The organism is Streptomyces sp. NRRL F-5755 (genome assembly GCF_001279365.1).
Classification (GTDB): domain Bacteria; phylum Actinomycetota; class Actinomycetes; order Streptomycetales; family Streptomycetaceae; genus Streptomyces; species Streptomyces rimosus.
In genome coordinates, this window is sequence record NZ_LGCW01000257.1 from 1 (window position 1) to 57,671 (window position 57,671).

At 70.4% G+C, this 57,671-nt stretch carries 40 protein-coding genes (1 of these 40 running past the window's edge); 19 read left to right on the top strand and 21 right to left on the bottom strand.

Annotated features, from left to right (window positions below; translation table 11 throughout):
* A partial coding sequence (gene kdpB, locus ADK86_RS20485) for a potassium-transporting ATPase subunit KdpB (protein ID WP_053697856.1) occupies positions 1-2,094 on the top strand: 2,094 nt, incomplete at its 5' end.
* A 174-nt stretch (positions 2,095-2,268) separates the two neighbouring features.
* On the opposite strand, the gene ADK86_RS20490 is transcribed toward kdpB, so the two are convergent.
* The 5 genes from ADK86_RS20490 to ADK86_RS20510 form a co-directional block, all read right to left on the bottom strand.
* Positions 2,269-3,228, bottom strand: a complete 960-nt coding sequence (locus ADK86_RS20490; protein WP_053697857.1) for a nitroreductase/quinone reductase family protein — start codon at positions 3,226-3,228, stop codon at positions 2,269-2,271.
* 451 nt (positions 3,229-3,679) lie between these two features.
* The gene (locus ADK86_RS20495) at positions 3,680-5,392 is read right to left on the bottom strand and encodes an NAD-dependent malic enzyme (RefSeq protein ID WP_053697858.1); all 1,713 of its coding nucleotides are present in this window, start codon (positions 5,390-5,392) and stop codon (positions 3,680-3,682) included.
* A gap of 140 nt (positions 5,393-5,532) precedes the next feature.
* Complete coding sequence (locus tag ADK86_RS20500; RefSeq protein WP_053697859.1) at positions 5,533-6,231, bottom strand: TetR/AcrR family transcriptional regulator; 699 nt, start codon at positions 6,229-6,231, stop codon at positions 5,533-5,535.
* Positions 6,228-8,513: a YhgE/Pip domain-containing protein gene (locus ADK86_RS20505; RefSeq protein ID WP_053697860.1), complete on the bottom strand. Its 2,286-nt coding sequence runs from the start codon at positions 8,511-8,513 to the stop codon at positions 6,228-6,230. The genes ADK86_RS20500 and ADK86_RS20505 overlap by 4 nt, the downstream gene beginning before the upstream one ends.
* Positions 8,485-9,300 carry an ATP-binding cassette domain-containing protein gene (locus tag ADK86_RS20510; protein WP_053697861.1) on the bottom strand — a complete coding sequence of 272 codons (816 nt, stop codon included), beginning with the start codon at positions 9,298-9,300 and terminating at the stop codon, positions 8,485-8,487. Before ADK86_RS20510 ends, ADK86_RS20505 begins: the two co-directional genes overlap by 29 nt.
* 206 nt (positions 9,301-9,506) lie before the next feature.
* On the opposite strand from ADK86_RS20510, the gene ADK86_RS20515 reads away from it, so the two are divergent.
* From ADK86_RS20515 to ADK86_RS20535, 5 genes are all read left to right on the top strand, one after another.
* Positions 9,507-12,398, top strand: a complete 2,892-nt coding sequence (locus tag ADK86_RS20515) for a discoidin domain-containing protein (RefSeq protein ID WP_053697862.1) — start codon at positions 9,507-9,509, stop codon at positions 12,396-12,398.
* A 188-nt stretch (positions 12,399-12,586) separates the two neighbouring features.
* On the top strand, positions 12,587-14,227 hold the full coding sequence (locus ADK86_RS20520; RefSeq protein ID WP_053697863.1) for a penicillin-binding transpeptidase domain-containing protein: 1,641 nt from the start codon (positions 12,587-12,589) through the stop codon (positions 14,225-14,227).
* 95 nt (positions 14,228-14,322) lie between these two features.
* Positions 14,323-15,561: an esterase-like activity of phytase family protein gene (locus ADK86_RS20525; protein WP_053697864.1), complete on the top strand. Its 1,239-nt coding sequence runs from the start codon at positions 14,323-14,325 to the stop codon at positions 15,559-15,561.
* Positions 15,562-15,676: 115 nt separating this feature from the next.
* Complete coding sequence (locus ADK86_RS20530; protein ID WP_053697865.1) at positions 15,677-19,447, top strand: ABC transporter ATP-binding protein; 3,771 nt, start codon at positions 15,677-15,679, stop codon at positions 19,445-19,447.
* A gap of 224 nt (positions 19,448-19,671) precedes the next feature.
* A complete protein-coding gene (locus ADK86_RS20535; protein ID WP_053697866.1) occupies positions 19,672-21,093 on the top strand; it encodes a S28 family serine protease in 1,422 nt (473 codons plus the stop codon).
* Positions 21,094-21,189: 96 nt separating this feature from the next.
* Here the strand turns inward: ADK86_RS20535 and ADK86_RS20540 are convergent, their stop codons facing one another.
* From ADK86_RS20540 to ADK86_RS20560, 5 genes are all read right to left on the bottom strand, one after another.
* Complete coding sequence (locus tag ADK86_RS20540; RefSeq protein WP_053697867.1) at positions 21,190-21,816, bottom strand: hypothetical protein; 627 nt, start codon at positions 21,814-21,816, stop codon at positions 21,190-21,192.
* Positions 21,817-22,034: 218 nt separating this feature from the next.
* Positions 22,035-23,855, bottom strand: a complete 1,821-nt coding sequence (locus ADK86_RS20545) for a glycoside hydrolase family 3 protein (RefSeq protein WP_053697868.1) — start codon at positions 23,853-23,855, stop codon at positions 22,035-22,037.
* 520 nt (positions 23,856-24,375) lie between these two features.
* Positions 24,376-25,185, bottom strand: coding sequence for a sugar phosphate isomerase/epimerase family protein (locus ADK86_RS20550; protein ID WP_053697869.1), 810 nt, complete (start codon positions 25,183-25,185; stop codon positions 24,376-24,378).
* 29 nt (positions 25,186-25,214) lie between these two features.
* Positions 25,215-26,174 carry a bifunctional helix-turn-helix transcriptional regulator/GNAT family N-acetyltransferase gene (locus ADK86_RS20555; RefSeq protein WP_053697870.1) on the bottom strand — a complete coding sequence of 320 codons (960 nt, stop codon included), beginning with the start codon at positions 26,172-26,174 and terminating at the stop codon, positions 25,215-25,217.
* Between the two features lie 24 nt (positions 26,175-26,198).
* Entirely contained in the window at positions 26,199-27,437 is a 1,239-nt protein-coding gene (locus ADK86_RS20560; protein WP_053697871.1) for a LacI family DNA-binding transcriptional regulator, read from the bottom strand.
* A 137-nt stretch (positions 27,438-27,574) separates the two neighbouring features.
* Here ADK86_RS20560 and ADK86_RS20565 point away from each other — a divergent pair, with 137 nt between their 5' ends.
* The 5 genes from ADK86_RS20565 (at position 27,575) to ADK86_RS20585 (ending at position 34,796) form a co-directional block, all read left to right on the top strand.
* A complete protein-coding gene (locus ADK86_RS20565) occupies positions 27,575-28,726 on the top strand; it encodes a Gfo/Idh/MocA family protein (RefSeq protein WP_053697872.1) in 1,152 nt (383 codons plus the stop codon).
* Positions 28,727-28,752: 26 nt separating this feature from the next.
* Entirely contained in the window at positions 28,753-29,904 is a 1,152-nt protein-coding gene (locus ADK86_RS20570; RefSeq protein WP_420718868.1) for a dihydrodipicolinate synthase family protein, read from the top strand.
* Positions 29,901-30,776, top strand: a complete 876-nt coding sequence (locus tag ADK86_RS20575; RefSeq protein WP_053697874.1) for a sugar phosphate isomerase/epimerase family protein — start codon at positions 29,901-29,903, stop codon at positions 30,774-30,776. Before ADK86_RS20570 ends, ADK86_RS20575 begins: the two co-directional genes overlap by 4 nt.
* A 347-nt stretch (positions 30,777-31,123) precedes the next feature.
* Positions 31,124-33,391, top strand: a complete 2,268-nt coding sequence (locus ADK86_RS20580) for an ATP-dependent RecD-like DNA helicase (RefSeq protein WP_053697875.1) — start codon at positions 31,124-31,126, stop codon at positions 33,389-33,391.
* 115 nt (positions 33,392-33,506) lie between these two features.
* Entirely contained in the window at positions 33,507-34,796 is a 1,290-nt protein-coding gene (locus ADK86_RS20585) for a citrate synthase (RefSeq protein WP_053697876.1), read from the top strand.
* A 506-nt stretch (positions 34,797-35,302) separates the two neighbouring features.
* On the opposite strand, the gene ADK86_RS20590 is transcribed toward ADK86_RS20585, so the two are convergent.
* On the bottom strand, positions 35,303-37,603 hold the full coding sequence (locus ADK86_RS20590) for a heavy metal translocating P-type ATPase (protein ID WP_053697877.1): 2,301 nt from the start codon (positions 37,601-37,603) through the stop codon (positions 35,303-35,305).
* A 5-nt stretch (positions 37,604-37,608) separates the two neighbouring features.
* On the bottom strand, positions 37,609-37,905 hold the full coding sequence (locus tag ADK86_RS20595; protein ID WP_053697878.1) for a heavy-metal-associated domain-containing protein: 297 nt from the start codon (positions 37,903-37,905) through the stop codon (positions 37,609-37,611).
* Between the two features lie 606 nt (positions 37,906-38,511).
* On the opposite strand from ADK86_RS20595, the gene ADK86_RS20600 reads away from it, so the two are divergent.
* Positions 38,512-39,732: a cation:proton antiporter gene (locus tag ADK86_RS20600; RefSeq protein ID WP_053697879.1), complete on the top strand. Its 1,221-nt coding sequence runs from the start codon at positions 38,512-38,514 to the stop codon at positions 39,730-39,732.
* A 22-nt stretch (positions 39,733-39,754) separates the two neighbouring features.
* Here the strand turns inward: ADK86_RS20600 and ADK86_RS20605 are convergent, their stop codons facing one another.
* From ADK86_RS20605 to ADK86_RS20640, 8 genes are all read right to left on the bottom strand, one after another.
* Complete coding sequence (locus ADK86_RS20605; RefSeq protein ID WP_053697880.1) at positions 39,755-40,570, bottom strand: sulfite exporter TauE/SafE family protein; 816 nt, start codon at positions 40,568-40,570, stop codon at positions 39,755-39,757.
* The gene (locus ADK86_RS20610) at positions 40,567-41,682 is read right to left on the bottom strand and encodes a Gfo/Idh/MocA family oxidoreductase (protein ID WP_053697881.1); all 1,116 of its coding nucleotides are present in this window, start codon (positions 41,680-41,682) and stop codon (positions 40,567-40,569) included. The genes ADK86_RS20605 and ADK86_RS20610 overlap by 4 nt, the downstream gene beginning before the upstream one ends.
* A 335-nt stretch (positions 41,683-42,017) precedes the next feature.
* Positions 42,018-42,968 carry a 2-dehydropantoate 2-reductase gene (locus tag ADK86_RS20615; protein WP_053697882.1) on the bottom strand — a complete coding sequence of 317 codons (951 nt, stop codon included), beginning with the start codon at positions 42,966-42,968 and terminating at the stop codon, positions 42,018-42,020.
* 77 nt (positions 42,969-43,045) lie between these two features.
* On the bottom strand, positions 43,046-43,249 hold the full coding sequence (locus ADK86_RS20620) for a helix-turn-helix transcriptional regulator (RefSeq protein ID WP_053697883.1): 204 nt from the start codon (positions 43,247-43,249) through the stop codon (positions 43,046-43,048).
* A gap of 310 nt (positions 43,250-43,559) precedes the next feature.
* Positions 43,560-44,936 (bottom strand): sugar porter family MFS transporter, encoded by a 1,377-nt coding sequence (locus ADK86_RS20625; RefSeq protein ID WP_053697884.1) that lies wholly within the window; start codon positions 44,934-44,936, stop codon positions 43,560-43,562.
* 152 nt (positions 44,937-45,088) lie between these two features.
* Entirely contained in the window at positions 45,089-45,952 is an 864-nt protein-coding gene (locus ADK86_RS20630) for a sugar phosphate isomerase/epimerase family protein (protein WP_053697885.1), read from the bottom strand.
* Between the two features lie 376 nt (positions 45,953-46,328).
* Entirely contained in the window at positions 46,329-47,348 is a 1,020-nt protein-coding gene (locus tag ADK86_RS20635) for a Gfo/Idh/MocA family protein (RefSeq protein WP_030644146.1), read from the bottom strand.
* 33 nt (positions 47,349-47,381) lie between these two features.
* Positions 47,382-48,302 carry a sugar phosphate isomerase/epimerase family protein gene (locus tag ADK86_RS20640; protein ID WP_053697886.1) on the bottom strand — a complete coding sequence of 307 codons (921 nt, stop codon included), beginning with the start codon at positions 48,300-48,302 and terminating at the stop codon, positions 47,382-47,384.
* A gap of 307 nt (positions 48,303-48,609) precedes the next feature.
* On the opposite strand from ADK86_RS20640, the gene iolC reads away from it, so the two are divergent.
* The 6 genes from iolC to ADK86_RS20670 all read left to right on the top strand — a co-directional run bounded on the left by iolC (position 48,610) and on the right by ADK86_RS20670 (position 55,812).
* Positions 48,610-49,638: a 5-dehydro-2-deoxygluconokinase gene (iolC, locus tag ADK86_RS20645; protein WP_053697887.1), complete on the top strand. Its 1,029-nt coding sequence runs from the start codon at positions 48,610-48,612 to the stop codon at positions 49,636-49,638.
* 155 nt (positions 49,639-49,793) lie between these two features.
* Complete coding sequence (locus tag ADK86_RS20650) at positions 49,794-50,687, top strand: Cgl0159 family (beta/alpha)8-fold protein (RefSeq protein ID WP_053697888.1); 894 nt, start codon at positions 49,794-49,796, stop codon at positions 50,685-50,687.
* 30 nt (positions 50,688-50,717) lie between these two features.
* Positions 50,718-51,629 (top strand): 5-deoxy-glucuronate isomerase, encoded by a 912-nt coding sequence (gene iolB, locus ADK86_RS20655; RefSeq protein WP_053697889.1) that lies wholly within the window; start codon positions 50,718-50,720, stop codon positions 51,627-51,629.
* Entirely contained in the window at positions 51,626-53,536 is a 1,911-nt protein-coding gene (gene iolD / locus ADK86_RS20660; protein WP_053697890.1) for a 3D-(3,5/4)-trihydroxycyclohexane-1,2-dione acylhydrolase (decyclizing), read from the top strand. The genes iolB and iolD overlap by 4 nt, the downstream gene beginning before the upstream one ends.
* Before the next feature lie 98 nt (positions 53,537-53,634).
* Entirely contained in the window at positions 53,635-55,128 is a 1,494-nt protein-coding gene (locus ADK86_RS20665) for a CoA-acylating methylmalonate-semialdehyde dehydrogenase (RefSeq protein ID WP_053697891.1), read from the top strand.
* A gap of 204 nt (positions 55,129-55,332) precedes the next feature.
* Positions 55,333-55,812, top strand: coding sequence for a GNAT family N-acetyltransferase (locus tag ADK86_RS20670; protein WP_053697892.1), 480 nt, complete (start codon positions 55,333-55,335; stop codon positions 55,810-55,812).
* A gap of 63 nt (positions 55,813-55,875) precedes the next feature.
* On the opposite strand, the gene ADK86_RS20675 is transcribed toward ADK86_RS20670, so the two are convergent.
* Positions 55,876-57,105: a styrene monooxygenase/indole monooxygenase family protein gene (locus ADK86_RS20675; RefSeq protein WP_053697893.1), complete on the bottom strand. Its 1,230-nt coding sequence runs from the start codon at positions 57,103-57,105 to the stop codon at positions 55,876-55,878.
* 209 nt (positions 57,106-57,314) lie between these two features.
* Between ADK86_RS20675 and ADK86_RS20680 the strand changes: the two genes are divergently transcribed.
* Positions 57,315-57,671 carry the beginning of an alpha/beta fold hydrolase gene (locus ADK86_RS20680; RefSeq protein WP_053697894.1) on the top strand. The gene runs 2,499 nt beyond the window's last position, so the window shows 357 of its 2,856 coding nt (coding positions 1-357); its start codon is at positions 57,315-57,317; its stop codon lies off the right edge, out of view.

The following is a 57,671-nucleotide window of genomic DNA, read 5'->3' on the forward strand; positions in this document are numbered from 1 at the left end:
ACCCCCACCCGCTCACACCGTAGCCGCCCCCAACCCCTCACCGACGGCGTCCTGTCCCCCTCCCACCTCCTCTCCTCCCTCCCCGACGCCCTCCGCAAGCTGCACCCGAAAACGCTCGTCCATCACCCGGTGCTGTTCGTCGTGGCCGTCGGCGCGCTGCTCACCACGCTCTCGGCCGTCCTCGACCCGAGCGTCTTCGCCTGGACGATCAGTGTCTGGCTCTGGCTCACCGTCGTCTTCGCGAACCTGGCCGAAGCGGTCGCGGAAGGACGCGGCAAGGCGCAGGCCGAAACGTTGCGCCGGACGCGCGGCGACACCGTCGCGCGACGGCTGCGCAGCTGGCGGGTCGGCATGGGGGAGTGGGAGTACGAGGAGGAGACGGTACCGGCCGCCGACCTCCAGCCGCACGACATCGTCATCGTGGACGCGGGCGCGACGGTACCCGGCGACGGCGAAGTGGTGCAGGGCGCCGCGTCCGTCGACGAATCGGCGATCACGGGCGAATCGGCCCCGGTCATCCGCGAGGCGGGCGGCGACCGTTCCGGGGTCACGGGCGGTACGACGGTGCTGTCCGACCGCATCATCGTCCGCATCACCTCCCGCCCCGGCAGAACCTTCCTCGACCGCATGATCGCGCTCGTGGAAGGCACGACCCGGCAGAAGACCCCGAACGAACTGGCGCTGAACATCCTGCTCGCCGCGCTCACCGTCGTCTTCCTGCTGGCCGTCGTCTCGCTCCAGCCGATGGCCGGTTACGCGGGCGCCGCCCAGCCGCTGACCGTACTGGTCGCGCTGCTCGTCACCCTCATCCCGACGACCATCGGCGCGCTGCTGTCGGCCATCGGCATCGCCGGAATGGACCGGCTCGTCCAGCGCAACGTCCTGGCGCTGTCCGGCCGGGCCGTCGAGGCGGCCGGCGACGTGAACACGCTCCTCCTCGACAAGACCGGCACGATCACCCACGGCAACCGCCGCGCCGACACCTTCGTACCGCTCGACGGCGTCCCGCACGCCCAGCTCGCCGACGCGGCCCAGCTCTCCTCGCTCGCCGACGGGACACCGGAGGGCCGGTCCATCGTGGCGCTGGCGCAGGAGAAATACGGAATCCAGGTGCGTACGGAGGGGGAGATGGGGGCCGCGCGCTGGGTGGCGTTCAGCGCGCAGACCCGTATGAGCGGGGTCGATCTGGCCTGGTCGGGCGGCTGCCTGGTACGTAAGGGAGCGGCCGGGGCGGTACGGGACTGGGTGACGCGGCTGGGCGGGCAGGTGCCGCCGGAGGCGGGCTGGATCGTGGACTCCATCGCGGCGGGCGGCGGTACGCCCCTGCTGGTGGCGGTCGCCGACCGGCACGGCGCGCGGGTGCTCGGCGCCGTGCACCTCAAGGACGTGGTCAAGGACGGCATCGCGCGCCGCTTCGCCGAACTGCGGGCCATGGGCATCAAGACGGTGATGGTCACCGGCGACAATCCGCTGACCGCCCGGTCCATCGCCGCGGAGGCCGGCGTCGACGACTACATCGCGGAGGCCACACCCGAACAGAAGCTGGCGCGCATCCGGCAGGAGCAGGAGGGCGGCAACCTCGTCGCGATGACGGGCGACGGGACGAACGACGCGCCCGCGCTCGCCCAGGCGGACGTCGGCGTGGCCATGAACACCGGCACCTCGGCGGCCAAAGAGGCCGGGAACATGGTGGACCTGGACTCCAACCCGACCAAGCTCATCGAGATCGTCGCCGTCGGCAAGCAACTGCTGATCACGCGCGGTGCGCTGACAACTTTCTCCATCTGTAACGACGTGGCGAAGTACTTCGCGATCGTGCCCGCCATGTTCTCCGCCGTCTACCCGGGGCTCGGCGCGCTCAACATCATGGGCCTGCACAGCCCCACCTCGGCCATCGCGTCGGCCATCATCTTCAACGCGCTGATCATCGTGGCGCTGATACCGCTGGCCCTGCGCGGCGTCCGCTACCAGCCGTCCTCCGCACACGCGCTGCTCCGCCGGAACCTGGGGGTGTACGGGCTCGGTGGATTGATCGCTCCATTCCTCGGCATCAAGCTCATTGATCTGGTTCTTCAGCTCGTGCCGGGAATGTGAGGGGAGTGGGCGTGTAGTGGGGCCTGCCGAATGAGTTGTGCTGTGCAGTGCCGGGCCGGGGTTCGTTGTCCCCGGCCCGGCACTGCGTAACCCGGCATGGCTCAACCGGCCCCGGATTAACCGGTCCCCGATCAACCGGCCCCGGGCCAACCGGGGACGGCTACCCGGCGATACCTAATCCGTTGCCGTTGCCGTTGCCGTCGGCGCCGGCACCGGCACCGGCGCCACCGGCGGCCAAGGAACCTCCGCCAGCGCCGGAATCACCTGCTCCTCCTCATACGCGAGGTGCGCCAGCAGCTCTTCCGACATCCGTTCCAGTTCGGCGCGGAATTGTTCCGGGTCGGCGTTTCCGATGTCCGCGAGCAGAGCGAGCAAGTCGTTCTGTATACGGGCAATCGTCCGATGCTCATCCTGCAACCTGTCGAGGGCCGGGCGCAGTTCGGGGTGATAGCGGCCAACGGCGGGAAACACGTGCGCGTCCTCGCCGGTGTGGTGAAACTCCAGGCTCTGGCAGAACGCCAGACAATGCTGCCGGATTTGCAGCCCGAGCCCCGGCTTCGGTGGTTCCCCCGGCCCCTGGTGCGTCGCCCGCGCCAGGAGGTGGGCCTCGGCTTCGGCGCGTACGTGCCGCAATTGCGCGCGCAACCACGTATGCACCTGTACGAGCTTGTCGGCGAGCGTGGTGACCTCGTGCAGCACCTCGCCGTCCGCCTCCTCGTACTCCGGCTCGGCGGGCTCCAGCACCACGACCGGCAAGGTGCGGGCGGTCCTGGCCTGGTAGTCGGCGTATCCGGGGGCGACCCGTACCGCCTGCTCGAACAGCCGGTCCCTGCGCTCGCCCTCGGCCGGTACGGCGATCGCCTCGTAGGTGTCGGTGCCCACCTCCACCCGTACCTGCGGGTGCGCGAGCAGATTGTGGTACCAGTCGGGGTGCCGGGGCCCACCGAGGTTGGAACCGACGACCAGCAGCAGGTCGCCATCGCGAACGTACCCGAGTGGCGTGGTGTACGGCTCGCCCGACTTCGCGCCGGTGGTGGTCAGCAGGAGCAGGTCGCCGCCCTCGAACGGGCCGCCGACCTTCCCCTCATTGGCCCGGAATTCGTCGATGACCGATTGATTGAAGGAATTTGGCATGCTGATGTTGCTCTCCGTGAAGCTTCATCCGCGTGACCGGCCGCGACGTATCGCAACCGTCATCACCGCGGAACGAATGAAAGAGGTAAGGGAAAGGGGAGGGGCAGCGTGTGGCCACCGCACGCGCGTCTCGTCCGGAGCGGGTGGTACGGGTGGATCGGGCGTCGCTCACCGATTACCGATTGCCGAGCAGCAACACTCGTAACTCTCGCAACGCTCGGATCAACACGAGATGCGGCATACGAACGTGCCCAGCACGCCCGCCCGCTGCTGGCGTCAGGCGCGGCCTGAGAAGTCCGCGAAGCCCACGAAGTCCGCGAGGAATGAACTCATGCGTAGTCCTTGAGGAAAGGTATGTCGCCCGACTGCCGGCCGGCCCACTGCTCTTTGGCCGACGTCACGCGCATACGCGTCCTCATTAGACCCATTCGCCGAGGCCCCGTCAACCTGACTACCGCTGAGTTTCTCCGTACGCCGGCTGCCACATCGCGTCCTGCACAGCCTGTACGACATCGTCGGGAGCGACGCGCGCGACACCCTCCTCGACGGCTGCCCGTACCACCGCCACCGCGACGGCCGCCGAAGAAGCGCGCAGATTCTCCACCTGAGGCAGCAGCGGAGCCCCCGGCCCACCGCCTTCCACTTGCCCCGCGACCGCCTCGGCGGCGGCCAGCAGCATGCCGGGCGTCAGCCGCTCGGCGCGCGACACCACCACGCCCAGCCCCAAGCCCGGGTAGACGAGAGCGTTGTTGGCCTGGCCGATGACGTGCCGTACCCCTTCGACCTCCACCGGCTCCACCGGGATACCGGCCGTCGTCAGCGCCCTGCCGCCGGTCCAGCGCAGCAGGTCGGCGGGCATCGCCTCGATCTTCTCGGTGGGATTGGAAAGCGGAAAAATGACAGGTCTCTCGACGTGCTGCGCCATCTCCTCCACGACCTGCCGGGTGAAGGCGCCGCGTACGGTCGAGGTGCCGATGAGAACGGTGGGGCACACGTTCCGTACGGTCGTCAGCAGACCGATCCCCTGATCCGCGGCACGGCCCGAATCACCGCCTGCCCCGCCTGCCTCACCTTTCCCATCCGACCCACCTGCCCAACCCTCGACCTCCCCCTTCGGACGCGCATAGCCGCGCTGGTAGTCGCGCAGGTCGTCCATGTCGTCCAGCAGCAGGCCAGGACGGTCGACGAGCCAGAAGCGGCGGGTCGCCTCGTCCTCGTCCAGGCCGTCGCGGACCATCGCCTCGCGCAGCTGGTCGGCGATGCCCACACCGGCCGTACCGGCCCCGAACACCACGACGCGCTGGTCGCCGAACCGCGACCCGGTGACGTTCAGCGCCGACCGGGCGGCGGCGAGCGTGATCGCGCCGGTGCCCTGCATGTCGTCGTTGAACATCCGGTAGCGCTCGCCGTACCGCTCCAGGAAGCGCCGGGCGTTGCCGGCGCCGAAATCCTCGAAGTGCAGCAGAGCGTCCGGGTACAGCTCCGAAACCGTGTCCAGGTACGCGGCGACGAACGCGTCGTAGCGTTCGCCGCGCGCCCGGCTGTGCCGTACTCCCAGGTAGAGCGGATCGTTGAGCAGCGTCTCGTTGTCGGTGCCGACGTCGAGGACCACCGCGAGGCAGCGCGCGGGGTCGATGCCCGCGGCGGCCGTGTACACCGCCAGCTTGCCCACGGAGATCTGGATGCCGTGCACGCCCCAGTCGCCGATGCCGAGGATCTGCTCGGCGTCCGTGACCACCACCAGGTCCACTTCGTCCGCCCCGAGCTCCAGATCCTCGAACGAACGCCGCAGGTCCCGCGGCCGGTCGATGGACAGGAAGACACCGCGCGGCCGCCGGTACTCGTGGCTGTACGTCTTGATCGCCTCACCCACGGTCGGGTCGTAGACGATGGGCAGCAGCTCGGTCAGGTGGTCGGTGAGCAGCCGGTAGTACAGGACCTCGTTGCGGTCGTGCAGCTGCTCCAGATTGATGTACGCGGCCAGGTCGTCGGGCTGGCGCCGCAACTGCTCGTACGCGCGCCGCGCCTGCTGGTCCAGGGTGAGTACGGCGTCGGGGAGCCGGCCGACGAGGCCGAGGCGGTCGCGTTCGGCGGCGGTGAAAGCGGTTCCGCGATTGGTCAGCGGATCGCTCATCACCGATGGCAGCCGGGGCTGTCTGCCCATACGTCCGCACTCCTATTTCCGTCCGCGCGCCCGCTCCGCACCCCCCTCTCCACCGCCAGTCTCGCGCGAGAGCCCCGTTCCCGCATCCGGTGGATACGGGAACGGGGCTCTGGTAAGCGCTTACACAGCAGCGGCGATTTTTATTGCGGCCGCATGGGGCTGACCCGGCCCTGGAGCAGACGGGACAGGGAGGCGTGCACGTCCTCCACCGAGCGGTGCGGCTGGAACGACAGCCAGTCCAGCGCCGCCACCAGCACCATGCCGAGGAGCGCGGACGCCGTCAGGGGGACGTCGAGCTCCTCGCTCAGTTCGCCGACGGCGACGGCGTCCCGCAGTACGGACTCGACGACGGCGACCGCCCGGCCCCGTACGGACTGGAGCGTCGGCTGCCAGACCCGGTTCGTACGCCACAGCTCGGCCACGTACAGCTGGGTCAGGGAGGGCGAGCCGGCGATGAAGTCCAGCCCGGCCCGGATCATCGCGTCCAGCGCGTCGACCCGGGTGCCGCCCTCCGCGCGCACGGCCCGGTCGGCGGCCTCCTGGAGGGAGGTGGCGAGCAGGTCGATGCCGTCCCGCAGAAGCTCCTCGTAGAGGACGTTCTTGCTGGCGAAGTTGTAGTAGACGGTGCCCTTGGCGACACCGGCGCGCTCGGCGATCTCGTCCACCGTGGTGGCGGAGAAGCCCTGTTCGGCGATGAGCGTGACCGCGGCGTCGAACAGCTTGCGCCGGGTGGCGCCGCGGCGCAGCCCGTGGCCGGCTTCGCGTGCCCCGTGGCCGGGGGCGGCGCCGCTGGTGGCGTCGCCCCCGTGCCGGCGGGGGTGCTCGGTTCGCACGCTCACAGGCTCAGTTCCGGGTGCAGGTCCTTCATCCGTACGACCTGCCGGCCGCGCGCGGTCAGCGAGGTGAGCGCCAGCGCGCCGACCGTGAACACGGCCAGGACGATGGAGCCCTGCCATACGATCCCCAGGTCACCGCCGGTGATGAGGCGGCGCAGGCCGTCCACCACGTAACTCATCGGCAGGAACGGGTGGATCGCGCCGAAGAAACCGGGACTGGTCTGCACCGGGTACGTACCGCCCGCCGACGTCAGCTGGAGCATCAGCACGACCAGCGTCAGGACACGGCCCGCCGGACCGAACTGCGCACCGAAGAACTGGATGATCGCGGTGAACGCGGCCGTCGCCAGCAGCAGGAAGCCGATGGTGGCCCCCGCGCGCTCCATCTCCAGACCGAGCCCCCAGTGCAGGACGGCCATCAGGGCCAGCACCTGCACGACGCCGATGGCGAAGGCCGGCAGCCAGGAACCCAGCGCGATCCGCCAGCCCGGCGCCCCCGCGGCGAGCGCCCGCTTGCCGAGCGGCGCGAGCAGCATGTACGCGACCATCGCGCCGACCCACAGGGACAGCGGAATGAAGTACGGGGCGAGCCCGGTGCCGTAGTTCGGCGCCTTGTGCATCGACTTCGAGGCCAGCTCGACCGGGTTGGACATGACCTCGGTACGGGCGTCGCGGTCCTTCTTGTCGTAGTCGGGGATCTGCGCGACGCCGCTGTCCAGCTTGCCGGCGAGCTGGTTGGAGCCGTCCTTGAGCTTGTAGATGCCACCGCTCAGCTTGTCGATGCCGTCCTTGGCGGAGCCGACACCCTCGTGGACCTTGCCCGCGCCGTCGGCGACCTTGCCTGCGCCGTCGGTGAGCTTCTGGCTGCCGTCGGCGATCTTCCCGGTCCCGTCGGTCACCTTCTGGCTGCCGTCGGCGACCTTGCCGGAGCCGTTGGCCAGCATGCCGATGCCGTCCGCGAACTGGCCGGCGCCCTGGGAGAGCTTCTTCGCACCCGAGTTGAGCGCGTTGATCTGGCGGATGGCCGCGTCCGCGCGATTCCCGATCCCCGGAGCCTTCTCGGCGACCTCGACGGCACCCTGGTGGAGGTCGTGCAGCTTGCCGCGCAGGTGCTGGAGGTCCGTCCTGGCGATGATGTCGTTGACCTTCTCCGCGGCGTCGGCGCCTGCGGCGCTACCGGCCGCCAGGCCCTTCAGCCGGGCGCAGTCGGCACCCGTGGAGGCGCCACCGCACTGCTCCCTGTAGAGGGCCGCGGCGTCGTCGGCGTTCTTGCGGGCCTGTGTGGCCGCCTTGGCCGAGTTTCCGGGCAGCTTGCCGAGGTCGTCGTAGATCGCCTGGCTGAGGTCGGCGACGAACTTCGCCTTGTCGCCGATCTCCTTGCCGTGCTCCTTGAGGAAGGGCAGGTCCTTCGCCGCGATGCCGTTGACCTTGTCGGCGAGCTGCTGCGTGCCGTTGGCCACCTGACCGGCGCCGGTGCTGAGCTCCTGGGCCTTCGACCGGGCCGTGTTGAGGCCCTGGTTCAGGTCCCCGGCACCCTTGCTGACGGCTCCGGCCCCCTTGTTGACGGCTCCGGCCCCCTTGCTCAGCTCGCCGGCCTTGTCGTGCAGCGTGCCCGCGCCCTTGCTGACATCGCCTGAGCCCTTGTCCAGCTTGCCCAGGCCGTCGGACAGGTCGTCCGACCCCTTCTTGGCGTCACCCAGGCCCTTGTCGATCTTGCCGGCCCCGTCCGCGGCCTGCTGCGTCTTGTCGTGCAGATCCGAGAACGACACAAAGATCTTGTCGAAGAACTCCCGCGACGACTTCGCCGAGGTCTTGGCGCGGATCTCCGAGAAGATCGTCTTGGAGATCGAGCCGACGATGTAGTTGTTCGCGTCGTTCGTGCGGACCTGGAGCGCGCCCGTCTCCGGGTGGTCGCCGGAGCTGGAGGCGATCCGCTCGCTGAAGTCCTTCGGGACGGTCAGGGAGAGGTAGTACGTACCGTTCTCGACGCCCTTCGCGGCGTCGGAGGCGCTGACCTCCTCCCAGTTGAACGTGTTGCTGTCCTTGACGTTCTTGACGAGTTCGTCGCCCGCCTGGATCTTCTTGCCACCGGCGGTGGCGCCCTTGTCGTCGTTGACGAGCGCGACCGGGATCTTGTCCAGGTTCGCGTACGGGTCCCAGAACGAGCACAGGTACAGCGCCCCGTACAGCAGCGGGATCAGCATCAGGGCGACGAGGCCCAGCCGGGGGAGCTTGCCCCTGCCGAAGCGCTTGAGCTCAAGCGCGGCGAGCTTCGGCGAGCGCATGGGCTGCTTCCTCCTCGTGGATGTCGGTCGTACCGGACTGGCCGGTGGTCGAAGTGGTGGGGGCTGCGGCGGCGGGCGCCTGCGCGGCGGCCGGTGCCGTACGGACGACGATCGCGTCGTCGGGAGCGGTGCTGGCCGAGGCCACCACCGTCGTGCCGTTCAGCGCCAGGTCCCGCAGCATCTGCCACACCTGGGAACGCTCGTCGGCGGACAGCTTGAGGTCGACGTCGTCGATGGCCACCAGCCGCGGGCCGTGCATGACGGCCAGCGCGACCGACAGCCGCAGCGCCTCGATGCGCTCCATGTCGCGTACCGCCGTGCGCAGCCCCTTCGGCAGCGTCGCGGGGTCGAGGCCGACGGCCGCCAGCGCGGCGTCGACGCGCGCCCGCGTCACCTCCTTGTGGCGGCGGCCCCACGGCAGCCGGGCGCCCAGCGAACCGGCCATCCGGCGGCCCAGCAGGGCCTGCTCCTCCAGGTGTTCCCCTGCGGTCAGGGCCGGTTCCAGGTCGGCGACCCCGGGGACGTGCGCGATGGCGGTCAGGCTGCGCACCGTTCCCATGCGCTTGGGGAGGGGGAAGCCGGCGACCGTGGCGTGGCCCTCGGCGAGCTTCATACGGCCGGTGAGCGCGAGCAGGAGACAGGTGCGGCCGGAACCCGACGGGCCCTCGACGGCGATCAGCGAACCCGGCTCCGCGGTGATGTGGACGTCTCTGAACGCCCACCCCCGTGGGCCCTTCACTCCGATTCCCCTGGCGTTGACCGCCGCCCCCTGGCGGGTGGTGTCCACGGCCCCTCCTTTGATCTGACTGGTCAGTCTAAAAGTGTGCCGCATGGACCGGCCTATTGACCAATCAGCGCGTGATCCTGTGAACTCCGTCATGTGGCGGGTGGGGCGCCCTGGAGTTTTTGGGGCGTTTGTTGGTGATGTTCTCGGTGTGGTCCGTGGTGCTGTGCGCCCGATCCGCGCCGGCAGGACACTTGCGACGGAGACCGATGACTCACTCGGCCAAACTGATCGCCCCGCTCCTGGCGGGGACCCTCGTCACGACGCTGCCACCGGCATCGGCCGCAGCCGCCACGCCGGCACGGCACGCCCCCGCGGCCGCCGCTGCGGCCACGGCGTCCGGCGGAGCTGCCGCGGATTCCGCCTCCTGCGCCCCGCGGGAGCTGGAACGTTTCAGCAAGGAGAAGTCCCGGGGCGACGGGCAGGAGCGGCGCAGCGGGAGTCCCGGTGCTGCCGACTCCGCAGGCCCCGGCGCCACGGACGACGGCGACGGCTGGAGCCCCACCGCCACCCGCATCGACCCCAAGGACGGCCACCACGCCTTCGTCGGCAACGGCTACCTCGGCCAGCGCGTGGCCCCCAACGGCGCCGGATACACGGCCCCCGGCGAGACGACCGGCTGGCCGCTGAAGACGCCCCGCTACGACGGCTCCTTCGTATCCGGCCTGTACGCGCGCGGCCCGGAGAAGCTGGAGGGCCGCCAGGCCATCGCCGCGCTGCCCACGTGGACGGGCCTCGACGTCACCGCCGCCGGCGACCGTCCGCAGACCTTCGACTCCGCGACCCCCGCCGGCCGTATCTCCCACTACCGCCAGACGCAGTTCATACGCTGCGGAATTGTCCGTACATCTCTGACGTGGACGGCCGCCGACGGCCGCGCCACCGACCTCGTGTACGACGTGCTCGCCGACCGCACCGACGCGCACACCGGCGCCGTACGGCTGCGCATGACCCCGCACTGGGGCGGGCGGGCCACCGTCACCGACCGCCTCGACGGGCGCGGCGCGCGCCGTATGACGCAGACCGGGGGCAGCGCGCGCGACGGCCGGACGATGGACGTGACCTTCCGTACGGACGGTACGAAGACAGACGGCGCGGTCGCCTCGACCCTGCGCCCCGGCCCGCAGGTCCGTGCACAGGGTGCGACGACGCGGCGCGCGGGTGCCGCGAAAGATCTGGGCAACCAGCAGAGCGTCAGCTTTTCTGTACAGGCCGGACGTTCCTACGAACTGACCAAGTACGTCGGCGTCGACACCGCACTCACCTCCCGCACCCCGCGCACCGCCGCGACCGCCGCCGCACAGCGCGCCGCGAACCGTGGCTGGGAGGCCCTCTACCGGAACCACGCCGCCGCCTGGCAGAAGCTCTGGCGCAGCGACGTCGAGGTGCGCGGACGCGGGCGCGGGCAGCGGGACCTGCAGTCGTGGGTACGCGCGGCGCAGTACGGGCTGCTCTCCAGCACTCGCGCCGGCAGCCGCAACAGCATCAGCCCGGCCGGGCTGACCAGCGACAACTACGCCGGTGAGATTTTCTGGGACGCCGAGACCTGGATGTACCCGGGCCTGCTGGCCGCCCACCCCGAGCTGGCCAAGTCCGTCGTGGACTACCGCTACAAGACCATGGCCGGAGCCGCCGCCAACGCGAGGAAGCTGGGCTACAAGGGCCTGTTCTACCCGTGGACCAGTGGCGGCAAGGGCGATCTGTGGAACGAGTGCCACAGCTGGGACCCGCCGCACTGCAAGACCCAGAACCACCTGATGGGCGATGTCTCGCTGGCCGCCTGGCAGTACTACCTCGCGACCAAGGACACCGCCTGGCTGCGCGAACGCGGCTGGCCGGTGATGAAGGGCATCGCGGAATTCTGGGCGTCCCGGGTCACCCGTAACCCGGACGGCAGCTACTCGATCAAGAACGTGGCCGGGCCGGACGAGTACAGCAACGGTGTCGACGACGGCGTCTTCACCAACGCCGGCGCGGTCACCGCGCTGCGCAACGCCGGCCGCGCCGCCGCGCTCCTCGGGCAGCGGGCCCCCGCCGCCTGGAAGGAGATCGCCGACCACATCCGCATCCCGTACGACGCGAAGAAGAACGTCTTCGAGCAGTACGACGGATACAAGGGCACGACGATCAAGCAGGCCGACACCGTGCTCCTCATGTATCCGCTGGAATGGCCGATGTCGCAGCGCGCCAAGATCAATACGCTGGACCACTACGCGGCACGCACCGACCCGGACGGCCCCGCCATGACCGACTCGGTGCACGCCATCGCCGCCGCCGGAACCGGTGAGGCGGGCTGCTCGACGTACACGTACCTGATGCGTTCCGTCAGGCCGTTCATGCGCGGCGCCTTCCACCAGTTCTCCGAGGCGCGCGGCGACAAGGCGGGGGCCGGCGACCCGCACGCCGGATCGCCCGCGCAGGACTTCCTCACCGGCAAGGGCGGTTTCCTGCAGACCTTCACCAACGGCCTGACCGGCCTGCGGATGCGCGAGGACCGGGTGCACCTGGACCCGATGCTGCCGCCGCAGCTCTCCGACGGCGTCACGCTGCGCGGGCTGCGCTGGCAGGGCCGTACGTACGACGTGGAGATCGGCGCGCACAGCACGATGGTGCGGCTGACGGCCGGCGCGCCGATGCGCGTCGAGTCGCCGGAGGGCGAGCGGGTGGTGAGCCGCGGCGTGCCGCTGACGCTCAAGACCCGACGCCCCGACCTCGCGGCGACCGACAACGTGGCCCGGTGCCGGACGGCGCAGGCCACGTCCGAGGAGCCGGGCATGTACGCGGGCGCCGCCGTGGACGGCAACGCGGCCACCTCCTGGGTGCCGAACGGTTCCGACGGCACCCTGACCGTCGACCTCGGCAAGCCGTCGCGCATCGGCCAGATCACTCCGCGCTGGAAGGACGGCGAGCCCGCCTCGTACGTCGCGCAGGTCTCGACGGACGGCAAGCACTGGTACGGGACCGGGTATGACGGCCGCACGACGGCGCGCTACGTCCGGCTCACGGTGCACGGCGCCGACGCGGCGAAGAAGGGCGGACAGCGCCCCGGCCTCGCCGAGCTGACCGTACAGAAGGCCACGGGACCGGCCACGGGGAAGTAGCCGAGGACGGTCCGATCCCTCCGGTGGGACGGCCCAGGTGGCAAGGTGCGACCTGGGCCGTTTCTGCCTGCCACAGTCATCGGTCGTGAACCGAAAGTGACCAATCTGTCCCCTGAATGAGACATCTGTGGCCGCTTCCGTCACATAGTGTCCGGACACGCACGGTGTGTCTGACCTGGGGAGGGACTGTGCGTACGGCTGCGAAGTGTGTGGTCGGCGGGGTGACCGCCGCGGTGGTGGGCCTGGTCGGCGTGGGTGCCTACAACGTCTACGAGGCGTTCGCCGGCGAGGGCTCGTCCGGGACATCGGCCGGTACCACCGCGTCCAGACAGACCGGACCCCCGTCCGAGGAAGAGATACGCGATACGGCGCGCGACTTCCTCGCGGCCTGGAGCAAGGGCGACGTGAATGCCGCCGCGTTCCTCACGGACAACGCCGAGGGCGCGCGCCAGGCCCTGACCGGATTCCGCGACGAAGCGCATGTCTCGAAGGTGACGTTCGAGGCCGGGCAGCAGACCGACGGCGCGAAGGTGCCGTACCACGTCACCGCCGAGCTGACGGTCGGCAAGGGCGACGACGCGAAACACGCGACCTGGAAGTACGACTCCACGCTGCACGTCGTACGCGGCAAGACCACCGGCAAGGCCCTCGTCGACTGGCAGCCCAACGTGGTCCACCCCGACCTGCGGCGCGGCCAGAGCCTGCGGACCGGTTCGGACGGCGCGCCGCCCGTCAAGGCGGTCGACCGCAACGGCACCGAACTCGACGGCACCGACCTGCCGTCCCTCGGCGCCATCCTGCCCGCCCTCCGGGAGAGCTACGGGGAGAAGGCCGGCGGCGTCCAGGGCATCGAGGTGCGCGTCGTCAACGAGAGCGGCGAGCCGGGCAAGACGCTGCACACCATCGTCAAGGGCCGCCCCGGAACGCTCCGTACGACGCTTGACGCGAAGGTGCAGCGCGCCGCCGAGGCGGCGGTCAAGGGCTACCGCGAGGCGTCGGTCGTCGTGGTCAAGCCGGGCAGCGGGGACATCCTCGCGGTCGCCAACCACCGCTCGGACCAGTTCAACGCGGCGTTCCAGGGGCGGCTGGCCCCCGGTTCCACGATGAAGGTCGTGACCGCCGCGATGCTCATGGAGAAAGGTCTGGTCTCCGCGGACAAGAGTGTGGAGTGCCCGAAGTACGCCTCGGCGGGCGGACGGTCCTTCCACAACCAGGGCATGTTCGAGATCAACGGCGGTACGTTCGCGGACAGTTTCGCGCGCTCCTGCAACACCGCCTTCATCGGCCTGGCCGACCGGATCTCGGGCGCGGACCTGAGCGGTGAGGCGCAGGAGGTCTTCGGGCTGGGCATGGACTGGAAGGTCGGGATACCGACGTTCGACGGCAGCGTGCCGCAGAGCGACGGCCCCGACACCCCGGCGGCCCTGATCGGCCAGGGCCGCGTCCAGGCCAACCCGCTGAACATGGCGTCCGTCGCCGCCACCGCCAAGGCCGGGTACTTCTCCCAGCCCGTACTCGTCTCCCGCGAGCTGGACGACCGGCCGGTCGTCCACGCGAGCCGGGCGCTGCCGTCCTCGGTCGCCGCCCAACTCCGGGCCATGATGCGGCGTACGGCCGTCAGCGGCACCGGCGCGCGGGCGATGGCCGGACTCGGCGGCGACATCGGCGCCAAGACCGGTTCGGCGGAGGCCGACGGCCAGGGCGACGCCAACAGTTGGTTCCTCGGTTACCGCAATGACGCCGCGGCGGCCGCGGTCGTCCAGCAGGGTGGTCACGGCGGCGACGCGGCGGGACCGATTGTCCGGAGGGTGCTCGCGGCGAGCCGCTGAGGGGAAGGGTCGACACTGGGGCGTGCCCGCGTCGGGGCCTGCCCGCATCCCGGGGGCGTTCGCCCCCGGGCGTCGACGAAACGGGAGGGCCCCTCGTGCGCGTACGTTCCGCGGTTGTCCGTATCACCGCAGCAGTGCTGGCCGTCGGCTGTATCACGGCGTGCGCCGACGGGGCCCCGACGGCATCGGACCCGGCGGCCCCGACCGCCCGGGACTCGGCCCGGTCCACCGCGCCGGGCGGGGCGGCCGGCGGCGCGGGGACGTCCGCCGCCTCGGTCCGCGCGAGTGCGTCCTGCACCGACGGGAAATGTACGGACAATTCGCGTGCGAGCGGAAGCGAAAATCGCCCGGGAACGGGCGGCGGCCGTCACCCCTGCTCCCCGTCCGTCTCCCTCGACCGCTACTCCGACGCCCTGGACAAAACCACCTTCCAGGGCACCTTCATCGGCAACCTCTCCGCCCTCGCCCGCGACACCGACGGCTCCATCGCCGCCGTGTCCGACCGTTCCGTACTGATCGGGCTGAACGGCCGCACCCACCGGCCCGTACGGGCAGCCAGGATCACCGACGAGAAGGGCGCCGTCCTCGACGCCGAGGGCCTGGCCGTCGAACCGGGCGGCACCTACCTCGTCTCGTCCGAGACCGAGCCTTCCGTACGGCGCTACGACCGTTCCGGCACGCTCCTCGGGCGCCTGCCCGTTCCTGACGCCCTACGGGTCGCACCGGCCGGGCAGGCCCAGAGCAACCAGACCTTCGAGGGCCTCGCCCTCAGGCCCGGCGGCGGCACGCTCACCGCCGCCATGGAAGGCCAGCTCACCGGCGACGGCAAGGACACGGCGGGCCGCCCGCTGCTGCGCTTCCAGACCTGGCAGCGGTACGGCGCCTGGCCCGGCCCCGCGGCGTACCGGCTCGGCAAGCAGTACGCGTACCCGGTGGACGCCGGACTGGGCGTCTCGGAAATCGCCGCTCTCTCGGACGGGCGGCTGCTCGTCCTGGAACGCGGCTTCACGGCCGGCGTCGGCAACACCGTGCGCCTCTACCTCGCCGATCCGCGCCGCGCCGCAGACGTCAGCGGCGTCCCGAAGCTGCCCGGCGGCAAGACCGTACGCCCCGCTCCCAAGAAACTCCTCGCCGACCTCGGCGCTTGCCCCTCCCTGGGCGCCCCCGCCCACCAGCCCCAGACCAACCCTCTGCTGGACAACATCGAAGGCATGACGATCACCGGCCGCGCACCCGGCGGACGGCTGCGCCTCCTCCTGGTCAGCGACGACAACGAGAGCCCGAAGCAGATCACCCGCCTCTACGAGCTGACGGTGCGCCCCGGCGGCCACTGACCCCGCCGTCTCCGTGCGTCACCGCCGACGCGCCCCGCAATGTTGCCGCGGGATGAAATCCGCTGCCCACAGCGTTGGTGCCTCCTGGTGAACGACGAGATGCGGGAGGCAGTGCGTGACGGGGACGGGGACCGAACCATCGAGACAGGGTGGCTGGGCGCGGCGGCTGACGCGGCTGTGCTGGCAGTACCGGAAGGACGTACTGCTCGCGCTCGGCTCGTCACTCGCCGGGATGGGCGTGATGGCCCTGGTCCCGCTCATCCCGAAGCTGATCATCGACGATGTGATCGTCAGCCATGAGCGGCCGCTCGCACCCTGGGCGACCCTGCTGGTCGTCGCCGCGCTCGCCGTCTACGGGCTGACGTACGTACGCCGCTACTACGGCGGACGGCTCGCCCTCGACGTCCAGCACGACCTGCGTACCCGGATGTTCCGGTCGATCGCGCGGCTGGACGGGCACCGGCAGGACGAGCTGAGCACCGGCCAGGTCGTCGGCCGCGCCACCAGCGACCTGCAGCTCATCCAGAGCCTGCTGTTCATGCTGCCGATGATGATCGGGAACGTGCTGCTCTTTGCGATCTCCCTGGTCGTGATGGTGGTGCTCTCCCCGCTGCTCACCGTCGTCGCGCTCGCCGTCGCCCCCGCGCTGTGGTTCATCGCCCAGCGCAGCCGCAACCGCCTCTACCCCGCCACCTGGTACGCGCAGGGACAGGCCGCCGCCGTCGCGGGCGTCGTCGACGGTGCCGTCTCCGGCGTCCGCGTCGTCAAGGGCTTCGGCCAGGAGGAGCAGGAGGCCGGCAAACTGCGCACGGTCAGTCGCCGCCTCTTCGCCGGCCGGCTCCGCACCGTACGGCTCAACGCCCGCTACACCCCCGCCCTCCAGGCCGTCCCGTCCCTCGGCCAGGTCGCCATGCTGGCGCTCGGCGGCTGGCTGGCCACCAACGGACAGATCACCCTCGGTACCTTCGTCGCCTTCTCCACCTATCTCGCCCAGCTCGTCGCGCCGGTGCGGATGCTGGCGATGATGCTGACCGTCGGGCAGCAGGCACGGGCCGGCGTGGAGCGGGTCTTCGAGCTGGTCGACACCGAACCGGTCATCGAGGAACGCCCCGACGCGCGCGAACTGCCCGCGGACGCGCCCGCCACGGTCGAGTTCGAGCACGTCTCCTTCGGCTACGGCAACGGCCGCCCCGTCCTGGAGGACTTCTCGCTGCGCATCGAGCCCGGTGAGACCGTCGCCGTCGTCGGCACGTCCGGCAGCGGCAAGTCCACCGTCTCGCTGCTGCTGCCGCGCTTCTACGACGCGACCGCGGGTCGCGTCCTGGTGGGCGGCCACGACGTACGCGACCTGACCCTGGAATCGCTGCGCGCGGCCATCGGCCTCGTTCCGGAGAACAGCTTCTTGTTCTCCGACTCCCTGCGCGACAACATCGCCTACGGAACGCCGGACGCCACCGACGAGCAGATACGTATCGCCGCGCGTGCCGCACAGGCCGACGGATTCATATCCGCCCTGCCGGACGGGTACGGCACCGAGGTCGGCGAGCAGGGACTGACCCTGTCCGGCGGACAGCGCCAGCGGGTCGCGCTGGCCCGCGCGATCCTCACCGACCCGCGGCTGCTGGTCCTGGACGACGCGACCTCCGCCGTGGACGCCCGGGTCGAGCACGAGATCCACGAGGCGCTGCGCGGCGTGATGGCGGGCCGTACGACGCTGCTGATCGCGCACCGCGCCTCCACCCTCGCCCTCGCCGACCGCGTCGCCGTCCTGGACGGCGGCCGGCTGGTCGACATCGGTACGCGCGAGGAACTGGAGGAACGCTGCGAGCTGTACCGCCGGCTGCTGACGGACCCGGAGGAACTGGGCGGCACCGACCGCGACCCGGCGGGCGCCACGCCCGAAAACGCCACCCCCGACCACCGCGTGCAGGGCATCACCCCCGAACTGTGGGACCGCACCGGCAAGGAAAAGGACACCGGCCCCGGCACAGACGCAGCCCCCGGTATGCCCGCCACCCCCGAACTCCTCGCCCAGGTCGCCGCGCTCCCGCCCGCGACCGACACCCCCGACATCGACGAGGAACGGGCCGCTCGCCCCGAGAAGTCCTACGGATTGCGGCGCCTCCTGCGCGGATTCGGCAGCCCGCTCGCCGTCGCCCTCGCGCTGGTCGCCGTGGACGCGGTTGCCGGACTGCTGCTTCCGGTCCTCATCCGCCACGGCATCGACGACGGCGTACGGCGCGCGCAACTGGCCGGCGTCTGGACGGCCGCCGGGCTGGCCCTGTTCGTCGTACTCGCCCAGTGGGCGGCCCAGGTCGGCTCGAACCGTATGACGGGCCGTACCGGCGAACGCGTCCTGTACTCGCTGCGCGTCAAGATCTTCGCGCAGCTCCAGCGCCTCGGCCTCGACTACTACGAGCGCGAGCTGACCGGCAAGATCATGACGCGGATGACGACGGACGTGGACGCCCTGTCCACGTTCCTGCAGACCGGCCTGGTCACCGCCGTCGTGTCCGTACTGACCTTCTTCGGCATACTCGTCGCCCTCCTGGTCATCGACGTCCAGCTGGCCCTGGTCGTCTTCGCCACCCTCCCGCCGCTGATCATCGGCACGTACTTCTTCCGCAAGCAGAGCGTCAAGGCGTACGAACTGGCCCGTGAACGCATCAGCGTCGTCAACGGCGACCTCCAGGAGAGCGTCGCCGGACTGCGCATCGTGCAGGCGTTCCGGCGCGAGCGCAGCGGCGCCGACCGGTTCGCGGAGCGCAGCCACGCCTACCGCGCGGCCCGGGTCCGCGGCCAGTTCCTGATCTCCGTCTACTTCCCGTTCGTCCAACTGCTGTCCTCCGTCGCCGCCGCGCTCGTCCTGATCGTCGGCGCCGGACGGGTCGGCGAGGGCACACTCACGGCGGGCGCGCTGGTCGCCTACCTCCTCTACATCGATCTGTTCTTCGCCCCCGTACAGCAGCTCTCGCAGGTCTTCGACGGCTACCAGCAGGCCGCCGTCTCGCTCGGCCGCATCCAGGAACTGCTGCGCGAACCGACCACCACGCCCCAGTCCGAGCGGCCGCGCCCGGTGGGCGAGCTGGCGGGCGAGATCGTCTTCGACGACGTGCACTTCCGGTACGGCGGCGGTACGGACGACCCGGCCGCCTCCCGAGGCACCGGCGCCCTCGACGGCTCCGACGCCACGGCGCTCTCCGGCATCAGCCTGACCATCCCCGCCGGACAGACCGTCGCCTTCGTCGGCGAGACCGGCGCGGGCAAGTCCACGCTGGTCAAGCTAGTGGCGCGGTTCTACGACCCGACCTCGGGCGCCGTTCGCGTCGACAGCACCGACCTGCGCGAACTGGACCTCACCGGCTACCGGCACCGCCTCGGCGTCGTACCGCAGGAGTCCTACCTGTTCGCCGGTACGGTCCGCGACGCCATCGCGTACGGGCGGCCGGACGCCGCCGACGCCGAGGTGGAGGCCGCGGCCCGCGCGGTCGGCGCGCACGACATGATCGCCGGGCTGGACGGCGGATACCTCCACGAGGTCGCCGAACGCGGCCGCAACCTCTCCGCCGGCCAGCGCCAGCTGCTCGCTCTCGCCCGCGCGGAACTCGTCGACCCCGACATCCTGTTGCTCGACGAGGCCACCGCCGCGCTCGACCTGGCCACCGAGTCCGCCGTCAACGAGGCCACGGACCGGCTGTCCGGACGTCGTACGACGCTCGTCGTCGCGCACCGCCTGACCACCGCGGCCCGCGCCGACCGGGTCGTGGTCCTGGACCACGGCCGCGTCGCCGAGGACGGTACCCACGCGCAACTCCTGGCCCGCGGCGGCCGGTATGCCGAACTGTGGCGGACGTTCACGGGCGAGGAGGAGTCGGTGGCGGCCTGACGTACCACCGTGGCGACCGGACGACGGCCTTCCGCGACGGGCCTCGGCCCTTACGGCGAAAGGCCGTTGAACCCGCGCCGAACATGTGCCGGCCGCTGTGACGACGCTGCGCCGGCAAGCTCCGACGACGGTCCCGTCGGTCTCCTGTGAATAAAGGGGGCTGGTGGGACCGTTGTCGCGCCGATAGGTTCACCCCGACCTTTGCTATCCCAAGGGGAGGGTGCATGCGCAAGGCCATCAGATGCCTGCTGTCGCTCGCGGTGCTCATAGGCACGGCGAGTGCCGGTACGGCGTCGGCGACGGCGGCCACCGCCGCGAAGCCGAAGGCGACCGACATCAAGGACCGGATCCTGGCGATCCCGGGTATGAGTCTCGTCCAGGAGAAGCCGGTCGACGGCTACCGCTTCTTCGTCCTGAACTACACCCAGCCGATCGATCACCAGCACCCCTCCAAGGGGACCTTCCAGCAGCGGCTGACCCTGCTGCACAAGTCCGTCGAGCGGCCGACGGTCTTCTTCACCTCCGGCTACAACGTCAGCACCGATGTGCGGCGCAGTGAGCCGACGCAGATCATCGACGGCAACCAGGTGTCGATGGAGTACCGTTTCTTCACGCCGTCGCGGCCCCAGCCCGCCGACTGGAAGAAGCTGAACATCCAGCAGGCGGCCAACGACCAGCACCGCATCTTCAAGGCGCTGCACAAGATCTACGACCAGAACTGGATCGCCACCGGCGGCAGCAAGGGCGGCATGACCGCGACCTACTACCGCCGCTTCTTCCCGGACGACATGGACGGCACGGTCGCCTACGTCGCGCCGAACGACGTGAACAACGACGAGGACTCGGCGTACGACCGGTTCTTCCGCACCGTCGGCACCGCGCAGTGCCGCAAGGACCTCGCCACGCTGGAGCGCGAGGCGCTGCTGCGCCGCGGCGAGATGGTCAAGCGCTACACGCAGTGGGCCAAGGAGAACAAGCAGACCTTCAAGGTCGTCGGCAACGTCGACAAGGCCTACGAGGTTCTGGTCACGGACCTGGTCTTCGGCTTCTGGCAGTACCAGCCGGCCGCGACCGCCTGCGCCGAGGTGCCCAAGAAGACCGCCACCACGGACGAACTGTGGAAGTGGATCGACAAGGTCGGCGGCTTCAACAGCTACACCGACCAGGGCCTTGAGACCTACCTGCCGTATTACTACCAGGCGGGTACCCAGCTCGGTGAGCCCGGCTACAAGTACGACCACCTCAAGGACCTGCTGCGCTACCCGGGCATCAACAACTCCCGGACCTTCGTGCCGCGCAACATCCCCATGAAGTTCGAGAAGAACGCGATGCGCGACGTCGACCGGTGGGTGCGCCACAACGCCGAGCGCATGATGTTCGTGAACGGTGAGTGGGACCCGTGGAGCTCCGAGCCGTTCCGGCTGGGCTCCGGCTCTGAGGACTCGTACGTCTTCAAGGTCCCGGGCGGCAACCACGGCTCGAACATCGCGAAGCTGCGGGAGGCCGACCGCAAGAAGGCGACCGAGCGGCTGCTCGACTGGGCGGGCCTCGACGTGGCGCCGGGCGCCAAGGTCACCCCGCAGGCGCCGTTCGACAAGAAGCTGGACAAGCGGGACGACACGCGGATGCAGTTGCTGCGGCCGTGACGCGGAACGGCTGACCGGCGGCCCGGTGAGGGCCGCCGGTGCCGGACCGGCGAGGTGCTGCTCCGCGGAGCCGCGCTTTTCTTCGGTCCGGACGAACTACAGGCGGCGGGCGCACCCGATCGGTGCCCCGCCGCCTAGTTGTACGTACATTTCGGTGTCGGCCGGACACGAAACGCGGGCCCGTACCGCGGCCGTCACCTTGTACCGCGGCGGGCGGGCCCCCGTTCCATCGCAAGCGGTTTCTTTCACCTCTCCCTGCCGCAGCCGGCTGAGGCAGTCGCCGACGATGGTGCGCGGGCCGCCGCCCCCGCCCGGGTCGCCGGGGTGCGGCGCCTCCAGGTTGCGCATGCAGGCGTACCCCTGGGGCACCGCGCCGTCGCCGTTCTCGTCGGAGGCCGGCCGGTGCTCGCTGATGTGCAGGACGAAGTCCGTACGTTCCGGGCACAGCGGCCCCTGCGCCTGCGGCCCGTCGTAACGGGCCAGCACCAGGGCCGCGGCCTTCTCGCTGCGGCAGGACACCTGATGGAAGACGGTGCGTCCGCGAGTGCTGCACGTGCCACGGGCGAGGAACGTCGCGGCGGGTGAAGGGGACGAGGCCGGCGCGCCGCCGTTCCTGTCGGCAACAGCGCCGCTGCCCTCGCGCTGACAGGCGGGCAGCGCCGTGAGCAGCAGCGCCACCGCGCAGCCCAGCGCGCCGCCGCCGTACCGCTTGAACCCGCGCATCGCGGCCCCCTGAGTCCCCCCGGTGCGTACGGACCAGCGTGTCCCGTGCATTCGGAAGCACGCCAGGCGTAACGGACTCATTGCGCACGGGGTACGGGGCGCGCAGTACGAACTGCTCCGGGTCCGGCGGTACACCGGCCGTACGAGGGAAGCGCGGGAGCCGTACGGGATGCCGCTCCGGAACCCCGTACGGCCGCTGCCCCGCCCCGTGCACCCGCTCAATACGACAGGCCGTACCCGACCGGGTAGAGCACCGTGCCGGGCGCATCGGCTCGCATCACCGGGACCGGCAGCTTCCCCTCCGGATCGCGCCGGCCGGCGATCACGCGTGCAGCGGCCCGCAGTTCCACGTCCGTCCACGAGTAGGCGGCCAGACCTGCCCGTACGCCCGGCAGGCGCGCGATGTCGTACGGGTTGCGGACGGCCAGCTGCACGACCGGTTTGCCGGTGGCCAGCAGCGCATCGACGAGGGCACGCTGCGACGAGGTGGCCGTGACGTTGTACGTCGCCACGACCACCGCGTCCCCTTGTTCCAGCGCCGCCACCGCCTGGCCGATCTGTTCGCGGGTGGGCGCGGTACCGGTGGAGAACGCCGTCGCCGTGTATCCCAGTTGATCGAAGGTTTCTGCAAGGACCTTGGTGGGCGGCCCGCCGGTCCCCGACGGCGACGCCGGATCGGCGCCGACCACCAGCAGCCGCCGGTGCGCCCGCCGGGACAGAGGCAGCAGACCGCCCTCGTTGACGAGCAGTGTTGTGGTGCGGTCGGCGATCCGGTCCGCCGTGGCCAGGTGCCGCCGCGTACCGACCGCACGGTCCACCGCGCGGTGCGTCGTGTACGGCTCGTCGAACAGTCCGCGCCGCTCCTTGAGCCGCAGAATGCGCAACAGCTTTTCGTCGATGGCGTGCTCGGTCAGCTCGCCGGTCCGCACCGCGTTCAGCACGCTGGTGAAAGCGACCGCGATGTTGGGCGGATTGAGCAACTGGTCAACGCCGGCCTTGAGCGCGAGCACCGGCACGCGGTCGTCGCCGTACTTGGTCCGTACGCCCTCCATGCCGAGCGAGTCGGTCACCACCACGCCGTCGTAGCCGAGACGTTCGCGCAGGATGCCGGTGAGGATGGGGTGGGACAGCGTGGCCGGGTCGCCGCTCGGGTCGAAGGCCGGGACGACGATGTGCGCCGTCATGATCGAATCGATGTCGGCCTCGATGGCGGCCCGGAACGGCGGGGCGTCCAGCCGCTCCCACTCCTCGGCCGTGTGGCGAATCGTGGGCAGGCCGACGTGGCTGTCGGTGTCGGTGTCACCGTGCCCGGGAAAATGCTTGGCCGTCGCGGCGACCCCCGCGCTCTGGTAGCCCCGCACCTGGGCGGTGACCATCCGCGCCACCGCCTTCGGGTCCGATCCGAAGGACCGTACGCCGATCACCGGGTTCGCGGCGTTGACGTTCACGTCGGCGACCGGCGCGTAGTCCTGCCGGACGCCCATCGCGTACAGCTCCTCGCCGGCGATCCGGCCGGCCGTACGGGCGTCCTCGCGCGAGCGGCCCGCGCCCAGTGCCATCGCGCCGGGGAAGAGCGTGGCGGGCGCGCCGATCCGGGCCACTATCCCGTGCTCCTGGTCGGTGGAGATCAGCAACGGCACGGGGACCCGCTGTGCGGCGGCGGCCCTCTGGATGCCGTTGGAGAGGTCGGCGATCTGGTGCGGCTCGCGGGTGTTGTGCGCCCAGCCGAAATAGATGATGCCGCCGAGGTGGTACTTGGCGATCAGCTCGGCGGCGTTGGAGACGCCCATCTCCTTGCGGTTGGCCTCGGCGTCGGCCGGGTCGGGGTCGGTGGCGGAATGCCCGTAGACCCGCATCACGAAGAGCTGCCCGACTTTTTCCTCCAGGCTCATCCGCGAGATGAGCCGGGCCACGCGGTTACGGGAGACGGCACCGGTGGCGCGCGAGCCGGAGGTGGCGGCGTGAACGACGCCGCCGCCCGTACTCATGGCACAGGCGGCGGCCGCGGCGGTGGTCAGGACGGTACGTCTGGAGTGCATCTGCGCTCCTTCCGGAGGGTCTCCTCGCCGAGTGCTGCCCCGGCGCTGTGAAGGAAACTTCCAAGAAGTCACGGATAGTCGGAAAAGTATTGCCGGTCAATGCTCAACGGCTCTGCCAGTCGGGGGAACTGGCGACGCGCGAAGCAGGTACGGATGCGGGCGCACGCCGAGCAGTGATCCGCCACCGGCGCGTTGGAGGGGGGTGCACCGGTGGCGGGTGCTGCCGGCCGCAGGCGGCGGAGAGGGTGGTCAGCAACGCAGCCAGCAGCGAGGCCGACACCGCTCTGCGGGGTCACACAGCACACCGTTTTGACGGTCGGCGGCCCGGGTGGGTTCCCCGGTTCGACGCGAATACGGGAAATGGTACGGATGTGGGCGGGATGTGTTCTTGAGGCGGCCATGGCCCTCCTCGGAAAGGGCGTCGGCCGCGTCGGGGCGGGGCGGGGGAGCGTACGGCTTCGGGTACGCCTGAACGCCTCGCAGCCCCGCATACGCCAGGCATGCTTCTGAATGGAAGCTTTCAGGAGGTTGCCGAAGCCACCAGCCGCTCCAGGTGCTCGCGTCCCGCGCTGAGCAGTGCGGGCAGTTCGGCGGCTCGTGGGTACCAGCGCTTCTCGTACTCCCAGCACAACCAGCCGTCCCACTGCGCACGGGCGAGCGCACCGATGCAGTCGGCCAGCGGAACCGTCCCGGCACCGAGCGGCACAGGAGCGGTGTCCTCGGCGGAAGCGACGTCCTTGACCTGCACGAAGCCGAGATACGGGGCGAGCCCGGCGTATGTGTCGACCGGCTCCTCACCGGCGAGCCACGGGTGGAGCACGTCCCACAGCGCACCGATGTTCCGGTGGCCCACAGGCCCCAGTACACGTGCCGCGTCGGCGCCCCGGGGATGCGAGTCGTGCGTCTCCAGGAGGACGCGTACGTCCCGCTCCGCCGCGAACGGCGCGACCGCGGCCAGGTGCCGGGCCGCGTCCGCGTCGGCTTCGCCGGTGGGGCGGTCACCACCACCGGGGAACACCCGAACGAACTGCGCACCCAGGTCCGAAGCCAGCACGACCAACTCGGTCAGCTCCGCCGCCAGCTCCTCCTCCCCGCGTTCGTCATGGGCCGCGGCAACCCGCGCGTATCCGGACACCGCGAGGATCTCCACCCCGGCCTCGGCGAACTGTTCGCGCACCGTGGCCCGTTCCCGCAGGCCGATGCGTGGATGCACCTGTTCCTCGGGATGAGCCCGCAGCTCCACCCCGCCGAATCCGGCGCCGGCCGCCAGCCGCACGACCTCGCCCACCGGCATCCCGGGCACTCCGAGTGTCGAGAACGCATATCGCATATCGCTCATGAGAACCATGTGAACACAGATCAGAGCGGCAAACGCCAGTCCTGACCGACAAGCTCCCGACCGAAACTGTGGTGCGGCCTCTCCGCGGTCAGCTCGAAGCCGGCCCGCTCGTACAGGACGCGGGCCGCGCTCAGTACGGAGTTCGTCCACAGCACCAGCTCGCGGTACCCGGTCTCGCGGGCGAAGCCGACGCAGGCGGAGACGAGGGCCTGGCCGACGCCGCGTCCGCGCGCCTCCGGTTCGACGAGGAGCAGCCGCAGGCGTGCCGTGCTCGGCGGCGTTCCGCCGGTCTCCCGGGGCGCTGCTTCGATCCCGTCCCGTACGCACATGACCGCACCGACCCGTTCGCCGTCCAGCTCGGCGATCCACGTGCGGTCCCAGAGCGGGTCGTAGCGCTCGGCGTACTCGGCGACGATCCGTGCCACCAGCGCCTCGTAACTGAGGTCGAAGCCGTACTCCCGCGCATACAGGACGGCGTTGCGCTGCACCATCCAACCGAGGTCGCCGGGTTCGGGATCACGGAGTCGCAACACGGGGGCCGGGTGCTCCGGTGAATCACCGAGCAGTTCCCGTATGGCCGTCATCGATTCCAGCAGTCGAGTTCGGTCAGGGCCGGGGAGGCGCTTCAGGAGCGTCCCTGCCGAGTCTCGGGAACGCTCCTCCAGGAGATCCGCAGTCGCGCGGCCGTGTTCGGTAAGGACGATGCGCTGCCGTCGGCCGTCCCGCTCGGAGGGGCCGCGGGTGATCAGGCCGCCCTCCTCGAATCTGGTGAGCAGCCGGCTGAGGTAGCCCGCGTCCAGGGAGAGCGAACTCCGCAGGTCAGCGGCGTCCACACGATGACCGTGGGAGATCTCGTACAGGACGCGGGCCTCGGTGAGGGTGTACGGGGTGTAGAGGTGACGGCCGTAGTCGAGGGCGCCTATGAGGTTCGTGTAGAAGCGGTTGAAGCTGCGGACCTGCTGGACCTCTCGCCCTGTCATGGCGCTCCCCGTCTTACCGTTGACTCAGTCAAGGTTGACTGGGGCAAGAGTAGGGGGAGAGGTCGACTCGCGCACCATCAAGTCCGCGCTCAGCGTGGCGAATTTTCCCGGCGGTGGCGTCTCGCACCCCATCGCCAGTCGTCCGGCCCGTGCACCGGCTTCCTGGAGCGGCAGCCGTACGGTGGTGAGCGCCGGGGCGGCGTCCGCGCTGAACGGCAGGTCGTCGAAGCCCGCTACGGAGACGTCGCCGGGTATCCGCAGGCCGCGGTCGCGCAGGGCGGCGCACACGCCGAGCGCTGCGGTGTCGTTGGCCGCGATGACGGCCGTCAAGGCGGGGTCGCGGCGCAGCAGTTCCAGCGCGGCGTCGTAGCCTGCGGCGCGGTCGTAGGCGCCGTGGACGGTGCGGTGGGCCGGGTCCGGGATGTCGTGCGCTGCGAGGGCGGCGCGGTGGCCCTCCAGGCGGTGGCGGGTGGTGGTGCGGCCGACGGGCCCGGCGACGTAGCCGATGCGCTGATGGCCGAGGGAGATCAGATGCTCGGTGAGCCGCTGGGCGCCGCCGCGATTGTCGAAAGCGACGGTGATGGGGGAGGGGGCTGGGCCGGCCTTCTGGGCGGCGCGCCGGAAAATGCGCGCCTCCAGGTCGGTACGTGTCCCAGCGGCCGCTCTGCCCTCCCGTGCATCGGCCTCCGGGCCCAGGGGCGGGCGGCCGCACAGCACCACCCGGGTGCCGGCAGCGGCGAGACGCGTCAGTGCGGCGGTTACGGCGGCGGCGTGACCGGCGTCCTCCACCGCGCCGCCGGTCAGTACGACGGCGGCCGCGCGTTGGCGCTGCAGCAGCGTGAGATACATCAGCTCACGCTCCGGGGAGCCGCCGGTATTGCACACCACGGCCAGTTTCTCGCCGACCGGTACGAGCGCGGGGCCGCTGCTTGGGCGCCCACGTGAGTCGCTGTCACTCGTTCGGGGGTGCGCCCCGCTGTCGATGTGTTGCCCCGTAGTGGTGCTCATCTCGGACTGCACGGCCGAGGCGATGATTCCGAAGAACGGGTCGGCGATGTCGTTGACGAGGATGCCCACCAGATCGGAAGTGGCGGCGGCCAGCGCGCTTGCCGGGCCGTTGACCACGTATTCCAGGTCCGCCACAGCGCGCAGCACCCGGGCGCGGGTGTTCTCGGCAACCGGGTAGTTGCCGTTCAGTACGCGCGAGACGGTCGCCGTCGAGACCCGCGCCCGCGCCGCGACATCCGCCAGCGTCACTGCCATAGTTCGCCCCGCCCCATGCCGTACCCCTTGTCCCTGCCTTGCGCCGCAGGCTAGCTTCTCCCGCGATGGAAAGCGCTTTCTATGCGATCTGCATACGCGCTCGCCATGCGAGCCGAGTTCTCCAGAAGGGCCGGACCGTGACACGCAGGACCGTACGCATCGCCATGAACGGCGTGACCGGGCGCATGGGCTACCGCCAGCACCTGGTCCGCTCCATCCTCGCGCTGCGCGAACAAGGCGGCCTGGACCTCGGCGACGGCACGGTGATCTGGCCCGAGCCGGTCCTCGTCGGCCGCACCGAGCACAAGCTGCGGGCGCTGGCCGAGCGCCACGGCCTTGCGCACTGGAACACCGACCTTGACGCGGTGCTCGCGGACGACAGCATCGACATCTACTTCGACGCCCAGGTCACCGCTGCCCGCGAGGACGCGGTGAAGAAAGCGATTGCTGCGGGAAAGCACCTCTACTGCGAGAAGCCCACCGCCACCGGGCTCGACAGCGCACTGGAACTGGCCCGGCTGGCCGACGAAGCCGGCGTGAAACACGGCGTCGTCCAGGACAAGCTCTTCCTGCCCGGCCTGCTCAAGCTCCGCCGCTTGGTGGAGGGCGGCTTCTTCGGCCGCATCCTGTCCGTACAGGGCGAGTTCGGCTACTGGGTCTTCGAGGGCGACTGGCAACCCGCGCAGCGTCCCTCCTGGAACTACCGCGCCGAGGACGGTGGCGGCATCGCGGTCGACATGTTCCCGCACTGGGAGTACGTCCTGCACGAGCTCTTCGGCCGCGTACGGACCGTACAGGCGCAGGTCACCACACACGTACCGCGCCGCTGGGACGAGAGCGGCAAGCCGTACGAGGCCACCGCGGACGACGCCGCCTACGGCATCTTCCAACTGGACGGCGGCATCATCGCGCAGATCAACTCCTCGTGGGCGGTACGGGTACACCGAGACGAACTGGTCGAGTTCCAGGTGGACGGCACGGAAGGATCGGCCGTGGCGGGATTGCGTGGCTGCCGCGTCCAGCACCGGGCCGCGACCCCCAAGCCGGTCTGGAACCCGGACGTACCAGCCACCGAGCCTTTCCGCGACCAGTGGCAGGAAGTCCCGGACAACGGGGTCTTCGACAACGGATTCAAGGCGCAGTGGGAGCTGTTTCTGCGCCACGTCGTACGCGACGAGCCCTGGCGCTGGGACCTGGCGGCGGGCGCGCGCGGTGTGCAGCTTGCCGAACTGGGGCTGAGGTCGTCGGCGGAAGGGCGCCGCCTGGACGTGCCGGAGTTGGGGCGATGAGCGGGCGAGTGAACGGGCGCGGACCGATGGCCGACTCCCTTCGTACCGAATCCGGCTCCGGCTTCGTTCGGGCGCCCGCGGATCACCCGAACCGCGCTGCCCCCTTCGTCTCCCGTACCGTCTTCGCCGCCGCCCACGTGGTCGCCGATCCCTTCGCCGACAGCACCCCGGACGGCCCCGCCGCCATCGACTGGGACGCCACCCTCGCCTTTCGCCACCACCTGTGGTCGAACGGCCTTGGCGTGGCCGAGGCCATGGATACCGCGCAGCGTGGCATGGGACTCGACTGGGCCTCGGCGGCCGAGCTGATCCGCCGTTCCGCCGCCGAGGCGGCGGCGGTCGGTGGGCGCATCGCTTGCGGTGTCGGCACGGACCAACTGGCAGGTTCTTCGGCGAGCCTGGCCGACATCAAGGCGGCCTACGAGGAACAGCTGTCCCTCGTCGAAGGCGCCGGCGCCCAGGCCATCCTCATGGCGTCCCGCCACCTCGCCGCGGCAGCCACAGGACCGGAATCGTACGCGGAGATGTACGGACATCTGCTGCGCCAGGCTGCCGATCCGGTGATCCTCCACTGGCTCGGCCCGGCATTTGACCCAGCCATGGAGGGCTACTGGGGCAGCTCGGACCTGGACACCGCCACCGACACGTTTCTGCAGATCATCGCCGAGCAGCCCGCCAAGGTGGACGGCGTGAAGGTGTCACTCCTGGACGCCGATCGAGAGATCCAGCTGCGCCGACGCCTTCCGGACAGTGTGCGGTGCTACACGGGTGACGACTTCCACTACCCCGAGCTGATCGCCGGCGACGAACTCGGCTACAGCGACGCCCTGCTGGGCATCTTCGACCCCCTCGCCTCACTGGCGGCGGATGCCGTACGCCTGCTCGACAACGGCGATACAGCCGCGTTCCGCAAGCGGCTGGATCCGACCGTCACACTCTCCCGGCACCTCTTCCAGACACCCACGCGTTACTACAAGACCGGTGTTGTTCTGCTCGCTTGGCTTGCTGGTCACCAATCGCACTTCACGATGGTGGGCGGCCTCCAGTCGGCCCGATCACTGCCCCACTTGAAGCGCGCATACGAACTGGCCGACGACCTGGGCCTGTTCCCGGGCCCCGAACTGGCGAAGTTCCGCATGCACCAGCTGGAATCGGTACTCGGAGGCCGCGGGGCATGAGCGCCGAATTCAGTGGAGGGGCAGAAGGACCGGTAGACCTGTTCGCCCGGTTCAGCCTCAACCAGCAGACGGTCAAGCAATGGACCCTGCCCGAACTCGCCGACGGCTGCGCCCGAGCGGGAGTGCGCGGTGTCGGTCTCTGGCGCACTCCGGTGCAGGAGTACGGAGTGGCTGCCGCCGCCCGGCTCGTACGGGATGCGGGGCTGGCCGTCACGAGTCTGTGCCGCGGTGGTTTCTTCACCGCTTCCGACCCCAAGGAGCGCGCGGACGCACTGGCAGACAACCGGGCAGCCATCGAAGAGGCGTCCGCGCTCGGCACCGACACCCTCGTCCTCGTCTCCGGCGGGCTGCCGCCCGGCAGCCGTGACCTGTACGGAGCTCGGGAGCGCGTCGCCGACGCTCTGGAGGAACTGGCCCCGTACGCGGCCGAGGCAGGAGTACGGCTCGCGATCGAACCGCTGCATCCCATGTACGCGGCGGACCGCTGCGTCGTCTCGACCCTCGCCCAAGCCCTCGACCTGGCCGAACGGTTCCCGGCCGAGCGGGTGGGCGTGGTCGTGGACACCTACCACCTGTGGTGGGACGACACGATCGGCTCGCAGATCGAACGCGCCGGAAGTGCCGGACGCATCGCCGCTTTCCAACTCGCCGACTGGGTAACGCCCTTGCCTGCGGGCGTGTTGCTCGGGCGCGGTCAGCTCGGTGACGGCGCGGTGGACCTGCGGTGGTTCCGCGAGCAGGTCGACGCCGCCGGCTACCGGGGGCCCATCGAGGTCGAGATCTTCAATCCGTCGCTGTGGGAGCGGCCGGGTGCCGAAGTGCTGGCAGAAGTCGTTGAGCGGTTCACCACTCACCTCATGCACATGAGGTAACGATGAAATAACTCACCGAATCCGTGCAACCGTTCCCGGGCCGGGCGGGTCGTACATGTCGTCAGGCTCCCAGGGGAGAGGGAACCGGGGGGGATCCGAGGGGGGATCAGGGGGCCGAACGGAGGGGGAGTCGAGGGGTCCGGCGCCAGAACCGGGCCCCTCGAAGCGTTTGCTGCAACGGCCGTCGTCAAGGGTGCCGAGTCCGATGCCGAGGCACTCGCCACGACACCCGCGCAAGCGGTGCGGCACCCGCGGCGGACCCCGCCGCAAAGCCTCTGCAGCCAGCTCCGACGCGAGTTATCCACAGGCCCGAACGCGATGTCGGACCCTGGCGGTACGGTCGGTTCATGTTCAATGCAGCCGTGGTCGAAGGGGTCCTGGAGCGGATCACCTACGCCAACGAGGAGACCGGTTACACGGTTGCGCGTCTGGACACGGGCGGCTCCGGTGACCTCCTCACTGTCGTCGGGTCGCTGCTGGGCGCACAGCCGGGTGAGTCGCTGCGTCTGGAGGGCCGTTGGGGCTCCCACCCGCAGTACGGACGGCAGTTCACCGTCGAGAACTACACCACCGTCCTGCCCGCCACGATCCAGGGCATACGGCGCTACCTCGGCTCCGGCCTGATCAAGGGCATCGGCCCGGTCATGGCCGACCGCATCGCCGAGTACTTCGGCCTGGACACGCTCGACGTCATCGAGCAGGAGCCGAAGCGCCTCGTCGAGGTGCCCGGCCTCGGCCCCAAGCGTATGAAGCTGATCGCCGACGCCTGGGAAGAACAGAAGGCCATCAAAGAGGTCATGGTCTTCCTTCAGGGGGTGGGCGTCTCCACCTCCATCGCGGTGCGCATCTACAAGAAGTACGGCGATGCCTCGATCTCCGTCGTCAAGAACGAGCCCTACCGCCTCGCCGCCGACGTGTGGGGCATCGGTTTCCTGACCGCCGACCGCATCGCCCAGGCCATCGGCATCCCGCAGGACAGCCCGGAGCGGGTCAAGGCAGGGCTGCAGTACGCCCTCTCGCAGTCCACCGACCAGGGGCACTGTTACCTCCCGGAGGAGGAACTGATCGCCGCCTCGGTCAAGTTGCTGCATGTCGACACGGGCCTGGTCATCGACTGCCTCGGGGAGCTGGCGGCGAATCCGGAGGGCGTGGTCCGCGAGACCGTGCCCGCCCCGGATGGCGGGGACCCCATCACCGCCGTCTACCTGGTCCCCTTCCACCGGGCCGAGACCTCCCTGGCCTCCCAGCTGCTGCGGCTGCTCGGCACGCGCGAGGACCGGATGCCGTCGTTCCAGACCGTGCATTGGGACAAGGCGCTGGCCTGGCTCGCCGAGCGTACGAAGGCCAGCCTGGCGTCCGAGCAGGAGGCCGCGGTGCGGCTGGCGCTCACGGAGAAGGTCGCGGTGCTGACGGGCGGCCCGGGGTGCGGAAAGTCCTTCACGGTCCGTTCGATCGTGGAGCTGGCCCGCGCCAAGAAGGCCAAGGTGGTCCTCGCGGCTCCCACCGGCCGGGCCGCCAAGCGGCTCTCGGAGCTGACGGGCGTCGAGGCGTCCACGGTGCACCGGCTGCTGGAGCTCAAACCGGGCGGTGACGCCGCGTACGACAAGGACCGTCCTCTGGACGCCGATCTGATCGTGATCGACGAGGCGTCCATGCTCGACCTGCTGCTCGCCAACAAGCTGATCAAGGCGGTGCCGCCGGGTGCCCACCTCCTCCTGGTGGGAGACGTGGACCAGCTGCCCTCGGTGGGCGCGGGCGAGGTGCTGCGCGATCTGCTCGCCGAGCGCTGTCCGGTCCCGTCCGTACGGCTGACCCGGATCTTCCGCCAGGCCCAGCAGTCGGGCGTGGTCACGAACGCCCACCGCATCAACGTGGGCGTGCTGCCGATCACGGAGGGCCTGACCGATTTCTACCTCTTCCCCGAGGAGGATTCCGAGGAGGCCGGGCGGGTCGCGGTCGATGTGGTGGCCCGCCGTATCCCCGCGAAGTTCGGCCTGGACCCGCGCCGGGACGTGCAGGTGCTCACGCCGATGCACCGCGGCCCGGCCGGCGCCGGCACGCTGAACGGGCTCCTCCAACAGGCCCTCACCCCGGCCAGTCCGGACGTGCCGGAGCGGCGCGTCGGCGGCCGGGTGTTCCGGGTAGGCGACAAGGTGACGCAGATCCGCAACAACTACGAGAAGGGCGGCAACGGCGTCTTCAACGGCACCGTCGGCGTCGTCACCAAGATCAACTCGGATGAGCAGTGGCTGACGGTACTCACGGACGAGGACGAGGAGGTCTCCTACGATTTCGACGAGCTGGACGAGCTGGCGCACGCTTACGCGGTGACCATCCACCGCTCCCAGGGCAGCGAATATCCGGCGGTGGTGATTCCGGTCACCACCGGCGCGTGGATGATGCTGCAGCGAAACCTGCTCTATACGGGTGTTACGCGGGCAAAACGACTGGTGGTGCTGGTCGGCTCCCGTAAGGCTCTGGGGCAGGCTGTACGCACCGTATCCGCCGGACGGAGGTGGACCGCACTACGTCACCGACTGGCAGGCGCAGTGCGTGGTCACCTCTTCCCCAAACGGGGCGAAGGGGAGCAGGATGGGCAGCTGAAGCGGCACTGAGTGCCGCCTGGAGGCCCTATGGCCGACCCCGAGTGCACAGGCAAGGTCCAAATGGGGGAAGGTATAGGCAGTCAGGGCACCTCGAAGAAGAGGCACAACGTCGGTGAGGGATGACGTGAGCGACAACTCTGTAGTACTGCGTTACGGGGACGGCGAATACAGCTACCCGGTCGTCGACAGCAGCGTCGGCGACAAGGGCTTCGACATCTCGAAGCTGCGCGCCCAGACCGGTCTGGTGACCCTGGATTCCGGTTACGGCAACACTGCCGCGTACAAATCCGCGATCACCTATCTGGACGGTGAGAACGGGATCCTCCGGTACCGCGGCTACCCGATCGAGCAGCTCGCAGAGCGCAGCACGTTCGTCGAGACCGCCTACCTGCTGATCAACGGTGAGCTGCCCACCGTGGACCAGCTGGCGAACTTCAAGCAGGACATCACCTACCACACCCTGCTCCACGAGGACGTCAAGCGGTTCTTCGACGGCTTCCCGCGGGACGCCCACCCGATGGCGATGCTGTCCTCGGTGGTCAGCGCGCTGTCGACGTTCTACCAGGACAGCCACAACCCGTTCGACGAGCGGCAGCGCCACATCTCGACGATCCGGCTGCTGGCCAAGCTGCCGACGATCGCGGCGTACGCGTACAAGAAGTCGGTCGGCCACCCGGTGGTCTACCCGCGCAACGACCTCGGCTACGTCGAGAACTTCCTGCGCATGACCTTCTCCGTGCCGGCCGCCGAGTACGAACTCGACCCGGTCGTGGTCAGCGCCCTGGACAAGCTGCTGATCCTGCACGCGGACCACGAGCAGAACTGCTCGACCTCCACCGTGCGCCTGGTCGGCTCCTCGCAGGCGAACCTGTTCGCCTCGATCTCGGCCGGCATCAACGCGCTGTGGGGCCCGCTGCACGGCGGCGCCAACCAGTCCGTGCTGGAGATGCTGGAGGGCATCCAGCGCGACGGCGGCGACGTCGACGCCTTCATCCGCAAGGTGAAGAACAAGGAAGACGGCGTGAAGCTCATGGGCTTCGGGCACCGCGTCTACAAGAACTTCGACCCCCGGGCGAAGATCATCAAGGCGGCGGCGCACGACGTCCTCTCGGCGCTCGGCAAGTCCGACGAGCTGCTGGAGATCGCGCTGAAGCTGGAGGAGCACGCGCTGTCCGACGACTACTTCGTCGAGCGCAAGCTCTACCCGAACGTGGACTTCTACACCGGTCTGATCTACCGGGCCATGGGCTTCCCGACCGAGATGTTCACCGTGCTCTTCGCGCTCGGCCGGCTGCCCGGCTGGATCGCCCAGTGGCACGAGATGATCAAGGAGCCGGGTTCGCGTATCGGCCGCCCGCGCCAGATCTACACCGGCGTCGTCGAGCGCGACTTCGTCCCGGTCGAGGAGCGCTGAGGCACTCCCTCCGGGACAGCTGCCGGCCGGCCGGCAGCCCGCGTGGCGGCCCGGGCCGGTCCACCCAGCAGAAAGCGCCCCGCCTCCAGATCCCCCCACGGGTCCGGAGCGCGGGGCGCTTCCCTTGTTCCCCGGGTCGGATTCCCCCCACGGGATCCGTCCGGGCGCTTCATGGTGGTACCGCGATCTGCCGGGACGCGCACGTACGGGAGGGCCGCTCAAAGCTCCCCGGGCACGTCGCCCCGGCCACGCGTTGCCGGGCGAAGTCCCCCAAGACCAGCCTGGCCGTTGCGGTGCAAGCCCCGCCGAGGTGCCTGCACCGCCCGGTTAGACTCGCGACCCCCCGCAATGGTTACGTTCCAATCGCTGTGATCTGGGTCTCTTGCCATAAGGGGGCGAATGCGGTCAAGGGTCTCGATCTGGAGATCGAGACCCTTGAGTATGGGTGTTGTGTCAGATGTAGGGAAGTTGTGAAGGCGAAAATTTTTGCCGCCACCTACATCTCGTCACCGGAAGCGCCGCAACCTGAGGCTGTTACTGACCACGAAGACCGAGGAGAAGGCCATCGCCGCCCCCGCGATCATCGGATTGAGCAGCCCGGCCGCCGCGAGCGGCACCGCCGCGACGTTGTAGCCGAAGGCCCAGAAGAGATTTCCCTTGATCGTGGCGAGCGTCCGGCGGGCCAGCCGGATGGCGTCGGCCGCGACCCGCAGGTCACCGCGTACGAGGGTGAGGTCCCCGGCCTCCATGGCGGCGTCCGTACCGGTCCCCATCGCCAGCCCCAGGTCGGCGGCGGCCAGGGCGGCGGCATCGTTGACGCCGTCGCCGACCATCGCCACGCTGCGGCCTTCGCCCCGCAGCCGCTCGACGACCGCGACCTTGTCCTCCGGCAGCACTTCCGCGATCACCTCGTCGATGCCGACCTCCGCCGCCACCGCGTCGGCCACCGCTTTGTTGTCCCCGGTCAGCAGTACGGGTGAGAGCCCCAGCGTGCGCAGCCGGCGGACCGCCTCGGCGCTGCCTTCCTTGACGGTGTCGGCGACCGACAGCAGGCCGCGTGGCTGCCCGTCCCAGGCGACGAGCACCGCCGTCCGCCCCGCTGTCTCGGCGGCGTCCCGGGCGGCGGCCAGCGCCTCGGGCAGGGCCCCGGCCGTGGAAGCTTCCTCGGCCTCCTGGCGCAGCAGCCGCTCGCGCCCTACGAGGACGCTGCGGCCGTCCACCATGCCCCGTACGCCCAGGCCCGCTACGTTCTCGAAGTTCTCCGGCTCCGGCAGCTCGCCCAAGCGCTCGCGGGCCCCTTCCGCGATGGCACGCGCGATCGGGTGCTCCGACGAGTGCTCCAGCGCGCCCGCCAGCCGCAGCAACTCCTCCTCGGCGACGCCTGGTGCCGGCACGGCCTCGTACAGGCTCATCCGGCCGGTGGTCACCGTGCCGGTCTTGTCCAGCACGACGGTATCGATGCGGCGGGTCGACTCCAGGACCTCAGGACCCTTGATCAGAATGCCGAGCTGCGCGCCGCGGCCCGTACCGACCATCAAGGCGGTCGGCGTCGCGAGACCGAGCGCGCAGGGACAAGCAATGATCAGTACGGCGACGGCGGCCGTAAAGGACGCGGTCGCGTCGCCGGTCGCCAGCAGCCACCCGGCCAGCGTGCCGGCCGCGATCACCAGCACGACAGGCACGAACACGGCCGAGACGCGGTCGGCGAGCCGCTGCACCTCGGCCTTGCCGCTCTGCGCCGCCTCGACCAGCGCGGCCATCCGCGCCAGCTGCGTGTCGCCGCCGACCCGGGTCGCCTCGATCACCAGTCGGCCGCTGGTGTTCACCGTCGCGCCCGTCACGTCGTCGCCGGGAGCCACGTCGACCGGCACCGACTCGCCGGTCAGCATCGAAGCGTCCACGGCGGCTCGGCCCTCGACGACCGTGCCGTCCGTGGCGATCTTCTCACCGGGGCGTACGACGAACCGGTCGCCGACAGCCAGCTGCTCCACGGGAACGCGCACCTCGCGCCCGTCCCGCAGCACAGCCACGTCCTTCGCGCCCAGCTCCAGCAACGCTCGCAGCGCGGCGCCGGCCTTCCGCTTGGAACGGGCCTCCAGGTAGCGGCCGAGCAGCAGAAATGCCGTCACACCGGCCGCGGCCTCCAGATAGATGGCGGAGGAACCTTCGGTACGGGCCACGGTCAGGTCGAAACCGTGCCGCATTCCGGGGACACCCGCGTCGCCGAAGAACAGCGCCCACAGTGACCAGCCGAAGGCGGCGAGCGTGCCGAGGGAGACCAGGGTGTCCATCGTGGCGGCGCCGTGCCGAAGATTCGTCCAGGCGGCCCGGTGGAAGGGGAAGGCGCCCCAGACCACGACGGGAGCGGCCAGCGTCAGGCACAGCCACTGCCAGTTGTCGAACTGGAAGGAAGGCACCATCGACAGCAGGACGACAGGAACGGCCAGGACGACGGATACGGTCAGCCGCTGGCGCAGCCCGGCCAGCTCCCGGTCGTGGGCATCAGCGCCGTTCTCGGTGGCGGCCCTGTCGGTGGAGTCTTCGGACACACCGGCCGGAGCTGTCTTCGCAGGCTCGGACGGCGCCGGCCGCTGCGCCGTGTAGCCCGTCTTCTCGACCGTCGCGATCAGGTCGTCCACGGACACCCCGGCGCCGTACTCGACCCGCGCCTTTTCGGTGGCGAAGTTCACGGTGGCGCTGACGCCCGGCATCCGGTTCAGCTTCTTCTCCACGCGCGCCGCGCACGAGGCGCAGGTCATGCCGCCGATGGCGAGCTCGATCCGCGCCTGCGTGGTCGTACCGGTCATCGGACTCAGGCCGCCAGACCTTCGAGTTCGTAACCCGCCTCGTCGACCGCCGCGCGTACGGCCGACTCGTCCAGCGGCGCCTTGGAGACGACGGTCACCAGACCGGTGGAGGCGGATGCCTGAACCGAGTGCACACCCGGGATCTCCGAGAGCTCGGAGGAGACGGCGCCCTCGCAGTGGCCGCAGGTCATGCCGCTGACCTTGTACGTGGTGGTGACGTCGCCGACCTGGACGTCGGCGGCACCCGAGTGGCAGGTGCCCTCGGAGGAGCAGCAGGAGCCGTTGGTCGCTTCGGCAGTCATGGGTTTCTCCTTGTTGCGTGTGATCGCCGTACTCGAAGTGTTCGCTGTCAGGCGCGTATGGCTTGGGAACACCGGGAACCGGAGAGTTCCCCGGTGCTTCCTGATGTCCACAACTCTATACCCCTAGGGGGTATGGATGCCAGGTGTTCGCTCTTGCCGTGTTGTTGGGTGTGCCGCCGTGCGTCGATCTTGAGTCGTCGGCGTCGGGGGAGGTCGCGGGTGGGTGTCGCGGACGTGCTCCCCCTCTACTGGCTGCCGGTGTCGGCCGCTCGGCCTCCTCTGGCGCTCGACTTCGCTCTCTTGGTGACCGCCGGCATGCTCGCCTCCTCTGTGTCTGGTTGCGTGGCGCTTCGGCGGTCCCGTACGGTCCTGGATGCTCCGGCGGGCGCCGCGTCAAGTGCTCCTGTAGTGGGCGTTCGCGCAGATGAGGCGGCATGGGTGTCGCTCGTGAGAGCGGCGGACGGCGGGTTTGCAGGATGGTGCGCGCAGCCGGCGATGTGCGGATCGTCGGGCACGACGGCGGTCTGCGGGGGACGCCGAAGGGGCGCCGGGGTCCGTGACCCGCAGGACGGGAATCTGCTGTCCGTTGTGGTAGAAAAGCGGCTTATGTCGCAGTCCGCAACGCTCGTATTGATCATGGCGATCGCCGTGGCCGCCCCGCTCCTGGCATACGGCCTCGGCCGCTGGCTGCCCGTACCACTGGTCATCTTCGAGATCGTGCTGGGCATCCTGATCGGCCCGGACGTCCTCGGCTGGGCGCAGCCGGGAGAAACCGTCAACGTCCTGTCCGATCTCGGGCTGGCCACCTTGATGTTCATCGCCGGGTACGAGATCGAGTTCGCCAAGGTGCGCGGCGACACCCTCAAGCGCGCCGGCTGCGCCTGGATCGTCGCGCTCGCCCTCGGCCTGGCCATCGCCTTCGGCTTCGCCGCCGGTGACATCACCAAGGCGATCGTCGTCGGTACCGCGCTCACCAGTACGGCCCTCGGTACCGTGCTGCCCGTCCTGCGTGACTCCGGGGACCTGGGCACCCGCTTCGGCTCGGTGATGATGGCCACCGGCGCGGTCGGCGAGTTCGGACCGATCATCGCAATGGCGCTGCTGCTCAGCGGCCGCAACCCCGGCGAGTCGGCCATCCTGCTCTTCGCCTTCGCGCTGCTGACCGCCGGAGCCGTCTACTGGGCCCTGAAGCCCAGCCCGATGTGGTTCTACCGGATCATCGCGCGCACCCTGCACAGCAGCGGCCAGTTCGCCATCCGGCTGTTCGTCCTGCTGTTGGCCGTCATGCTCGGCATTTCCCAGGTGTTCGGACTGGACATCCTGCTGGGCGCGTTCGCGGCCGGGATCATCATGCGGCTGGTGCTGCACGAGGCGGCGCCGGACAGCAGTCAGGAGATTCTCGGAAGGCTGGAGGCGATGGGCTTCGGCTTTCTGGTGCCGGTGTTCTTCATCGTCACCGGCGTCGAGTTCGACCTGTCGTCCCTCTTCGAGAACGGCAGCTCGCTTCTGCTCCTGCCGCTCTTCCTCGTCCTCCTGTTGGTCGTACGCGGACTCCCGCTCGTCCTGCTCGCGCCCCGCGACCTGGGCCGCAAGGACCGTGCCGCGCTGATGCTGTACGGATCGACGGCACTGCCCCTGGTCGTCGCGATCACGACGATCGGCCGGGGCAGCGGCGTACTCGACGCGGGGGAGGCGGCGGCCATGGTGGGCGCGGCGATGATCTCCGTACTGGTCTTCCCGCTGGTGGCGATGCGGTTGCGCGCCGGAGCGGAAGGGCTGGCACCGCTGCCGGAGGGGCCGCGGGAAGGCGCGTCGGAGTCCTGGTGAGCGGCCGAACGTCTTCCGTGCCTCACCGCAGCAGGTTGACGCTGGACAGCGTGGTGAAGACGAGCACCAGACGCTCGAAGAGCGCCTGGTCGATACGGTGGACAGCGACCCGCCCGAGGAACGCGCCGACCGGCACGGCCAGTACGAGCAGGGCGTCCAGCGTCAGCGCGTCCGTGTCGATCAGTCCGAGTCCCACGCTGAACGGCAACTTGACCAGATTGACGATCAGAAAGAACCACGCGGCCGTGCCCAGAAAGCCGAGCATCGTGAACCCGGCGGAGAGCAGATAGAGCGACATGGCGGGGCCGCCGGCGTTGGCGACCATCGTGGCGAATCCGGCGATCAGCCCGAAAGCCAGGGCGCGACCGTGCTGTGCGCGGGCGGCGGGGGCACCGGGCGAGGCTATGCCGCAGTCCGTATGCGTACGGCCTTGCGGCGCGCCTGTTGTATCCGTCCCGCCGTTCGCCGTACGCGTCCTTCGGCGCTGCCACAGGTGGTGCGCAACGATCGTCAGCAGCAGTACGCCGATGGTGCGGCGCATGACGGCATCGTCGACGCGGGCCACGAACACCGCGCCCAGCAACACGCCCACGGCCACCGATGGCAGCAGGCGGAGCAGTGCGGGCCAGTCGGCGTGCCGCCAGTAAGCGCTTACTGCCAGCACGTCGCCCACGAGAAGCAGCGGCAACAGCGCACCCGTGGACTGCTTTGCGGGCAGTACGGCTGCGAAGAGGGCGACGCTGATGGCGCCGACGCCGCTGACGGCCGTCTTGGAGACGCCGACAAGCAGAGCGGCCGCCGCCAGCGCGCCGATCTGGAGGATGCCCGGCTCGGTCACGCGCCAGGGGCAGGGGCGCGGACGGCGTCCGAAGCGGGCACCGTATCCGCAGGGCGCGCGGTGCCTGAAGGGCGCGTGGTTCCGGCGTCGTACGCACCGGCTTCTCCCGCGGCAGCGCGTACGTCCGCGACCCGGACCGGCTGGCCGGTGCGGCGGGAGCGGTCGCACGCCTCGGCGATGTACAGCGCCTCCAGCGCTTCGGCGGGCGAACACGGGCTGTCCGCGCGGCCGGCGGCCACGTCCACGAAGGCACCCAGTTCGGTGACGTACGCGTCGTGGAAGCGCTCCATGAACGTCGTGTACGGGGCGGACCGCTGCCAGGAGACATGCGGTTCGGCGCTCGGCAGCGGGGCCCGGTCGTCGAGCCCGACGATCCGCGCGCCCTTGGAGCCGCAGACCTCCAGGCGGACATCGTGGCCCGCGCCGTTGTAGCGGGTGGCGGTGACGGTGGCCAGCGTGTCGTCGTCGAAGCGCAGCAGCGCGGCACAGGTGTCCACGTCGTCGCCGTCGGCGAAGAAGGACGCGCCCCGGTTGGCGCCCTGGGCGTATACGGAGACGACTTCGCGGCCGGTGAGCCAGCGCAGAACGTCGAAGTCGTGGATGCTGCAGTCGCGGAAGAGCCCGCCGGAAGTGGGGATGTAGACCGCGGGCGGCGGCGACTGGTCGCTGGTGCAGGCGCGCAGCGTGTGGATCCAGCCGAGGTCGCCGGAGCGCAGCGCCTCCCTGGCCGCTTGGTAGCCGCGGTCGAAGCGCCGCTGGAAGCCGATCTGTACGGGGACGGAACCGGCCTCGGCGCGTTCCACGACGGCGACCGTGCCGGGCACGTCCAAGGCCACCGGCTTCTCACAGAAGACGGGCACCTCGGCATCCAGCGCCTGGTGGATCAGCTCGGCGTGCGCGCTGGTCGCAGCGGTGATCACGACGCCGTCCAGGCCGTCCGCGTACATCTGGGGGAGCGTTTCGGCGGCCTCGACGCCGAGCGTGTCCGCGAGGACGCGGGCGCGGGCGGCGTCGGCATCGGCGACGACGATGCGATCCACGCCGGGGACGGATTTCAGTGTCTCGGCGTGGAACGCTCCGATGCGTCCGGTGCCGATCAGGCCGATCTTCATGTGCCAACTCCTGTCGTCTGGGGGCGAGGGGGCGGGGCGGGGACCGGAGTGTTCCGAGGAGGCGCGGAGAGGGTGATGGAACGTTTCGGCGTCTGTGCGACGGGCGGGCGCGCGCGAGGCGCTGTCACATCGCTCCGAGGACGCGGCGCGGCGACAGCGACGCTCCCTGGCCTCGCCGCAGACTGTATGTCAGGACGTATGGATGTCAATACTCGTTGGCAGGGTAGGCCGGAGACGGGTGGGTACGTAGGCGGCTGGAGGCGTGTCGTTGCGAGCCCGTGGCGTATGTACCCGGGCTTGGTCTTGTGCGGTTGGGGTTGGCCTTCGGCTTGGGCCTACGGGTTGGTGAGCCGGGCGGTGTCTGCGTCCTTGCCGGCACGGATGTCGCGGTCGACGGCGCGCAGGAGGGTGAGGAGCATGCCGTTGAGCGGCGTGGGAATTCCGTGGCGTTCACCGGCGCGTACCACCGCACCCGTGATGTGTTCGTGCTCCAGAGGACGGCCGGCCAGGCGGTCGTAGAGCATCGACGAGCCGCCGTCCGGCGGGACCAGTCCGTACATTTCCAGTACGCGGTCGATGTCGGCGTCGCGAACGTCCGCGCCCTCGGCCCGTGCCACGGCGGCGGCTTCGCGCAGGATGTCGCGGGTGAGGGCGGCCATACCGGGATCGGCGAAGATGCCCATGCGCTGCTGGAGGAGGGCGGTGAGCGGGTTGGCGGCGAGGTTGGTGAACAGCTTCCGCCAAGCGGTCGTCGTGAAATCCGGCACCGCTATGACCTTGAGGCGGTCTGTGCTGAAGAGATCGGCGAGGCGGGCGGCCGTCGGGCCGTCGGGGACGTGGATCTCGTTGCCCGCGTAGTGCCGGACGTGGCCGGGCGCGGTGCACTCGGCCGACGCGTAGATGACCGCGGGCAGGATGTTCGTACCGTCGGGGGCGTGCGGGGCGATGCGTTCGGTGTGGTCGATGCCGTTCTGGAGCGCGACGACGACGGTGCCGGGGTTGCAGAGCCGGTGCAGCCAGCCGGAGGTGCCGGCGGTGTCCTGCGCCTTGGTGGTCAGGAAGACCCAGTCGGCGGGCCCGGCCGTTTCCGGATCGGTGGCGAAGCGTACGGCGGCGTCGAGGACTTCACCGTCCGTTTCGAGTGTGAGCCGGTTCAGCGGAGTGCGCAGGCACAGGGTGACGTCGTGTCCGGCCCGGTGGGCGAGCGTCGCCACGAATCCGCCGATTGCGCCACCGCCGATCACGGCGATGCGGTGGGGCGTGGCCGGGGCGGGTATCGGTGGCATGCATCGAGCCTAAGCGGTCGGGTGGCGGTTGCGGAGGCCCCGCGCACCGGCTGCACGGGGCCCGGTAGGAGGTGGTGTCAGTCCTTGTCGCGGCGCCCGCCGTGGCCGGGGCGCCGGGCGACCCAGGTGCGGATGGTGTCGGCGAACCAGTACGGTCTTCCGCCTTCCACCAGGTCAGGTTGCGGCAGGAGTCCGTGCTTGCGGTAGGAGCGCACGGTGTCCGGCTGGACCCTGATGTGTGCGGCGATCTCCTTGTACGACCAGAGCCTGCGGTCGGTCATAGGTTTTGCACCTCCCTCAGCCGCCCGCAGCGACGGCCGGAGAGCCGATGGAAGAACTGCGCGCGGTCTGGTGATCACTCAGCCTGTGCCCGGTGAACGACTCTGAGTGAGCAAGGGCGAGGGGCTGTTGATCGGCTGTGACGGAAGACCCGCGTAATGGTGACAGCTGTGACGTTCGGGGCATCTCTGTCACGGAGTGAGGAAGGCGAAAGAGGTGGGAGGAGAGAGGGCGGGGGTAGGGGGTGCGGGGGTGCGAGAGCGGGTAGGGCCCGCCAGCCGCCAGCCGCCAGCCGCCAGCCGCCTTCAGGCTTCAAGCTTCCGCTCCCGCGGCCGTCTTCCGCAGTTCGTGTTCCAGGTCCTCCAGGGCCATCCCCTTGGTCTCCGGGGCGTAGCGCTTGCAGAAGAGCAGGGACAGTACGCACATCACGCCGAAGGTCCAGAACGTGGCACTGGCGCCCGCCGCGTCGAGGAGGACCGGGAAGACCAGCGCCACGGTGAAGTTGACCAGCCACATCACGAACACCGCGGCGCCCATGGCCAGGCCGCGCACCTTGAGCGGAAACATTTCTGCAAGCAGCAGCCAGACGCCCGTGTTCAAGGTGGCCTGCATGAAGCCCATGTAGAGGACCATCAGGGCGAGGACGAGGTAGCTGACGCCGGTGGACTTCGGGAGATGGAAGGAAGCGCCCAGCAAGGCCAGTGAGACGGTCATCCCGGAAAGGCCGGTGAGCAGCATCGGTCGTCGTCCGACCTTGTCGATCAGCGACATTCCGATCGCGGTCGCGATGACGGAGATGGCGCCCACCGCGATGGTGGCGGTGATCGCTGCGTTGGTGCCCAGGCCCGTGGATTGCAGGATCTTGGGCGCGAAGTAGATGACGGCGTTGACGCCGGTGATCTGCTGGACGATCGCCAGCCCGACACCGATGAGGAGAATGCGCCGTACCCAAGGAGTACGCAGTTCCTGCCAGGCGCCGCGCTGCGCCGCGGCCTCCAGTGCACGCGCCTGGTTGATACGGCTCAGCTCCCCGTCGACCTCGTCGGCGGGCAGCGTGCGCCGCAGCACGTGCGCGGCCTGTTCCGTACAGCCCTTGCTGATGTACCAGCGCGGTGTGTCGGGCAGGAAGAAGAGCCCGACGAACAGGGCGACCGCGGGCAGCGCCGCCAGGCCGAGCATCCAGCGCCAGGCTTCCCACTGCGCGAGGACGGCGTTGATGAGGTACGCCAGCAGCTGGCCGCTGACGATCATCAGCGAGTTGAAGGAGACCAGCCGGCCGCGGATGTGCGGCGGTGCTATCTCCGAGAGGTACAACGGCGTGATCACCGAGGCGCTGCCCACCGCCAGGCCCAGGGCGAAGCGCGCCACGACCATGAAGGGGACGGTGGGCGCGAGCGCCACCGCCAGGGCGCCACCGATGAACACCGCGCCCGCCCACAGCAGCGAGTTGCGCCGGCCCAGCACGTCCGACATCCGCCCGCCGGCCAGTGACCCGAAGGCCGCGCCGATCAGCAGGGCGCTGGTGATGACGCCCTCGCCGAGCGAGGTGAGGCCGAAGTGCCGCTCCATGTAGGGGAGCGCACCGGAGACGACCCCGGTGTCGTAGCCGAACAGCGCTCCGCCGAGCGCGGCGATGGCGGCGATGGCGAGGATGAAGCGTCTGGCGTTCCGGCCGGGGGAGGGGGACAAGGAGGCGGAAGGCGGTGAGGAAACGGCGTGGGCGCCGGATGTAGATGTACGGACATTTGCGTTGCCTTCCGCGGCCGATCGCGTGGCGTCGGGTCCGCCCGACTCGCCCGCCCCGTCCGCGGAAGTCGCCGATCTGCTCGGTGCGGCCATCGTCATCGGCTCCAGTTCTTCTTGACGTACGCGTCGATCTGCTCGCGCATGAAGCGGGCCGACTCCTTCGCGCGCTCCTCCCATGCGAACACGGACGAGACGAGAGTGCCGTCGAAGCCGTTGGCGGCCAGTTCGCGGAAGAGCTCGTCGAAGTCCACCTCGCCCTGCCCGATGTCCAGGTGCTGGTGGATGCGTACGGCCGAGCCGGGAGGGTTGACGATGTAGCGCAGGCCGGAGGAGGCGGTGTGGTCGAAGGTGTCGGCGAGGTGGACCGCGGTGGTCAGCCCGCCGGCGCGCCTGAGGATGCCCGGGGCGTCGTTGCCCTGGTGGAAGGTGTGCGGCGCGCAGTACAGGAAGGACACCAGCGGTGAGTTGATGCCGCGGATCAGGTCGACGGCGGTGTGCCCGTCCTCGATGAAGTCGTCCGGATGCGGTTCGAGCGCGAGCGTGATGCCCTCGCGCTCGAAGAGCGGCAGCAGTTCCTCCAGCGACCGCCAGAACTGGCCCTCGCTGCGGTCCGCCTTCTCCGGACGCCCGTTGAACTCCGAGTTCATGGCGTTCACCCCGAGGTCGGCGGTGATCTGGATGGCGCGCTTCCAGTAGCGGACGGCGGCCTGCCGCTCGTCCTCGTCCGGGGAGGACCACTTGTACAGGGGGAGTACGGAGGAGATGCCGACGCCCGCCGCGGACAGCTCCCTGCGGAACCTGCGGACGGTGGCGTCGTCGATGCGCGGGTGCAGGAAGAACGGGTTCACGTCGTCGCGTGGTGACAGCTCGATCCACTCGTAACCCAGCTCGGCCACCAGGGCGGGGAGTTCGAGCAGCGGTACGTCGCGGAACATGTACGGGTCGAGAGCGATCTTCACGAGGGGGAGACCTTTCGAAGGGGACCTGCCGAGGGGGACTTGTCGGGGAGGACTTGTCGAGGGGAGATCGTTCGAGTGAGGGCACGGCCCGCAGGGCGGGCCCGCAACGAGGGCCGGAACACGACCGGCGCCCTGGCGCAAACCGGCCGAACGGCAGCCCGGACACCAGCCATGTCGCAAGGCAGCACACCGGCCGTAACGCAGCACGGCGCGACGGCAGGAAGGCAGCGCGGCGCGCCCGCAGGAAGGCAAGCCGGAACAAGAGCCGTCACACCAGCCACCACGCGGCACAGCGCACCGGCCCTGACAGGCATCGGAACACACCCGCGGCAGCAGCCCCAGCCACCGCGGATTCAGAAAAAAGTCCGCCGTGGCTTCAGCGGTACAGCGCGGGCCGCTCCACCAGCTCGACCTCGACGCGCTCGCCGGTGGCCTGGGCCCGTACGCCCGCTTCGCACACCGCGGCCGCCGCGTAGCCGTCCCAGCAGCTCGGGCCCTCGACCTCGCCGCGTCGCGTGGCGTCCACCCAGCGCTGCACCTGCCGGTCGTACGCCTCCTCGAAGCGCTCCACGAAGCCCGGGGTGATCGAGCCGCCCCACTTGCCGGCCGCGTTGACGAACACGCCGTGGTCGTCGCCGATCCGGGCGGTGCCGCCTTCGCAGACGGCCTCGCAGCCGACCTGGTAGCCGAAGCCGCAGTTGACGAACAGCTCCGTGTCCACGATCTGCCCGGCCGCGGTCTCGAAGAGGATCAGCTGTGGGTCGCTCAGGCCCTCGGGCGCGTGGCCGGTGGGGGCCGGGCGCAGTACGCGTACGGCGGTGATCTCCTCGTCCAGCAGCCAGCGCGTCACGTCGATCTCGTGGACGACCGAGTCGTGGATCATCATGGCGTTGGTGAAGCCGGGCGGCGTGTCGGCGTTGCGGTGCTTGTTGTGCAGCATCAGGGGGCGGCCGTACGCGCCCTGGTCGAGCAGGGCCTTGAGCTTGAGGTAGTCGGCGTCGTACCGGCGCATGAAGCCGACCTGCACCCGGCGGCGCCCCAGCCGCTGTTCGGCCTCCAGGACGCGCAGCGCGGAGGCCGGATCGGGAGTAAGCGGTTTCTCGCACAGCACCGGAAGGTCGCGCGCGAACGCGGCGAGCAGGGCGTCCTCGTGGGCCGCGCCCGGCGAGGCGATCAGCACGGCGTCGACGCTCGGGTCCGCCATGGCGGCGGCCGGGTCGGTGTGGGGTGTGCAGCCCTCGATGCCGTCGGCGACGCGTTTGGCCCGGTCCGCGTCGATGTCGACGACGGCCGCCACCCGCGCGCCGCTGATGACGTCGTTGAGGCGGCGCACGTGGTCGGCGCCCATGCGGCCGGTGCCGATGACCGCGACGCCGAGCGTTGCGTACTGGCTCATGTGGCAGAACTCCTTGCTCCGTACGGGATGTTCTCAGGCGCCGCAGGAGCGCAGGAAGCGGCGGGTGCGCCGGGCGATCGGCAGGGGCTGGTCGGCGGGGCAGGGGTACATGTCCTGCTCGACGATGGCGAAGAGGTCCACGTCCAGTTCCTGGGCGGCCTCCAGGACGGGCGGCAGCGCGGGCACGCCGAGCGGCGGCTCGCACATCACGCCCTGCCGGACCGCGGGCCCGAAGGGCGTGCCCTTCGCGACGACGTCGGCGAGGATGTCCGGGTCGACCTGCTTGAGGTGGAGGTAGCCGATCCGTTCGCCGTAGGTCTTGATGAGCTTGACGTTGTCGCCGCCGCAGTACGCGTAGTGCCCGGTGTCCAGGCACAGGTTGACCAGGGACGCGTCGGTCCCGTCGAGGAAGCGCTCGACGTGTTCCTCGGTGTCGATGTGGGTGTCGGCGTGCGGGTGCACGACGATGTCGAGGCCGAACTCCTCGCGTACCTGCTTGCCCAGCCGTTCCATGCCGCTGTTCAGGTGGTGCCACTGCTCGGTGGTCAGCTCGCGCGGCTCCAGTTCCGCGGCGGTCTTGTCGTCGCGCCAGAAGGAGGGGATGACCACGAGGTGCTTGGCGTTCATCGCCCGGGTGAGGGTGGCGACCTCGCTGACGTGCGCCCAGGTCTTGTCCCATACGTCCGGTCCGTGGTGCAGCGAGGTGAAGACGGTGCCGGCCGAGACCTTCAGGTCGCGTTGGCCGAGCTCCGCGTGGAGGACGGCGGGGTCGGTGGGCAGGTAGCCGTACGGGCCGAGTTCGATCCACTCGTACTGGGCCTTGGCGACCTCGTCGAGGAAACGCCGCCACGGGACCTGCTGGTCATCGTCGGGGAACCAGACTCCCCAGGAGTCGGGGGCCGATCCGATGCGCAGGCGGTCGAGGACGCGCGGGACGGCATGGGGAACGGACATGCTGCGGCTCTCCTTTCGCCGGTCGACGGTGACCGGGAAGGCGCGGGGCTGGGTTGTGGGGCACAGCCTCCATCCCGGTCAGGAGAGTGTCAAGACTTCGTCCTGACATAAGGACTTAAGGACTTTGTAACTGGGGAGTAGGGCGGAAGGGTGCGTGGGGGTGGCCGTGGGGCGTGGTGTTGCCGAGCTGCTTTCAACGTCAGAATGTAAGGACAAAGTATTGACAGTGCCTCGGAAGCCCGGTTAGACCTGTGGTCAGCGACGAACCGAAGGGGCGCACATGAGCGAGCCGCGGCAGGCCGGAGAAATGGGACGGGCCGACGAGGCCGTAATGTCCGGTCATTTGGCCGGCCCGTACGACCTGATCACCCTCGGTCGTATCGGCGTGGACATCTATCCGCTGCAGACCGGCGTTCCGCTGTCCCGGGTCGAGACGTTCGGGAAGTTCCTCGGCGGCTCGGCCGCCAACGTCGCGGTCGCCGCCGCCCGGCTGGGCCGGCGCACCGCCGTCATCAGCCGCACCGGCCGCGATCCGTTCGGCGACTACGTCCACGAGGCGCTGCGCGACTTCGGGGTGGACGACCGCTGGGTGACGCCCGTTGAGGACTACCCGACACCCGTCACCTTCTGCGAGATCTTCCCGCCGGACGACTTCCCGCTCTACTTCTACCGCCGCCCCAAGGCCCCCGACCTGGTCATCCATCCCGAGGAACTGGACCGCGACGCCGTACGGGCCGCCCGCATCTTCTGGATGACCGGCACCGGCCTGTGCGAAGAACCCAGCCGCGGCGCCACTCTCGCCGCGTTGGAGGCCCGCGCCAAATCGGGCATCACCGTCTTCGATCTGGACTGGCGGCCGATGTTCTGGGGCGGCGAAGGCGGCGCGTCCGGTGACGGCGGTGTCACCGGGGCCGCCGCGATGGCCGCGGCCCGCCCGTACTACGAGGCCGCGCTCGCGCACGCGACCGTCGCCGTCGGCAACATCGACGAGGCCGAGGTCGCCACCGGCGTCCGCGAACCGAAGCGATGCGCGCAGGCGCTGCTCGACATGGGCGTCGAACTGGCCGTCATCAAGCAGGGGCCGAAGGGCGTTCTGGCCGTGCACCGCGACGGCCGCACCGCCGAGGTGCCGCCCACCCCCGTAGAGGTCGTCAACGGCCTGGGCGCCGGTGACGCTTTCGGGGGAGCGCTCTGTCACGGGCTGCTGTCCGGGTGGGAGCTGGAGCCGATGATGCGGTACGCCAACGCCGCCGGCGCGATCGTCGCCTCGCGGCTGGCCTGTTCGTCCGCCATGCCGACGCGCGACGAGGTCGAGGAATTCCTCGCCGCGCGCTGAGTGCCGGGTACGGACCGCCGTACGCCCACCCCGGTGCCACCGGAGAAATTCGCGCCGGTGCCACCGCGCGCCCGCCCCGCCCGCCGAGTGCCCGACCGGGCGCCCCGCCCGGCGGCGCCCGTACGAACCCGTCCCACCAGAAGGTGAGAACCGCCTTGACCACTCGGATCTCCGACATCGTGACGCTGCGGGCCCGGCACCCGGAAGCCGTCGCACAGGCCGCGGCGCGCCGTACCCGCCGCCCCCTGATCGGCGACAGCGGCCGCCTGATGATCGTCGCGGCCGACCACCCGGCACGCGGCGCGCTCGCCGTCGGCGACCGCACGCTGGCCATGGCCAACCGCGTCGACCTGCTGGAACGGCTGTGCCTGGCACTGTCGCGCCCCGGCGTGGACGGCGTGCTCGCCACCGCCGACATCCTGGAGGACCTGCTTCTGCTCGGCGCCCTCGAAGGCAAGGTCGTCATGGGCTCGATGAACCGGGGCGGCATCGCCGGTGCCTCCTTCGAGATGGACGACCGGTTCACCGGCCACCGCCCGCAGGACATCGCCCGGCTCCGCTTCGACGCCGGCAAACTGCTGCTCCGTATCGACTACGAGGACCCCGGCTCGCTGGCCACCCTGGAGTCCACGGCGCGTGCCATCGACGCCATGGCGGAGCGGGAACTGCCCACCTTCGTGGAGCCGTTCCTCTCGCGCCGGGTGGACGGAAAGGTCGTCAACGACCTGAGCGCGGAGGCCGTCACCACATCCGTGGCCATCGCCTCCGGGCTGGGCGGCACCTCCGCCTACACCTGGCTGAAGCTGCCGGTGACCGACGACCCCGACGCCATGGCGCAGGTCTGCGAGACCTCGACGCTGCCGACGGTGCTGCTCGGCGGCGACATCAAGGGCACGGCGGCCGACCAGGAGGCGGCGTACGAGAAGTGGCGCAAGGCGCTGCGGCTGCCGACCGTACAGGGATTGGTGGCGGGCCGGTCGCTGCTCTATCCCGCCGACGGGGACGTGACGGCGGCCGTGGACACGGCCGTGTCACTGCTCCAGCGGTGACTGTCAGTGGTCAGGAGGAGACTTACGGGCATGACGAACGAGCTGAGGAACACCACCGACTTCCACCTCAAGGCCGGTGCGGCGGCCGACGGGCCGTACGAACTGGCCATCGCGCCGGAGACGGCGGGCTGGGGCTATTCGTCCCTGCGCGTGCTGCGGCTGCCACCCGGCGGGAGCCACACCTTCGCAACCGGCGACAGCGAGTGGATCGTGCTGCCGCTGAACGGCGGCTGTACGGTCACCGCCGACGACGGCACACCCTTCGAACTGGCCGGACGCAAGGACGTGTTCAGCGGGGTCACGGATTTCGCGTACGTACCGAGAGACGCCGAGGTGGAGATCAGCAGCGCGGCCGGCGGCCGGTTCGCGCTGACCGGTGCCCGCTGCACGCGCCGGCTGCCCGCCCGCTACGGCCCCGCGAGCGAGGTGCCCGTCGAACTGCGCGGTACGGGCTCCTGCTCGCGCCAGGTCAACAACTTCGGCGCGGCCGGCGTCTTCGAGTGCGACAAGCTCATCGCCGTCGAAGTGCTCACGCCCGGCGGCAACTGGTCCTCGTATCCGCCTCATAAACACGACGAGTGCCGGCCCGGTGAGGAGAGCGAGCTGGAGGAGATCTACTACTTCGAGATCGCCTCCGCGCACGGCACCGAAGGACTCGGCTACCAGCGCGTGTCGCCGTCCGGCAACGGCCGCGGCACGGACGTGCTCGCCGAGGTCCGCAGCGGCGACGCCGTCCTGATCCCCGACGGCTGGCACGGCCCGTCCGTCGCCGCGCCGGGACACGCCATGTACTACCTCAACGTGATGGCGGGGCCGGGCGAGGAGCGCGCCTGGCTGATCTGCGACCACCCCGACCACGGCTGGATCCGCGGCACTTGGCCCGACCAGCCCGTGGACCCCCGTCTGCCCCTCTACGAAGCCCCCGCGGGAGACCCACGATGACCACTCGACGCCGCACCGTGGCGCAGGCCCTGGTCGAGTTCCTGGCCCACCAGTACACGGAGCGGGACGGCGCCGCGGCCCCCGGCGGCCAGGATGGCGCGCCCGTCCGGCACCGCCTGATCAACGCCTGCTGGGGCATCTTCGGGCACGGCAATGTGGCCGGCATCGGCCAGGCCCTCCTGGAGTCGGGCGCGGACACGATGCCCTACCTCCAGGGCCGCAACGAGCAGGCCATGGTGCACGCCGCCGTCGGTTACGCCCGGCAGTGCGACCGCCTGTCCGCACACGCCGTCACGACCTCCATCGGCCCCGGCGCCACCAACCTCGTCACCGGCGCCGCCCTGGCCACGGTCAACCGCCTCCCGGTGCTGCTCCTGCCCGGCGACACCTTCGCCACCCGCCCCGCCGACCCCGTGCTCCAGCAGCTCGAAGTCCCGTATGCCGGGGACGTGTCGGTCAACGACGCCCTGCGCCCGGTCTCCCGCTACTTCGACCGGATCACCCGCCCCGAAGCGCTGATCCCGGCCGCCCTCCAGGCCATGCGGGTGCTCGCCGACTCCGTGGAGACCGGCGCCGTCACGCTCGCCCTGCCGCAGGACGTCCAGGCGGAGGCGTACGACTGGCCCGAGGAGTTCTTCGCCGACCGGGTGTGGCGGGTGCCCCGTCCGGCGCCCGACGCCGCCGCGCTCGCCGAGGCCGTACGGGCGGTACGGGCCGCCGAGCGGCCACTGATCATCGCGGGCGGCGGCGTCCACCACAGCGGGGCCGAGGACGCGCTGCGCGCCCTCGCCGACGCCACCGGCATCCCCGTCGCCTCCACCCAGGCCGGCAAGGGTTCACTGCGCCACGACCATCCGGCCGACGTGGGCGGCATCGGCCACACCGGCACGGCCACGGCCGACGCGCTGGCCCGCCGCGCCGACCTCGTCCTCGGCGTCGGCACCCGCTACACGGACTTCACCACCGCCTCCGCCACCCTCTTCGCCGCCCCCGGCATCCGCTTCGTCAACCTGAACATCGCCTCCTTCGACGCCCACAAGCTCGCCGCCACCTCGCTCGTCGCCGACGCCCGCGCCGGACTGCAAGCGCTTACCGAGGCCCTGTCCGGACACCGCGTCGCACCGGCCTACGAGGAGGAGTACGCCGCCGCCAAGACCCGCTGGGAATCCCTCGTCGATGCCGCCTACGCCGCGCCCGACGACTCCGTACGCCCCTCCCAGACCCAGGTCCTCGGTGCGCTGGACGCCACCGTCGGCGAGCAGGACGTGATCATCAACGCGGCCGGCTCGCTCCCCGGCGACCTGCACAAACTCTGGCGGGCCCGCTCCCGCCGCCAGTACCACCTGGAGTACGGCTACTCCTGCATGGGCTACGAAATCCCCGCCGCCATCGGCGTCCGCCTGGCCGCGCCGGACCGTCCCGTATGGGCCCTGGTCGGTGACGGCACGTACCTGATGATGCCCACCGAGATCGTCACCGCGGTCCAGGAAGGCATCAACATCAATGTGGTGCTGCTCCAGAACCACGGCTACGCCTCCATCGGCGGCCTCTCCGAGCAGACCGGCGGCGAGCGCTTCGGCACGGCGTACCGCTACCGCGCCGCCGACGGCACGTATACGGGCGACCCGCTGCCCGTGGACCTCGCCGCCAACGCCGCGTCCCTCGGCATGCACGTCATCCGCGCCGCGACCGTCGGCGAACTGCGCGCCGCGCTCGCGGCGGCCCGCGCCGACGAGCGCCCCACATGTGTCTATGTCGAGACCGCAACGGCCGACACTGTGCCGGGCGCGCCCGGCGCCCAAGCCTGGTGGGATGTTCCCGTGGCCGAGACGGCGACGCGTCCGGCGGCGGTCGAGGCCCGCAAGGAGTACGACCGGCACGCCGCCGAGCGCCGCCGCCACCTCTGACACCTCACGTCACAACCGACGGCCCGCAGCCGGCCGACCGCCCGAACCGCCTCCTGACCAGCCCTCCGCTCACCGTCCTCCCCGAGAAAGGCCCCCGCATGAAGACCATCAACCACTGGATCGGCGGCAAGCCCGTCGAGGGTCTCTCCGGCTCCTTCGGGCCGGTCTACAACCCCGCGACCGGCGCCCAGGAGAAGCGGGTCGCCTTCGCCTCCGTGGACGAGGTGGACGCCGCCGTGGCCGCCGCCAAGGAGGCGTACCGCACCTGGGGCAGCAGCTCGCTGGCCAAGCGCACGGCCGTACTGTTCGCCTACCGCGAGCTGATCGACGCGCACCGCGAGGAGCTGGCCGCGCTGATCACCGCCGAGCACGGCAAGGTGCACAGCGACGCGCTGGGCGAGGTCGCCCGCGGCCTGGAGATCGTCGAGCTGGCCTGCGGCATCCCGCAGCAGCTCAAGGGCGAGCTGTCCACGCAGGTCTCCACCCGCGTGGACGTGGCCGCCATCCGCCAGTCCCTCGGTGTGGTCGCCGGCATCACGCCGTTCAACTTCCCGGCGATGGTGCCGATGTGGATGTTCCCGCTGGCCGTCGCCTGCGGCAACACCTTCGTCCTCAAGCCCAGCGAGAAGGTGCCGTCCGCCGCCCTGAAGCTCGCCGAGCTGGCGGCCGAGGCGGGCCTGCCGGACGGCGTGCTGAACATTGTCAACGGCGACAAGGTCGCGGTGGACCGCATCCTGGAGCACCCGGACATCGCCGCGGTCTCCTTCGTCGGCTCCACCCCCATCGCCCGCTACATCCACACCACGGGCACGGCCAACGGCAAGCGCGTCCAGGCCCTCGGCGGCGCCAAGAACCACATGCTGGTGCTGCCGGACGCCGACCTCGACCTGGCGGCGGACTCCGCGATCAACGCCGCGTACGGCTCGGCGGGCGAGCGCTGCATGGCGATCTCCGTCGTGGTGGCCGTCGGCGACACCGCCGACCCGCTGATCGGGAAGATCAAGGAGCGGGCCGCGGCGCTGACCATCGGTCCCGGCGACGACCCGTCATCCGAGATGGGCCCGCTCATCACCAAGGCGCACCGCGACAAGGTCGCCTCCTACGTGGCCGGCGCCGCGGCCCAGGGCGCCGACGTGGTGATCGACGGTACGGGCTTCACCGTCCCCGGCCACGAGAACGGCCACTGGATCGGCGTCTCGCTGCTCGACAACGTCACGCCGGGGATGGACGCCTACCGCGACGAGATCTTCGGCCCGGTGCTGTCCGTCGTCCGCGTGGAGACGTACGACGAGGCGATCTCGCTGATGAACTCCTCGCCGTGGGGCAACGGCACCGCCATCTTCACCCGGGACGGCGGCGCGGCCCGCCGCTTCCAGCTGGAGGTCGAGGCGGGCATGGTCGGCGTGAACGTGCCGATCCCGGTGCCGGTGGGCTACCACTCCTTCGGCGGCTGGAAGGACTCGCTCTTCGGCGACCACCACATCTACGGCAACGACGGCATCCACTTCTACACCCGCGGCAAGGTCGTCACCACACGTTGGCCCGACCCTTCCGACGGCGGTATCAACCTGGGCTTCCCCAGCAACCACTGACACCGGCGGCTCCCGGCGGCCCGCGCGAGCGGACGGGCCGCCGGGCGGCGGGACCTCCGGCGGCGCACCGTTCCCGGTGGTCCCGGAAAACCCGTCGTCATACCGGGGAACCGTTCGGGCCGGATGGCGCATGATGCTGCGTATGAATGATGAACAACAGCCCACGGGGGCCGTGAAGATGCTCGGTGCCGTGGCGGGTGCGCCATGACCACGGCACCGGTCATCCGCCACGCGGTGCGTACGGATCTGGCGGAGGTGGCCGCGCTCGCCGCGGAGCACGCCGCGTACGAGCGGGCCGCGCCGCCCGCCGCCGACCTGGAGGACCGGCTCGCGGAGGCGCTCTTCGGCACGCGCCAGCCGTGGCTGCGCTGCCTGGTCGCCGAACTGTCCGGCGGCGAACTGGCCGGATACGCCACCTGCGCCACGGCCTTCGACACCTGGCAGGGCCGGGAATACCTGCACCTGGACTGCCTCTACCTGCGTGCCGAGCACCGCGGCCTCGGGCTGGGCGCCCTGCTCGTCGAGGCGGTCATCGCCGAGGGCAAAGCGCTGGGCGTGGCGGAGATGCAGTGGAACACGCCCGACTGGAACGCCGGAGCGATCCGCTTCTACGACCGGTTCGGTGCGACGCGTAAGGACAAGAAACGTTTCACTCTGGCGCTGGAGCCGAGCGGCAGGAACTGAGGAGGCCGGTGTCCGGCCCCCGACCGGACACGAGCCGCCCGTACGAGGCGGGTGGCGGCGCCGTCAGCTGCCGGCGGTGGACAGATAGGCGTCCGCGTCGGCCGCCGTCATCAGCCAGCCGTGGTAATCCGCCGGATCGGCATAGCCGTTGACGAAGCGGTGCGCCACGGCGGGGTGTTCGGCGGCGGCCGCCAGCAGGCGGTGGATGTGCTGCGGCGGCGGTTCCAGCATCAGGTTGGTGAATTCGGTGACCTGCCGGGCATGCCGCCAGAACGCGGCGAAGGCCGCGCGCATCCACTCCGGGTCGAAGGGCGCGCCGCCCCGCTCCAGGATCGCGCCCAGATAGGCGGCCGCGCTGCGGGCGGCGTTGTTCGAGCCCTGGCCGGTGATCGGGTCGTTGATGACGACCGTGTCGGCCATCCCCAGGACGTACGTGCCCGGCGCGACCTCGGCCACCGGATGCCGGACCGTCGGCGTGATCGCGCCGTACAGCGTCGCGCCCGCGTCGGTGGGCACGGCGTCCTTGCACAGCTCGTACTCGCCCGGCGCGTGCGTACGCAGCAGATCGAGCGCCCGGGCCACGCAGCCGCCCGGCGACGGCTGGTCGTGCCAGCAGTCGAACGGCCCGCCGGGCAGCGCCTCGAACAGCACGATGTGGCACGGCCCGCCCGTCGTCAGCGCCGGCATGACGAACACCTCGCCCGCCCCGGCCACCACATTCGTCCGCACCTGCGGGTCCGGGTGGTCGGCGGGCGCCGCGACGCCGCGCACGTAGACGCAGGCGACGGTGCGCTGCGGGCGGTCGAAGGGGCAGTACAGCGGGTTGCGCGCGAAGAGCCGGGTGAGGTCGCCGCGGCCGGAGGCGACGATCGTCAGGTCGTGGCCGGCGGCGAGCGCGGGGAGCGTGTCGGAGGAGACCGGGCCGTACCGGACGCGGCCGCCCCTGGCCTCGTACAGACCGAGCCAGCCGGCCATCTTCACCCGCTGGTCGACGGAGTGCGGCGGTTCGTCGAAGCGCCCGGTGAACGTCAGCGCGGACTTGCCGGGCGGGTCCCACACCGTGACCCGCAGCGAGGTCGCGCCGGGTGCGGTGGCGTCCCAGAGGTTGAGTCCGGCGGCCCGCTCCAGGCGGCGCGCCGGGCCGAACATCATCTGTGACGACATCACCCGCCCCGCGCGGACCTGCTGTGCCGTACGGTCGGTGAGCAACGTGACGTCGTAGTCCGCGGCCAGAAGCGCCAGGGCGAGATGCAGTCCCGCCTGGCCCGCGCCGACGATGGCGATCCTGCGCATGGCGCCTCCCCGGGGCCGAATCGGCCCACCCCACATCGTCTTTTGTAGCGGCGGGTTTGTGCGGTGTACAGAGGGCCACGGGGCGCACGGGCGCGTTGCGTGTACTGCGGGCGCGGTATGTGCGGCGGCGCCCGTACTGCCCAGGGAGGTGCGCCGGTTCGCCCCGGCGGCCCGGTGGCCCGCCGTATGGCGTCCTTAGGATTCACCGTATGACTTTCCGACTCCGCGGACGGCGGCTGTACGCGACGGTGGCCGTGCTGGCCGTGCTCGCCGGGTCAGGCACATGGGCGGCGGTCGCCGCGGACGATCCGCCCGCCGTGCACCGGGAGGACCGGGCGTTCACCATGCCCGAGAGCACCGACGGCGGGTCCGGGGGCGAGAAGGCGGCTGCGGGCGGCTCGGTCCGGATCGACGCGTCTTTCTTCACCGCGGGCGGAACCGGCCCCCGGCCCGCCGTCCTCCTGGGACACGGTTTCGGCGGCAGCAAGGAATCCGTACGCGAGCAGGCCGAGCAGCTGGCGCGCGACGGGTACGCCGTACTGACCTGGTCGGCGCGCGGTTTCGGG

Bases quoted from the DNA above. Each gene is read 5' to 3' on its own strand.
- ADK86_RS20505 (WP_053697860.1), bottom strand. From the start codon at position 8,513: ATGCGCTCGCCGAAGCTCGCCGCGCTTGAGCTCAAGCGCTTCGGCAGG.
- iolD (WP_053697890.1), top strand. From the start codon at position 51,626: ATGACCACTCGACGCCGCACCGTGGCGCAGGCCCTGGTCGAGTTCCTG.
- ADK86_RS20575 (WP_053697874.1), top strand. From the start codon at position 29,901: ATGAGCGCCGAATTCAGTGGAGGGGCAGAAGGACCGGTAGACCTGTTC.
- ADK86_RS20560 (WP_053697871.1), bottom strand. From the start codon at position 27,437: ATGGCAGTGACGCTGGCGGATGTCGCGGCGCGGGCGCGGGTCTCGACG.
- ADK86_RS20545 (WP_053697868.1), bottom strand. From the start codon at position 23,855: ATGCACTCCAGACGTACCGTCCTGACCACCGCCGCGGCCGCCGCCTGT.
- ADK86_RS20580 (WP_053697875.1), top strand. From the start codon at position 31,124: ATGTTCAATGCAGCCGTGGTCGAAGGGGTCCTGGAGCGGATCACCTAC.
- ADK86_RS20635 (WP_030644146.1), bottom strand. From the start codon at position 47,348: ATGAGCCAGTACGCAACGCTCGGCGTCGCGGTCATCGGCACCGGCCGC.
- ADK86_RS20620 (WP_053697883.1), bottom strand. From the start codon at position 43,249: ATGACCGACCGCAGGCTCTGGTCGTACAAGGAGATCGCCGCACACATC.
- iolC (WP_053697887.1), top strand. From the start codon at position 48,610: ATGGGACGGGCCGACGAGGCCGTAATGTCCGGTCATTTGGCCGGCCCG.
- ADK86_RS20515 (WP_053697862.1), top strand. From the start codon at position 9,507: ATGACTCACTCGGCCAAACTGATCGCCCCGCTCCTGGCGGGGACCCTC.
- ADK86_RS20615 (WP_053697882.1), bottom strand. From the start codon at position 42,968: ATGCCACCGATACCCGCCCCGGCCACGCCCCACCGCATCGCCGTGATC.
- iolB (WP_053697889.1), top strand. From the start codon at position 50,718: ATGACGAACGAGCTGAGGAACACCACCGACTTCCACCTCAAGGCCGGT.
- ADK86_RS20665 (WP_053697891.1), top strand. From the start codon at position 53,635: ATGAAGACCATCAACCACTGGATCGGCGGCAAGCCCGTCGAGGGTCTC.
- ADK86_RS20570 (WP_420718868.1), top strand. From the start codon at position 28,753: ATGGCCGACTCCCTTCGTACCGAATCCGGCTCCGGCTTCGTTCGGGCG.
- ADK86_RS20600 (WP_053697879.1), top strand. From the start codon at position 38,512: ATGTCGCAGTCCGCAACGCTCGTATTGATCATGGCGATCGCCGTGGCC.
- ADK86_RS20490 (WP_053697857.1), bottom strand. From the start codon at position 3,228: ATGCCAAATTCCTTCAATCAATCGGTCATCGACGAATTCCGGGCCAAT.
- ADK86_RS20610 (WP_053697881.1), bottom strand. From the start codon at position 41,682: ATGAAGATCGGCCTGATCGGCACCGGACGCATCGGAGCGTTCCACGCC.
- ADK86_RS20640 (WP_053697886.1), bottom strand. From the start codon at position 48,302: ATGTCCGTTCCCCATGCCGTCCCGCGCGTCCTCGACCGCCTGCGCATC.
- ADK86_RS20555 (WP_053697870.1), bottom strand. From the start codon at position 26,174: ATGACAGGGCGAGAGGTCCAGCAGGTCCGCAGCTTCAACCGCTTCTAC.
- ADK86_RS20550 (WP_053697869.1), bottom strand. From the start codon at position 25,185: ATGCGATATGCGTTCTCGACACTCGGAGTGCCCGGGATGCCGGTGGGC.
- ADK86_RS20590 (WP_053697877.1), bottom strand. From the start codon at position 37,603: ATGACCGGTACGACCACGCAGGCGCGGATCGAGCTCGCCATCGGCGGC.
- ADK86_RS20670 (WP_053697892.1), top strand. From the start codon at position 55,333: ATGACCACGGCACCGGTCATCCGCCACGCGGTGCGTACGGATCTGGCG.
- ADK86_RS20675 (WP_053697893.1), bottom strand. From the start codon at position 57,105: ATGCGCAGGATCGCCATCGTCGGCGCGGGCCAGGCGGGACTGCATCTC.
- ADK86_RS20495 (WP_053697858.1), bottom strand. From the start codon at position 5,392: ATGGGCAGACAGCCCCGGCTGCCATCGGTGATGAGCGATCCGCTGACC.
- ADK86_RS20540 (WP_053697867.1), bottom strand. From the start codon at position 21,816: ATGCGCGGGTTCAAGCGGTACGGCGGCGGCGCGCTGGGCTGCGCGGTG.
- ADK86_RS20535 (WP_053697866.1), top strand. From the start codon at position 19,672: ATGCGCAAGGCCATCAGATGCCTGCTGTCGCTCGCGGTGCTCATAGGC.
- ADK86_RS20595 (WP_053697878.1), bottom strand. From the start codon at position 37,905: ATGACTGCCGAAGCGACCAACGGCTCCTGCTGCTCCTCCGAGGGCACC.